The organism is Nocardioides sp. Iso805N (genome assembly GCF_000364605.1).
In the GTDB taxonomy this organism is placed as follows: Bacteria; Actinomycetota; Actinomycetes; order Propionibacteriales; family Nocardioidaceae; genus Nocardioides.
On the sequence record NZ_KB822587.1, the window covers coordinates 57,672 to 108,613 of the forward strand.

General features: G+C 70.0%; 51 protein-coding genes. 20 read left to right on the forward strand and 31 right to left on the reverse strand.

Features of this window, described 5'->3' with window-relative positions; genetic code table 11:
• Positions 1-54: 54 nt before the first annotated feature.
• From H036_RS0119440 to H036_RS0119460, 5 genes are read right to left on the reverse strand one after another with little or no spacing between them, the layout of a single operon-like run.
• Positions 55-687, reverse strand: coding sequence for a PaaI family thioesterase (locus tag H036_RS0119440; protein WP_198290029.1), 633 nt, complete (start codon positions 685-687; stop codon positions 55-57).
• Entirely contained in the window at positions 684-905 is a 222-nt protein-coding gene (locus tag H036_RS0119445) for a hypothetical protein (RefSeq protein ID WP_017936483.1), read from the reverse strand. The genes H036_RS0119440 and H036_RS0119445 overlap by 4 nt, the downstream gene beginning before the upstream one ends.
• The gene (locus tag H036_RS0119450; protein WP_157417667.1) at positions 902-1,348 is read right to left on the reverse strand and encodes a Zn-ribbon domain-containing OB-fold protein; all 447 of its coding nucleotides are present in this window, start codon (positions 1,346-1,348) and stop codon (positions 902-904) included. Before H036_RS0119450 ends, H036_RS0119445 begins: the two co-directional genes overlap by 4 nt.
• Positions 1,348-2,556 (reverse strand): thiolase C-terminal domain-containing protein, encoded by a 1,209-nt coding sequence (locus H036_RS0119455; RefSeq protein WP_017936485.1) that lies wholly within the window; start codon positions 2,554-2,556, stop codon positions 1,348-1,350. The genes H036_RS0119450 and H036_RS0119455 overlap by 1 nt, the downstream gene beginning before the upstream one ends.
• A gap of 6 nt (positions 2,557-2,562) precedes the next feature.
• Positions 2,563-3,699 carry an amidohydrolase family protein gene (locus H036_RS0119460; protein WP_017936486.1) on the reverse strand — a complete coding sequence of 379 codons (1,137 nt, stop codon included), beginning with the start codon at positions 3,697-3,699 and terminating at the stop codon, positions 2,563-2,565.
• Between the two features lie 107 nt (positions 3,700-3,806).
• On the opposite strand from H036_RS0119460, the gene H036_RS0119465 reads away from it, so the two are divergent.
• A complete protein-coding gene (locus H036_RS0119465; protein WP_017936487.1) occupies positions 3,807-4,484 on the forward strand; it encodes a TetR/AcrR family transcriptional regulator in 678 nt (225 codons plus the stop codon).
• Positions 4,485-4,496: 12 nt separating this feature from the next.
• On the opposite strand, the gene H036_RS0119470 is transcribed toward H036_RS0119465, so the two are convergent.
• Genes H036_RS0119470 through H036_RS0119485 form a run of 4 tightly spaced genes read right to left on the reverse strand, consistent with a single transcriptional unit; the run spans position 4,497 to position 8,584 of the window.
• Complete coding sequence (locus tag H036_RS0119470; RefSeq protein ID WP_198290030.1) at positions 4,497-5,513, reverse strand: DUF2889 domain-containing protein; 1,017 nt, start codon at positions 5,511-5,513, stop codon at positions 4,497-4,499.
• Between the two features lie 19 nt (positions 5,514-5,532).
• On the reverse strand, positions 5,533-6,687 hold the full coding sequence (locus H036_RS0119475; protein ID WP_017936489.1) for an acyl-CoA dehydrogenase family protein: 1,155 nt from the start codon (positions 6,685-6,687) through the stop codon (positions 5,533-5,535).
• 44 nt (positions 6,688-6,731) lie between these two features.
• Entirely contained in the window at positions 6,732-7,532 is an 801-nt protein-coding gene (locus H036_RS23835) for an enoyl-CoA hydratase/isomerase family protein (RefSeq protein WP_157417669.1), read from the reverse strand.
• A gap of 17 nt (positions 7,533-7,549) precedes the next feature.
• On the reverse strand, positions 7,550-8,584 hold the full coding sequence (locus H036_RS0119485) for a TIGR03617 family F420-dependent LLM class oxidoreductase (RefSeq protein WP_157417671.1): 1,035 nt from the start codon (positions 8,582-8,584) through the stop codon (positions 7,550-7,552).
• Positions 8,585-8,683: 99 nt separating this feature from the next.
• Between H036_RS0119485 and H036_RS0119490 the strand changes: the two genes are divergently transcribed.
• Positions 8,684-9,181, forward strand: a complete 498-nt coding sequence (locus tag H036_RS0119490) for a DoxX family protein (protein ID WP_017936492.1) — start codon at positions 8,684-8,686, stop codon at positions 9,179-9,181.
• Here the strand turns inward: H036_RS0119490 and H036_RS0119495 are convergent.
• The 3 genes from H036_RS0119495 to H036_RS0119505 form a co-directional block, all read right to left on the reverse strand.
• Positions 9,157-10,470 carry an FAS1-like dehydratase domain-containing protein gene (locus H036_RS0119495; RefSeq protein ID WP_017936493.1) on the reverse strand — a complete coding sequence of 438 codons (1,314 nt, stop codon included), beginning with the start codon at positions 10,468-10,470 and terminating at the stop codon, positions 9,157-9,159. The genes H036_RS0119490 and H036_RS0119495 overlap by 25 nt on opposite strands.
• A gap of 50 nt (positions 10,471-10,520) precedes the next feature.
• The gene (locus tag H036_RS0119500; RefSeq protein ID WP_198290031.1) at positions 10,521-11,309 is read right to left on the reverse strand and encodes an alpha/beta fold hydrolase; all 789 of its coding nucleotides are present in this window, start codon (positions 11,307-11,309) and stop codon (positions 10,521-10,523) included.
• 86 nt (positions 11,310-11,395) lie between these two features.
• Positions 11,396-12,526, reverse strand: coding sequence for a thiolase family protein (locus H036_RS0119505; RefSeq protein WP_017936495.1), 1,131 nt, complete (start codon positions 12,524-12,526; stop codon positions 11,396-11,398).
• 99 nt (positions 12,527-12,625) lie between these two features.
• Here H036_RS0119505 and H036_RS0119510 point away from each other — a divergent pair, with 99 nt between their 5' ends.
• Genes H036_RS0119510 through H036_RS0119525 form a run of 4 tightly spaced genes read left to right on the forward strand, consistent with a single transcriptional unit; the run spans position 12,626 to position 16,882 of the window.
• Positions 12,626-13,777 (forward strand): acyl-CoA dehydrogenase family protein, encoded by a 1,152-nt coding sequence (locus tag H036_RS0119510; RefSeq protein WP_017936496.1) that lies wholly within the window; start codon positions 12,626-12,628, stop codon positions 13,775-13,777.
• A 23-nt stretch (positions 13,778-13,800) separates the two neighbouring features.
• Positions 13,801-14,604, forward strand: coding sequence for a crotonase/enoyl-CoA hydratase family protein (locus H036_RS0119515; protein WP_036489363.1), 804 nt, complete (start codon positions 13,801-13,803; stop codon positions 14,602-14,604).
• A 5-nt stretch (positions 14,605-14,609) separates the two neighbouring features.
• The gene (locus H036_RS0119520; protein ID WP_017936498.1) at positions 14,610-15,743 is read left to right on the forward strand and encodes an acyl-CoA dehydrogenase family protein; all 1,134 of its coding nucleotides are present in this window, start codon (positions 14,610-14,612) and stop codon (positions 15,741-15,743) included.
• Positions 15,740-16,882 (forward strand): acyl-CoA dehydrogenase family protein, encoded by a 1,143-nt coding sequence (locus H036_RS0119525; protein ID WP_017936499.1) that lies wholly within the window; start codon positions 15,740-15,742, stop codon positions 16,880-16,882. The genes H036_RS0119520 and H036_RS0119525 overlap by 4 nt, the downstream gene beginning before the upstream one ends.
• 68 nt (positions 16,883-16,950) lie before the next feature.
• On the opposite strand, the gene H036_RS0119530 is transcribed toward H036_RS0119525, so the two are convergent.
• Positions 16,951-17,727, reverse strand: coding sequence for an SDR family NAD(P)-dependent oxidoreductase (locus H036_RS0119530; protein WP_017936500.1), 777 nt, complete (start codon positions 17,725-17,727; stop codon positions 16,951-16,953).
• 52 nt (positions 17,728-17,779) lie between these two features.
• Between H036_RS0119530 and H036_RS0119535 the strand changes: the two genes are divergently transcribed.
• Genes H036_RS0119535 through H036_RS0119545 form a run of 3 tightly spaced genes read left to right on the forward strand, consistent with a single transcriptional unit; the run spans position 17,780 to position 20,881 of the window.
• A complete protein-coding gene (locus H036_RS0119535; protein WP_017936501.1) occupies positions 17,780-18,586 on the forward strand; it encodes an enoyl-CoA hydratase/isomerase family protein in 807 nt (268 codons plus the stop codon).
• 9 nt (positions 18,587-18,595) lie between these two features.
• Positions 18,596-20,077, forward strand: coding sequence for an acyl-CoA carboxylase subunit beta (locus H036_RS23840; RefSeq protein ID WP_036489366.1), 1,482 nt, complete (start codon positions 18,596-18,598; stop codon positions 20,075-20,077).
• Between the two features lie 36 nt (positions 20,078-20,113).
• The gene (locus H036_RS0119545) at positions 20,114-20,881 is read left to right on the forward strand and encodes an enoyl-CoA hydratase (RefSeq protein WP_017936503.1); all 768 of its coding nucleotides are present in this window, start codon (positions 20,114-20,116) and stop codon (positions 20,879-20,881) included.
• Between the two features lie 62 nt (positions 20,882-20,943).
• Here H036_RS0119545 and H036_RS0119550 read toward each other — a convergent pair whose 3' ends face one another.
• From H036_RS0119550 to H036_RS0119565, 4 genes are read right to left on the reverse strand one after another with little or no spacing between them, the layout of a single operon-like run.
• A complete protein-coding gene (locus H036_RS0119550) occupies positions 20,944-21,732 on the reverse strand; it encodes an enoyl-CoA hydratase/isomerase family protein (RefSeq protein ID WP_017936504.1) in 789 nt (262 codons plus the stop codon).
• Between the two features lies 1 nt (position 21,733).
• Positions 21,734-22,714, reverse strand: a complete 981-nt coding sequence (locus tag H036_RS0119555) for an LLM class flavin-dependent oxidoreductase (RefSeq protein ID WP_017936505.1) — start codon at positions 22,712-22,714, stop codon at positions 21,734-21,736.
• 59 nt (positions 22,715-22,773) lie between these two features.
• A complete protein-coding gene (locus H036_RS0119560) occupies positions 22,774-23,547 on the reverse strand; it encodes an enoyl-CoA hydratase/isomerase family protein (RefSeq protein WP_017936506.1) in 774 nt (257 codons plus the stop codon).
• Positions 23,548-23,575: 28 nt separating this feature from the next.
• Entirely contained in the window at positions 23,576-24,718 is a 1,143-nt protein-coding gene (locus H036_RS0119565) for an acyl-CoA dehydrogenase family protein (protein WP_017936507.1), read from the reverse strand.
• Positions 24,719-24,826: 108 nt separating this feature from the next.
• Here H036_RS0119565 and H036_RS0119570 point away from each other — a divergent pair, with 108 nt between their 5' ends.
• The gene (locus H036_RS0119570) at positions 24,827-25,816 is read left to right on the forward strand and encodes an acyl-CoA dehydrogenase family protein (RefSeq protein WP_017936508.1); all 990 of its coding nucleotides are present in this window, start codon (positions 24,827-24,829) and stop codon (positions 25,814-25,816) included.
• A 71-nt stretch (positions 25,817-25,887) separates the two neighbouring features.
• Here the strand turns inward: H036_RS0119570 and H036_RS0119575 are convergent, their stop codons facing one another.
• The 10 genes from H036_RS0119575 to H036_RS0119620 form a co-directional block, all read right to left on the reverse strand.
• Positions 25,888-27,117 carry an acyl-CoA dehydrogenase family protein gene (locus H036_RS0119575; protein ID WP_017936509.1) on the reverse strand — a complete coding sequence of 410 codons (1,230 nt, stop codon included), beginning with the start codon at positions 27,115-27,117 and terminating at the stop codon, positions 25,888-25,890.
• Between the two features lies 1 nt (position 27,118).
• Positions 27,119-28,228 (reverse strand): acyl-CoA dehydrogenase family protein, encoded by a 1,110-nt coding sequence (locus H036_RS0119580; protein WP_017936510.1) that lies wholly within the window; start codon positions 28,226-28,228, stop codon positions 27,119-27,121.
• A 55-nt stretch (positions 28,229-28,283) separates the two neighbouring features.
• On the reverse strand, positions 28,284-29,324 hold the full coding sequence (locus tag H036_RS0119585) for an aldo/keto reductase (protein ID WP_026146185.1): 1,041 nt from the start codon (positions 29,322-29,324) through the stop codon (positions 28,284-28,286).
• A gap of 63 nt (positions 29,325-29,387) precedes the next feature.
• On the reverse strand, positions 29,388-29,831 hold the full coding sequence (locus H036_RS0119590) for a nuclear transport factor 2 family protein (protein ID WP_017936512.1): 444 nt from the start codon (positions 29,829-29,831) through the stop codon (positions 29,388-29,390).
• Between the two features lie 6 nt (positions 29,832-29,837).
• A complete protein-coding gene (locus H036_RS0119595) occupies positions 29,838-30,143 on the reverse strand; it encodes a hypothetical protein (RefSeq protein WP_026146186.1) in 306 nt (101 codons plus the stop codon).
• A 71-nt stretch (positions 30,144-30,214) separates the two neighbouring features.
• Entirely contained in the window at positions 30,215-31,711 is a 1,497-nt protein-coding gene (locus tag H036_RS0119600) for a class I adenylate-forming enzyme family protein (protein WP_017936514.1), read from the reverse strand.
• Positions 31,711-32,481, reverse strand: coding sequence for a crotonase/enoyl-CoA hydratase family protein (locus H036_RS0119605; protein ID WP_017936515.1), 771 nt, complete (start codon positions 32,479-32,481; stop codon positions 31,711-31,713). The genes H036_RS0119600 and H036_RS0119605 overlap by 1 nt, the downstream gene beginning before the upstream one ends.
• Positions 32,482-32,504: 23 nt before the next feature.
• On the reverse strand, positions 32,505-33,653 hold the full coding sequence (locus tag H036_RS0119610; protein ID WP_017936516.1) for a CaiB/BaiF CoA transferase family protein: 1,149 nt from the start codon (positions 33,651-33,653) through the stop codon (positions 32,505-32,507).
• Positions 33,654-33,774: 121 nt separating this feature from the next.
• Positions 33,775-34,482, reverse strand: coding sequence for an NADPH-dependent F420 reductase (gene npdG / locus H036_RS0119615; RefSeq protein ID WP_017936517.1), 708 nt, complete (start codon positions 34,480-34,482; stop codon positions 33,775-33,777).
• A complete protein-coding gene (locus H036_RS0119620) occupies positions 34,479-35,531 on the reverse strand; it encodes an LLM class F420-dependent oxidoreductase (RefSeq protein ID WP_036489369.1) in 1,053 nt (350 codons plus the stop codon). Before H036_RS0119620 ends, npdG begins: the two co-directional genes overlap by 4 nt.
• A gap of 137 nt (positions 35,532-35,668) precedes the next feature.
• On the opposite strand from H036_RS0119620, the gene H036_RS0119625 reads away from it, so the two are divergent.
• Positions 35,669-36,478: a FadR/GntR family transcriptional regulator gene (locus H036_RS0119625; RefSeq protein ID WP_026146188.1), complete on the forward strand. Its 810-nt coding sequence runs from the start codon at positions 35,669-35,671 to the stop codon at positions 36,476-36,478.
• Positions 36,479-36,557: 79 nt separating this feature from the next.
• Here the strand turns inward: H036_RS0119625 and H036_RS0119630 are convergent, their stop codons facing one another.
• Positions 36,558-37,721 carry a thiolase family protein gene (locus H036_RS0119630; protein WP_017936520.1) on the reverse strand — a complete coding sequence of 388 codons (1,164 nt, stop codon included), beginning with the start codon at positions 37,719-37,721 and terminating at the stop codon, positions 36,558-36,560.
• Positions 37,722-37,761: 40 nt separating this feature from the next.
• Positions 37,762-38,622, reverse strand: a complete 861-nt coding sequence (locus tag H036_RS23845) for an alpha/beta fold hydrolase (RefSeq protein WP_017936521.1) — start codon at positions 38,620-38,622, stop codon at positions 37,762-37,764.
• A 114-nt stretch (positions 38,623-38,736) separates the two neighbouring features.
• Between H036_RS23845 and H036_RS0119640 the strand changes: the two genes are divergently transcribed.
• The 7 genes from H036_RS0119640 to H036_RS0119670 all read left to right on the forward strand — a co-directional run bounded on the left by H036_RS0119640 (position 38,737) and on the right by H036_RS0119670 (position 46,069).
• Positions 38,737-39,513, forward strand: coding sequence for an SDR family NAD(P)-dependent oxidoreductase (locus H036_RS0119640; RefSeq protein ID WP_017936522.1), 777 nt, complete (start codon positions 38,737-38,739; stop codon positions 39,511-39,513).
• Positions 39,510-40,367, forward strand: a complete 858-nt coding sequence (locus H036_RS23850) for an acyl-CoA thioesterase (RefSeq protein WP_198290032.1) — start codon at positions 39,510-39,512, stop codon at positions 40,365-40,367. The genes H036_RS0119640 and H036_RS23850 overlap by 4 nt, the downstream gene beginning before the upstream one ends.
• 50 nt (positions 40,368-40,417) lie before the next feature.
• The gene (locus H036_RS0119650) at positions 40,418-41,662 is read left to right on the forward strand and encodes an FAS1-like dehydratase domain-containing protein (protein ID WP_017936524.1); all 1,245 of its coding nucleotides are present in this window, start codon (positions 40,418-40,420) and stop codon (positions 41,660-41,662) included.
• Between the two features lie 72 nt (positions 41,663-41,734).
• A complete protein-coding gene (locus H036_RS0119655) occupies positions 41,735-42,796 on the forward strand; it encodes an enoyl-CoA hydratase/isomerase family protein (protein WP_157417673.1) in 1,062 nt (353 codons plus the stop codon).
• Positions 42,780-43,928 carry a CoA transferase gene (locus H036_RS0119660; RefSeq protein WP_017936526.1) on the forward strand — a complete coding sequence of 383 codons (1,149 nt, stop codon included), beginning with the start codon at positions 42,780-42,782 and terminating at the stop codon, positions 43,926-43,928. The genes H036_RS0119655 and H036_RS0119660 overlap by 17 nt, the downstream gene beginning before the upstream one ends.
• The gene (locus H036_RS0119665) at positions 43,925-45,298 is read left to right on the forward strand and encodes an amidohydrolase family protein (protein WP_017936527.1); all 1,374 of its coding nucleotides are present in this window, start codon (positions 43,925-43,927) and stop codon (positions 45,296-45,298) included. The genes H036_RS0119660 and H036_RS0119665 overlap by 4 nt, the downstream gene beginning before the upstream one ends.
• A gap of 18 nt (positions 45,299-45,316) precedes the next feature.
• Positions 45,317-46,069, forward strand: a complete 753-nt coding sequence (locus H036_RS0119670) for an SDR family NAD(P)-dependent oxidoreductase (RefSeq protein ID WP_017936528.1) — start codon at positions 45,317-45,319, stop codon at positions 46,067-46,069.
• Positions 46,070-46,122: 53 nt separating this feature from the next.
• Here the strand turns inward: H036_RS0119670 and H036_RS0119675 are convergent, their stop codons facing one another.
• Positions 46,123-47,622, reverse strand: coding sequence for an acyl-CoA synthetase (locus H036_RS0119675; RefSeq protein ID WP_017936529.1), 1,500 nt, complete (start codon positions 47,620-47,622; stop codon positions 46,123-46,125).
• A 1-nt stretch (position 47,623) separates the two neighbouring features.
• Positions 47,624-49,117, reverse strand: coding sequence for a class I adenylate-forming enzyme family protein (locus H036_RS0119680; RefSeq protein ID WP_017936530.1), 1,494 nt, complete (start codon positions 49,115-49,117; stop codon positions 47,624-47,626).
• 183 nt (positions 49,118-49,300) lie between these two features.
• Here H036_RS0119680 and H036_RS0119685 point away from each other — a divergent pair, with 183 nt between their 5' ends.
• The gene (locus H036_RS0119685) at positions 49,301-50,443 is read left to right on the forward strand and encodes an acyl-CoA dehydrogenase family protein (RefSeq protein WP_017936531.1); all 1,143 of its coding nucleotides are present in this window, start codon (positions 49,301-49,303) and stop codon (positions 50,441-50,443) included.
• Positions 50,444-50,469: 26 nt separating this feature from the next.
• The coding region (locus H036_RS0119690; RefSeq protein ID WP_026146189.1) for a radical SAM protein at positions 50,470-50,942 on the forward strand (473 nt) is incomplete at its 3' end.

Below are 50,942 nucleotides of genomic sequence, written 5' to 3' on the forward strand. Positions count from 1 at the left end.
CTCTGGCAATGGTTATCGGTGATTTATTTCGCTATTCGTCCGTACGACGTCGGCTCAGGGCTGGCCCGGCTTCAGCTCCACGAAGAGGCCCTCGGCCTCGGCGCAGAGCACGTCGCCGTGGTGGATGGTGCCGCGCAGGACCCGCTTGCGACCGACCTCCTCGACGACCCAGCCACGCACGGTCAGCTCGGGCCCGATCGGCGTGATCGAGCGGAAGTCGGTGTGCAGGTAGGCCGTCCGACACGGCGTACGGCCACCCGACTGCGCAAGGCGGCCCAACAGCTCGTCGAAGAAGAGCGGGATCGTGCCGCCGTGGGCGGCCATGTTGCCGCCCAGGAAGTAGTCACCGAACCGCACCCGGCCGACGATGGCCATCTCGTCACCGGCATCGACGGTCAGCGCCGGAGAGGTGACCTGGCCACGCCCGACCACGTCGTTGCGCCGGCCGTAGGGCCGCTCCCGCTCAGGCACGGCCATCGGCTCGAGCATCGCCGTCCACCGATCGAGCCCGTCGGCCAGCTCCATCGCGGAGCCCGCGTCGGGCGCCGCCGCGGCCAGGGTGTCGAGGAACGTCCGCAGCGACCCGATCATCCGACCGTAGGCACGACCGTAGTCGGCACCGCCCCCGGGCGCCCGCGTCCTCCAGGGCACCGGGGTCGGCGTCGCAAGCGGGTCAGACGGACTCAAGCCGGCACGCTTCCGGTGTGGACGCGGGCAGCGTGCAGACCCTCCTCGGTCGTGGGTGCCTCGATCCGCCAGTCCCCGCACGAGCACCAGCAGTCGTAGTGCGTGCCGTCTGCCGCCGGAATGATCGCCTGGCCGTCGCAGTACCCGCCGCTGTTGGCGATGTTCTGGAGGAACTCCAGCGGCTTCTCGTACAGGCTGTTGTCGTCGTGGTCACTCACGAGGCGCTCTCCTTCTGCTCGGCTCCAACGGGACGGAAGACCGGAAGCAGCCATCCGTCGCTGATCGGATGGAAGTCGACCTCGAGCTCCATCCCGATCTCCACGGTGCCTGGCTCGACTCCGATGACGTTACTGACAAGACGCGCACCGGGGGCGTCCGGAAGGTCGACCACGGCCGGCACCAGCGTGATGTCCGGGAGGCCAGGGAAGCCATGCACCACCGCGAAGCTGTAGACCTGCGCACGACCCGACAGGTCGACCCACTCGACCTCACCCGACTGGCACTCGGGACAGTACGCCGTGGGCGGCAGCCGGAAGTGGCCGCACGAGCCGCAGCGGGGAGCCACGAGACGACGCTCCTTGGCCGCCTGCCAGAACGGCTCCGTGGTCGGATCGGTGGCGATCTTGATGACTTCGGTCGGCAGGGCTGTCGCGAGCACCATCATGCGTCCTTTCCAAGGATCAGGCCCGAGACGGGCAGGCTGGCCGGACCACCGGTGACGAGTGCGTGCTCGGCACCCTCGACCTGGTTGATCGCCGTACCTCGCATCTGCTCGACGCCCTCCAGCAGGTGGGTCATGCCGATGATGTAGGCCTCCGAGAGCTGGCCGCCGTGGGTGTTGACCGGGATCTGCCCGGCTCGTGGACGCGCGCTGTAGCGGATGTTCCCGCCCAGGACGAAGTCGTTGCCCTGACCACGCTCGCAGAACCCGTAGTCCTCCAGCTGCATCAGGACCATCGGGCTGAAGTGGTCGTAGAGCAGTGCCACGTCGATGTCGGTCGGCTCGAGGCCGGCCTGCTTGTAGAGCCGCTCGGCGATGGGCTTGTTCCCCGCGGAGGCGAAGTACTCGTCGGGCATCCCCATCCACCCGAAGGCACGGCCCCACTCGCGACGGCCACCGTGGGCGGTCGCGACGACCGGGACCGGCTTCTGCTTGAGGTCACGGGCGCGGTCGATGCCGGTCGTGATGACCGCGACCGCACCGTCGGTCTCCTGACAGAAGTCGTAGAGACAGAGCGGCTCGGCGATCATGCGCGCCGCGAAGTAGTCCCCCCGGGTCAGCGGGGTGCCTCGGAACCGTGCCTTGGGCCGGGTCTGCGCGTTCTCCCGCTCCGTCAGCGCGATCTCGCAGAAGGCGTCCCGCGTGGTGCCGTAGAGGTGCATGTGGCGACGAGCGAGGACCGACATGAGGTGGCCCGGCCCCGAGAGCCCGGAGGGCTGCAGGAAGGAGTTGGTCGGCGTGGCCGGTGCGGCGGCGAAGACCGAGCCGAGCCGCTGCTTGGCCTGCTGCAACGCCATCACGGTGACCACCACGGTGGCGTCGCCGGCGACGATCGCCGCCCGGGCGAGGCCGATCGAGCCGGCCGACCCACCGCCGCCGGAGGTCAGGGAGGCGGTGAAGGTGACCTCGTCGATGCCGAGGATCTCCATGAAGTCGGCGGTGTCCATCTTCTCGCCGTACCCGGCGCCCGCACCGGAGTAGTAGGCGAATCCGTCGATGTCCTTGACGCTGAGACCGGCATCGGCACACGCGTTGAGGATCGCCTCACAGGCCATCTCCGTCGTCGTGCGAGGCCAGGACTCGCCACGCTTGTAGTAGTCGGTCGCGCCGATCCCGACGATCGCGACGTCGCGCAATCCGTTGGTCACGCCGGATCAGCCCTGGATGCATTCGGTGCTGGCGGGCACCGGCGGGACGTGCGGGAACAGCTCGTAGAAGGCACCCTGCGTGACGCGCTGCACCGTCTCCGGCCGCGCACCGGCGAACAGGCCCTCGAGCGTCTTCTGGGTGTGCCCGAAGGTGCCCTCCATGTGCGGGTAGTCCGAGCCGAACATGACGTTCTTGTAGCCCATCGCCTCGTTGGCGGCGACTGCCGTCTCGTCGTGCTGGAAGGAGGCGAAGATCTGCGTCATCAGGATCTCCTTCGGGTCACGCGTCAGCTTCGGCCGCACGGCCATGTGGTGCTGGCGGTAGCCCTCGAGAAGCCGGTCGCCCAGGAACGGGATCCAGGTCGCGCCGCCCTCGGAGATGAGCACCTTGAGATCGGGGTGACGGTCCAGCGCACCGGATGCCACCAGCTTCATCGCGGCGCGCTGGCCCGAGAAGGTGGTCTCGGTGTAGTTCATGATCGCGCCGCCGGGACCGCGGTAGACCTGGCCGGCGCCGCCGGACGTCATGTCGACCGGGTCGGTGCCGATGTGGAAGGCCGGAATGATGCCCGACTTCTCGCAGATGGCCCAGAAGGGCTCCCAGTCATCACGGTGCCAGTCCGGCGCGCTCGGGTGCGGCGTGGTGGGCAAGAAGACGGCCTTGAAGTCGTGCTCCGCCAGCCACTCGATCTCCGAGACCGCGTCCTCGACCCGCAACGTCGAGACCTGACCGGTCACGACATACCGCTCCGAGACCGGCACCAGCTCCTCGAGCGCATACTCGTTGCTGGCACGCATGCAGGCCTTGAGCAGCTCCGGCGTACGGAAGGTCGAGGCCCACATCCCCAGACTCGGGAAGATCACCTCGCCCCAGACACCCTCCTTGTCCAGGTCACCCAGCCGCGCGACCGGGTCACGCACGCCCTGCGGCTTGTTGCTCTCCTCGACGAACTTGACCGCCGCCGAGGTCGGCAGCTTGCGCCGGAAGGTCTGGCCGTCGACCGAGACCGTCTCCCACTCGCCGTCAGGGTCCTTCAGCGACTTCGGCGTCAGATCCGCCATAGCCTTCGGGAGTCGGGCCGACCACACGTCCTCGGGTTCGAGGAAGTGCGAGTCACCCGAGTTGGTCCACATCTTTGCCATTGCGAAACCTCCACGCTCAATCCGTGCGAATGAGTTAGATGTTGGCACTGGTGCGGGTCCTGCGCAATAGTTTCTAAGACAGTGACATTAACTTTTTGAGGTGAGCGGTGACCACGGAGACGGACAGCAAGCGGCGCAAGCACGCGGCCGGCGAGGCGACCCGCATCACCCTGCTCGAGGCGGCAGAGCGCCTCTTCGCCTTCAGGGGCATCGACGGCGTCTCGCTCCGTGAGATCCAGCAGGCCGCCGGGCAGTCGAACGCCTCGGTCGTCGGCTACCACTTCGGCTCCAAGGCCGGCCTGGTCCAAGCCCTGATCGCCTACCGCCATCCGGGCGTCGAGGCGGAGCGGGGGGCGGCACTGGCCGCACTGGAGGCCGAGGTGAGCGAACGCGACCCGGCTCGCGCCACCGCTCGCGAGCTGGTCTCGGTGATCGTCGATCCACTGGTCTCGAGCATCCGGCGCGGCGAGATGTACGCCCCCTTCCTGGCTCGACTCAGCGAGGACCCCAAGGCCCGGAGCGAGTACTGGCCCGCGGGCATCGACGACGACCTCACCACCGAGGTGGCCGAGCGCCTGATCGATGCGGTCCTCGACAAGCACCCCGAACGAGTCCGACGCGCTCGATCCCGCCAGTTCCTGGTCTCCGCGCTGCACGTCCTCGGTGACCACGCCCGCAACGGCAGCCCGCTGAGTGACGTCAGGGTCGCGACCTACGTCGACGGCTGGGCCGCGCTGCTGACCGCCCGCGTCTCGCCGCAGACGCAGGCGCTGCTGGATCCCTGATCCGCGCGGTGGTCAGGTCTGCAGCGATCGCGCCATCGCGGGCACGTCACCGAGCGCGCGCAGCGCATCGTTGAGGTGCGTGCAGCCTGCGGTTCCGGCGAGCGATGTCAGCACCACCTCGCGCAGGTCGGCGAGCGGGACGCCGACCAGGCGGTGAACCTGCCGGGTGGCGAGCGGGCACTCGGCGTACGGAAGGACCCGTGGCTCCGGGATCACCTCGAGCAGCTCGCCCGTGCGCAGACCGGCGGTTGCGGTCAGCCCGTACTCGTGGACGGCGACCCGACCGCCGTCGGGCGTGGTGGCGGAGTCCTGGAACATGGCGTCCACCCGGATCAGCTCGCCCTCCAGCCAGACGTCGATACGCCGCATCCGTCGCATCGACATCTCGCTGATCTCCGCGACCTCGTGCCAGGCCCACGGATCGGGGTCCTCGGCGAGGGGACGGACGGCACAGGTCCGATGCGTCCACCGAGAGCTTCCGTCGGGCGCCAGCCCGCTCGATCCGGGCATGAAGCCGGTACAGATCCCCACCATAGGCCGGGTGTGCCCCTTGGCCTGGCTGATCTCCAGCAGCCGCTCGACGGGGATCCACTGGGCTGCGGCGAAGCCGCTGATCAGGGTCGCTCCCGGGGTGTCGTCCACGAGCAGGCTCGAGGGCCGTCCAGGGTCCTGGAGCTCCGGGACCTGGTCGGCCACCGTCGCCCGGAAGCCGCCCATCGCTCCGCTGCCCACCAGCTCGTCGATCTCGCGCGGCTCCCCGTCCGGCGCGGCGCGAAGAGCGAAGTGCAACACCTTGCGACCCGGCGAGACGTCGACGTCGACGCGCTCCTCGTGCAGCACCACCGGCGCGCCGCGCTCCGGGGTCAGCAGGTCACGACCACGGCCCGCGAGCCAGAGGTCGGTGCCGAGGCCATCGGACCAGGTCATGTCGATCGTCGTCGTACGGCGCAGCGAGCCGGGCCGGCGCGCGGGGGTCGCGTCCGCCGGCCCACGCGGCGTGAGCTCCTCGGGCACGTAGATCGCACTCATCGGCATCCCTCTCCGGTCATCATCGGGCGGCGGCGATGTCGCGCCCGATGATCTCCTTCATCACCTCGGTGGTCCCGCCGTAGATGGTCTGGATCCGTGAGTCGATGAAGGCGCGACCCACCGGATACTCCATCATGTAGCCGTAGCCGCCGTGCAGCTGCAGGCACCGATCGGTCACCCGCTTCTGCAGCTCGGTCGACCACCACTTCGCCTTCGCCGCGTCGACCGCCGTCAGCTCGCCGGCGTTGAGGTTGAGCGTCGCCGCCTCGAGGAAGGCACGCGTCACGTCCAGCTCAGTCTGCATCTCGGCGAGCGCGAAACGGGTGTTCTGCAGGTCGATGATCGGCGCGCCGTAGGCACGGCGGTTCGTGGTGTAGTCGATGGTCCAGTCGAGCACGGCCTCAGCGGATCCGATGGCGTACCACGCGATCGACATCCGCTCGCGCGGCAGCCGCTCCATCAGGTGCGGGAGCCCGCGACCCTCGGTGCCCAGCAGGTTCGTGGCGGGAACCCGGACGTTGTCGAAGAAGAGCTCCGCCGTGTCCTGCGCGTGCATGCCGACCTTGTCGAGCTTGCGGCCCCGCTCGAACCCCGGCGTACCGGTGTCGACGATGAGCAGGCTCAGACCCGATCGGCCCTCGGTCTGATCGGTGCGGGCCGCGACGACCACGACGTCCGAGCTGATCCCGTTGGTGATGAAGGTCTTGCTGCCGTTGATGACCCACTCGTCACCGTCGCGCACCGCACTGGTCCGGATGCCCCGGAGATCGCTGCCCGCGCCGGGCTCCGTCATCGCGATCGAGCTGACGATCTCGCCCGATGACATCCCCGGCAGATACCTGGCCTTCTGCTCCTCGGTGCCCAGCTCGGCGATGTAGCAGCCGACGATGTCCTCGTTGATGCCGAACGCGCCGTCGAGCGAGGTCGCGTTCACCCGCGCGAGCTCCTCCTTGACGATGGCTCGGAAGCGGTAGTCGCTCTGACCCGCGCCGCCGTACTCCTCGGGGAACGGGATCCCGACCACGCCCTGCTTGCCCGCGGCGAGCCACGGCTGCCGGTCGATCAGCCGCTCGTCCTCCCAACGGGCCAGGTTGGACTTGACCTCGCGCTCGACGAATTCACGCACGATCGCGCGGAACGCGTCGTGCTCTTCGGTGTAGAAGGTCGACTTCATGGCTTGTCTCCTGGGTCGGGTGGTTGGGGTCGGAGCGGCGCGGCTCAGCGGAAGCGCGCGGTCCGCTCCTGGAAATCGCTGCTGGTCAGAAGGGCGCCCTGGACGGACCCCAGCGTCGCCAGCTCCGTGTGAAGGCCGGGCGTCACGACGCGGCTCAGACTCGCCTTGCTGCGATCGAGCGCTGTCGCCGGCAGCGACGCGAGCCGCTGCGCCAGGGCGTCGACAGCCGCGGGGAGATCCTCCGGTGCCGCGACGCGGTTGAGCAGGCCCCACTCGAGAGCGGTCTGGGCGGAGATTGCCTCACCGAGCAGCACCATCTCCCTCGCGCGGGTGACACCGATGGCGTGCGTGAGCAGGTGTGCGCCGCCCATGCCGGGGACCAGGCCGACACCGATCCACGAGCTCGCGAAGGTCGATCGCGTCGTCGCGACCCGCAAGTCGCAGGCCATCGCCAGGTCCAGGCCGGCACCGAGAGCCGCGCCGTCGATCTCAGCAATGACGGGCACCGGGGATCCGAGCAGCTCGGCGACCAGCCGCTGGAAGTGGCGATAGACCACATCGGTGACCGCCGCCGGCCCGTGGCTCGCCACCTCGCTGAGATCGGTGAGGTCGCCGCCCGCGCAGAAGACCGGCGAGGCACCGGCAAGGACGACCACGCGGACGGGGTCGTGGCCGTCGCGCTCGTCGCGTACGGCGGCGATCCGGTCGGCGAGCCCGGCGACCAGATCGACCGTCAGGGCGTTGCGCCGCTGCGGCCGGTCCAAGGTCAGCCGCAGCACCGCGCCGCGGCGTTCCTCCAGGAATCCTCGCTGCGCCGTGTCGGCGACGTCGACCGCTTCAGACATCCCACCGGCCGCGCTGGTCATGCCAGACCGCGGATCGAGCGGGCCAGGCTCAACGCCAGGTCCTGGTCGGGCAGACCGACGCCGTTGACCTGGTAGTGCGCGATCAGATCGCCCCAGCGAGCCTGCATCGCAGGACCGATCTCCTCGGGCGCACCCACGATCGCGAACTCGTGGAGGACCTCGTCACTGATCAGCTCACCCATCGTCTGCCAGCGACGGTCGTCGCCCGAGACCGAGAGCCGGTGGAGCTCCTCCCCGAGGTCGCCCCATCCGTGCGCCTCGAGGACACCGCGGTAGGCCGGCGTCGAACCGTAGAAGGCGATCTGCTCGGTCACCTTCCGGCGGGACTCGGCGTACTCCCGCTCGTCGCGCCCGGTGACGATGAAGCTGCCGCCGACGACATCGAAGTCGCGCCCGGCCTCACCCGGCGCACCCCGGGAGCGCCCGGCCTCGACGGCCGGCAGGGTGACTGTGCGGACGTAGGTCGTGGTGGTGAAGGGATGCAGGAGCAGTCCGTCGGCGACCTCGCCGGCGACCTCGGTCATCCGGCCGCCGACGGCGGCGATGTAGACCTTCGGCATCGGCTGTGAGCCCTCCGGGGTGAACATCGGCGTCATCAGCGTGTGCTGGTAGAAGTCGCCACGGAAGTCGAGCTTGTCCCCGGTCCGCCATGCCGACCAGATCGCCCGCATCGCCGCGACGTATTCGGCCATCCGAGCGGCCGGACTCCCCCACGGCATCGCGTAGCGCCGTTCGATGTGCGGCTTGATCTGGCTGCCGAGCCCGAGGGTGAGGCGGCCACCGCTGAACTCCTGCAAGAGCCAGCCCTGGTGGGCGAGCAGCATCGGCGAGCGAGCGAAGGCCACCGCGATGCCGGTCATGAGGTCGACCTTCGTGGTGGCGCCCGCCGCAAGGGTGAGCTGAAGGACCGGATCGGCCTTCACCTCGCTGCACGAGACGGCATCAAGTCCTGCGGACTCGGCCGCGCAGGCCGCCTCGGCAACCCCGGCGAGACCATCGCCCTCCACTGCCAACGGCACCCCAACGCGCACGACGTACTCCCTCCAACCTCGACGACAAGAGCCAAATTATTATACTTTTTAAATCGAAGCCAGGCCCCTGACCTGGCGTCTGAGAGAAAGAAGCAACGCATGGACCCCGCTGACCTCGCCCTGCTCGTCGTCCGGAGCGTCGTCGGACTGACGCTGGTCGCCCACGGCATCAACCACTGGGTCGGTGGCGGCAGGATCGCCGGTACGGCGCGGTGGTTCGAGGGGCTCGGTCTACGCCATGGCCGGCTCCAGGCGTGGGCCAGCGTCGTGACCGAGATCGGCGCCGGCGCACTGCTCGTCCTCGGCCTCCTGACGCCGCTCGCCGCGGCCGCCACCATCTCGGTGATGTCGGTCGCCGCGCTGCTGGCACATCGTCGCAACGGCTTCTTCGTGTTCAAGGACGGCTGGGAGTACGTCATGGTGTTGGCCGTCACAGCCCTCTCCCTGGGCCTCATGGGCCCGGGGAGTGTGTCGGTCGACCACCTGGCGGGGACCACTGTCGACGGCTGGGCCGGAGGCACGATCGCGCTCCTGGTCGGTGTCGCCTCGACCGCCCTGCTGCTGCTCGCGACCTACCGTCCGGTTCGCGACGGCTGAGCCGTTGCCGAGGCTCGCGTCCGCTGCGCACTCAGCTCGAGGTGGCGCTCCCACATCGCACCCGACCTGCGGACCACGTCCGTGGGCGGCGCCAGCAGCACGGCCTGGCCGTTGGTGCGACTCGGCAGCGAGATCGTGACATCGGCGAACGCGGTCTCCACGTCACGCTGATTGGTCATCTTCATCTTCACGTCGACCACCGTCAGGCCGTTCTCCTCACGCTTGTCGACGATCTCGCCGGAGAGGAACTGCACGTCGCCGTGATAGTTGAACTTCCGGATCGAATCGCGCTGCTCGATGACGAAGGCGTCGTCCCCGGCCCAGTCGGTGGCGTAGTGGTGGAACCAGGTCTCGCGCATCACTCCGTAGTCGTAGGCCATCGGGTTGCCGATGGCCTGCGCCCAGGCCGAGTCCCAGTGGAGTCGCTGGGCGACGTCCGGGACACCCTGCTCGTTCTTGACGAAGAACGGCGCGATCCGCTTGCGGTTGAGGTAGGCCAGGCGCGAGGACTTCAGGCCGTAGGGCACGAAACCGTAGCCACCGGCATGGAACGCCACGACCTCGGTGGTGGTCAGCGGACCCTTGACCATCGGCGGCAGCTCATCACCGATCTCGACGTCCTCCCAGTAGCGCGGCTCGGCGCCGCGACGCTGCTCGGCGGCATAGATCGCGTCGATCCGCTCGATGTCCTCATCGGTGTACTGGGTCGGCTCGATCTGGCTGTACTTGCCGCGCTCACGGGCCGCCTTGCGCTCGGTGAGAACCCGCAGCACGCGGTGGACGTAGACGACCTCGCCACGCTGGTTGACCTTGACCTCACGGCTGACCTGGATCACCGACTGGCCGGCGAACTCCGAGTCCTTGACCTCGAGGGTCTCCTCGCCACCGAAGGCGAAGAGGCGATCACCGGGGTAGACCGGGCGGTACCACTGCGTCGATCCGCCCGACACGAAGACATGGATCCCGCGGAAGAGCCCCTTCGTCTGCTGCTTGACGTCTTCGGGCATCGGGTCTCCGAGCATCGGCGCCCCGATGATCTGCGCCATGCTGTTCGGCGCGATCTGCGAGCCCCAGCGCGTCGTCTCGCCGTAGTGCTCGTCGCCGTAGAGCGGGTTGTCGTCGCCCACACCCCAGGCGAAGTTGCGGATCGAGTCATAGGAGGCGGTGCTGATGTGCTCGAGTTGCTTCTTGGCCACGTCGACGCCGAGGAGCAGCTTGGCCCGCTCGATGTCGCGGTCGTCGAACGTGTAGTTCGTCGCCTCGTCGAATTCCTTGTCGATGTCCACCATGGGTGGCTCCGTCCTTGTCGTCGGTCGGGTGATGGCCGAGCCTTCTGCGCTCAGCAGCGCCACGCGGCCAGTTGGGTTCGCAGCGTCGAGATGAGTGCCAGCGGCCGGTCGAGCATCGGGTGGTGGCCCATCTCCAGGAGCTCGACCACCCGCGCGTGGTCACCGACCAGCAATGCCAGCTTGAAGGCGACGCCGTCGGGCAGGATCCCGTGCTCGCACCGGAACAGCGTCACCGGACAGCCCAGCGTCGCGACGTACGGCGTCAACCGGGCGAGGCTGCCGACGACGGCGCGATCGAACTTCCAGGTCCACCTACCGCCGACCTCGCCCACCGAGAGGGCGGCGATGTGATCGCGGACGTAGGGAAGGACCATGTCCTGCGCGGGCGCGGTCACGAAGCGCTCCATGGCTTCGGCCTTGGAGGCGTAGAGCGGCATCGCCCGACGCCGTCGGCGCTCGAGCACGTCCTCGTCGAACTCGAGGTCGACCAGCGGCGAGTCGACCAGGGCGACGGCACCGATCAGGGCGGGGTGCTGCGTCGCCGTGACCAGCGCGACCCGGCCACCCATGCTGTGGCCGATGAGCGCCACCGGACGCCCTTCGCCCGCGATCCGCGCGGCAGCTGCCACCTCCTGGGCCCACAAGGCGGGCCCGTAGGCCGACCGATGGTCGCTGTCGCCGTGACCGCTGAGGTCGAGAGCCACGACGTGGCGGCCGTGCGCCAGATGCGGTGCGATGTGATCCCACCAGCCGGCATGGGCCGAGCCGCCGTGCACCAGCACGACGCCCGGGCTGCCCGGCTGCCCCCACGTCCGCATCGCGATGGTGGCTCCGGCCACCTCGACGAACCGGATGAGGGGCCGCTGCCCGATGGCCGTCGAGAACCAGGCAGGCGCCGTCGCCTGCGGCGCCGACGCGAGGCGGCTCAGAGCAGCTCCAGGATCGTCGCGTTGGCCATGCCGCCGGCCTCGCACATGGTCTGCAGGCCGTAGCGGATGCCCCGGTCCCGCATGTGGTGCACCAGGCGGGTCATCAGGATCGCGCCGGAGGCCCCGAGCGGGTGGCCTACCGAGATGGCACCGCCCAGCGGGTTCAGGACGTCGTCGCCGACGCCGAACTCCGCCTGCCACGCCAGCGGCACCGGGGCGAACGCCTCGTTGACCTCGAAGGCACCGATGTCCTGCGGTGAGAGTCCCGACTTCTGCAGCGCCTTGACGGTGGCCGCGATCGGCGCCGTCAGCATCATCACCGGGTCGTCGCCGGCCAGGACGGCCGTGTGGACGCGCGCCATCGGCTGCCAGCCGTTGGCCGCGGCGAGCTCGCTGGTGGTGATGAGCAGCGCCGCGGCGCCATCGGAGATCTGGGAGGCGTTGCCCGCGGTGATGACCCCGTCGGGGCGGAAGGCGGGCTTCAGGTTCGCCAGGGTCTCGACCGAGGTGCTGCGGCGCAGACCCTCGTCGTGCCGAAGACCGGCGAGCGGCGCGATCTGACCCTCGAAGGTGCCCGCGTCGGCGGCGACGGCGGTGCGCTCGTGGGATCGGGCGGAGTACTCGTCGAGGCGGGTGCGGGAGAGCCCCCACTTCGCCGCGACCATCTCGGCCGCGAAGCCCTGGTTCATGTCATCGACGCCGTAGCGCTCCAGCACCGACGCCGAGTACGGCGCTCCGTCACGCGCGGCGCTGCCCATGGGCACCCGGCTCATGGACTCGGCGCCCCCGACCACGGCGATGTCGTACTGCCCGGCCACGACCAGTCCCGCACCGAAGTGAACCGACTGCTGGCTCGAGCCGCAGCGACGATCGACGGTGGATGACGGCACCGACTCCGGCCAGCCCGCAGCCAGCACCGACACCCGACCCAGGCTGCCCGCCTGATCGCCGACCTGGCTCACGCAACCCCAGACCACGTCATCGACGGTGGCCGGCTCGAAGCCGACCCGATCCGCCAGCGCCTTGAGCACGTGAGCACCGAGGTCGGCGGGATGCACGTCGGCCAGCGAGCCGTTCCGCTTGCCGATCGGTGTGCGCACTGCATCGACGATCACCGCGTCCCGCATGGAAGCTCTCCTTCTTCAGCTGATCCCCTGGTGCACCAAATCATACAATTAGTATGATAATCAAGATCTTTCCATCCCGTCTCATCCAGGAGGTCGACCATGCGTCGCACCGTCTTCACCGAGGACCACGAGTCGTTCCGAGCCTCCGCACAGGCCTTCTTCACCAAGGAGGTCCAGCCGCACTACGCCGACTGGGCCGAGGCCGGACTGGTCGACCGCGAGGTCTACACGAAGGCGGTCCGCAACGGGCTGACCTGCCTGTCCATCCCCGAGGAGTACGGCGGCGCCGGCGAGCCGAGCTTCAAGTACAGCGCGGTGTTCATCGAGGAGAGCATCTTCGCCGACTGCAACCTCGGGGCGCTGCGGGTTCACGCGGAGCTGTGCCTGCCCTATCTGCACGCCTACGCCAACGAGGAGCAGAAGCAGCGCTGGTTCCCGGCCATCGCCAACGGCGACATCATCCTCGCCATCGCGATGACCGAGCCCGGGACGGGCTCCGACCTCGCCGGGATGGCCACCTCGGCGCGACGCGACGGCGACCACTACGTGCTCAACGGAGCCAAGACGTTCATCAGCGGCGGCGCCAACGCCGACCGGATCCTGGTGGTGGCGCGCACCGCGCCGTTGGATCCGGCCAATCGGCGGGCCGGCCTGAGCATGTTCGTGGTCGACACCTCCTCCCCCGGCTTCACGGTCGGCCGGAAGCTGAAGAAGATCGGCCTGCCGACCCAGGACACCGTCGAGCTGTCGTTCACCGACGTCCGCGTTCCGGCCGCCGACCTCCTCGGCGAGGAGGGCGCCGCCTTCAGCTACCTCTCCCACAACCTGCCCCAGGAGCGGCTCACCATCGGTGTCTCCTCCCTGGCCGCCGCGAAACGCGCCCTGCAGCTGGCCACGGCGTACGCGAAGGAGCGCAAGGTCTTCGGGCAGGCGGTCGCCTCCTTCCAGAACACCAAGTTCGTCCTGGCCGAGTGCGCAGCGGACATCACCGCCGGCGAGGCCCTCCTCGACAAGGCGCTGGAGGCGCACGAGATCGGCGACCTCGACGCTGCGGACGCCGCCCGCATCAAGCTCTTCCTGACCGAGCTCCAAGGCCGCGTCGTCGACAAGTGCCTGCAGGTCCACGGCGGCTACGGGTACATCCTGGAGTACCCGATCGCCGGCCTGTACGCCGATGCGCGGGTGAGCCGTATCTACGGCGGCACCAATGAGGTCATGAAGACGATCATCGCCAAGTCCATCGGCCTGTGACGGCCACACCACGGGAGCACCGGATGACCACCACACCCCTGCGCATCGAGCGCTCCGAGGCCATCGAGACCTGGACGCTCGACCTGCCCGAGCAGCGCAATCCGATCTCCGGGGACGACATGATCACGGCGATCGAGGAGGCCGCCGACAGGGTCAACCGCGACCCGTCGGTCCGTGCGGTCATCCTCACCGGCGCCGGCAGCGCGTTCTCCTCGGGCGGCAACATCAAGGACATGGCCGACCGAACGGGCCTGTTCGGCCATCCTGCGGCGGCCCAGCGCACCGCCTACCGTGACGGTATCCAGCGCATCCCGCGCGCCCTGCACGCCTGCGAGGTCACCCTGATCGCGGCCGTCAACGGCCCGGCGGTCGGCGCCGGCTGCGACCTCGCCCTGATGTGCGACCTGCGGATCGCCTCCAGCACCGCGTTCTTCGCCGAGTCGTTCGTCAAGCTCGGCATCATTCCCGGTGACGGCGGGGCCTTCTTCCTGCCGCGGGCGATCGGTGCCGCGCGGGCGGCCGAGATGGCGCTGACCGGCGACCGGGTCGACGCGGAGACAGCCCTGGCCTGGGGCCTGGTCTCCCAGGTCGTGGCACCCGAGGACCTGCTCACCTCGGCTCGCCGGCTGGCCGAGCGGGTCGCCGCGAACCCGCCGCACGCCGTACGGATGGCCAAGAAGCTGCTCCGCGAGGCCGAGGGACGCAGCCTCGACGGCGTGCTCGAGCTCTCGGCCGCCTTCCAGGCGATCGCCCACCAGACGCGTGACCACCACGAGGCCGTCGCCGCGATGCTCGAGAAGCGCGCTCCGAGCTTCACGGGCGAGTGAATCCGATGGCGACGACCGGGGTCGGCACCACGCTGATACCGGACTCGACGACGCTGAGCGGCCTGCGCGCCGAGGTCCGTGCGTTCCTCGACGAGGCGATAGCGACAGGGCGCTTCGTGCCAGGTGTCGACACCTGGCTCGGCGGCTACGACCCGCAGCTGACCGCAGCCCTGGCCGAGCGCGGCTGGCTCGGCATGACGATCCCGGTCGAGTACGGCGGCCACGGCCGCACCTTCATGGAGCGCTTCGTCGTCACCGAGGAGCTGCTCGCCGCCGGGGCTCCGGTGTCGGCGCACTGGATCGCCGACCGGCAGGCGGCGCCATCGCTTCTCCAGTACGGCACCGAGGCCCAGAAGCAGCGCTACCTGCCGCGGATCACCCGCGGCGAGCTCTTCTGGGCGATCGGGATGAGCGAGCCCGACTCGGGCTCCGACCTTGCCTCGGTCCGCACCCGCGGCGAGCGGGTCGAGGGCGGTTGGCGGATCACCGGCACCAAGGTGTGGACCTCGGGCGCTCATCATGCCCACGCGTTCTTCGCGCTCGTCCGCACCGCGCCTCTCGATCCCGAGCACCGGCACGCGGGGCTCTCGCGGTTCATCGTCGAGCTGGACTCCCCCGGCGTCGAGATCCGGCCGATCCTCTCCATGGACGGGAGCCACCACTTCAACGAGGTCCATCTCGACGACGTCTTCGTCGCGGACGACCTCGTGGTGGGAGCGATCGGGGACGGCTGGGCGCAGGTCACCTCCGAGCTGTCCTACGAGCGCAGCGGCCCCGAGAGGTTCCTCTCGACCTACCGACTGTTGGCCGCCCTGACCGAGCGTGGCCTCGGCGGCGCCGAGACCGGCGCATACGTCGCCCGCCTCACCGCCCTGCACCACATGTCCACGGCCGTTGCGGGTGGCCTGCAGCAGCACGCCGACGTCTCCTCGGCCGCGGCGGTCGTCAAGGTCCTCGGCACCGCCCTCGAAGGAGACATCGCCGACCTCGCGGATCGGCTGACCGAGGACGACCCGGGTGATGGCGAGCTGCAGGACCTCGTACGGCGAGCCGTCTACCACCGACCCGGATTCACCCTGCGGGGCGGCACCAACGAGGTGCTGCTCGGCGTGATCGCCCGAGAGCTGGGACTTCGATGAGCGACCCCATCACCACCGCGACCGCCAACGATCTCTCGTCGAGCGTGGACCCCGACCTCATCGCCACCTTCCGCGACCTGGCCACCGCGCACGGACCGAGCGTGCGCGACCCGGAGTCAGGCCTCGACCTCGACCTCGCGCTCTGGAGCAGACTCGAGGAGCTCGGCCTGGCCCGGCTCACCGGTGCCGAGGCCGACGGGGGCTCCGGTGCGACCTGGCAGGAGTCGGCGGCGCTGCTGACCCAGCTCGCCCTGGCCGGAGTCGCGGCGCCGGTGGGCGAGCACGACCTGCTGGCGGGCTGGCTGCTGCGCCGCTGCGGAGTCTCCGCGGATGCGAGGCTGCGCACCGTGGCGGTCCTCGGTGCCGGCGCGACCGAGGACTCCGACGGGCCCGACCACGCCGACCACGCCGAACGCGCCGATCGGCCCGACCGCATCGCCCGGGCGGTGCCGTGGGCGCGCGATGCCCACTCCGTGGCCTGCCTCTGGCAGGAGCGTGCGGGCTGGCGGATCGCCGATGTCCCGGCCGATCGCCTGCGCATCACGCCCGGACTCAACCTGGCCGGCGAGCCGCGCGACGAGGTGACGGCCGACCTCGCCTCCCTGGGCGACCTCGCCCTCCCGGAGATCCTGTCCGAGGCGACGCTCCGCGAGCTCGACCTGCGGGCCGCGCTGCTGCGCGCGGTCCAACTCGCGGCGGCGCTCGAAAGCTGCCTCTCCCTCACCCTCGACCACGTCAGCACACGGGTCCAGTTCGGACGAGCCATCAGTCGCTTCCAGGCGGTGCAGCACACGCTCGCCCAGGTCGCGGCCGAGACCGCCCTGGCTCGGGCCGCAACCGATGCCGCCGTCAGGGTGGCCACCCGCCGCGACGCCGGCACGACGGGGCTCGACGACCTCGCGTTCGCCGTCGCGGTGGCTCGTTCGTGTGCGGGTCACGCCGCCTCCCTCGTCGTACGGCGGGCCCATCAGATGCACGGGGCCATCGGCACGACCCTCGAGCACCCCCTGCATCGCGCGACCCTCGCCGCCCTGGCGTGGCGCTCCGAGCACGGCTCGACCCAGCACTGGGACGCCCAGGTCGCGGCGCTCGCCTCCGCGGCCGGCGGCGAGGGGCTGTGGCCGTTGATCACCCGTTGACCGCGCGCTGAATCCCCTCGCGATCCTTCGCGCGGCTCAAGGCGCGCGGGTCGCTCGTGGGGCGCGGATCAGCGGTGGGGCTGCCCGTCGTCGACCCGGACCACGGTGCCGGTGACGAACTCTGACGCCGGTGAGACCAGGAACAGCAGCGTGCTGTCCAGCTGCGCCGGGTCGCCGAGTCGCTGCCGGGGGAACCCGACCGAGGGGTCGCCGATCCGGTCGATCATCCCGTCCATCATCTCCGAGGAGAAGGCGCCGGGTGCGATGGCGTTGACGTTGATGTGGTGGCGCGCCCACTCCACCGAGAGCGTCTCGGTCATCCGGTTGATCGCCGCCTTGGTGGTGCTGTAGAGCGCTGCGCCCTTGCCGTCGTAGTCGAACGCGGCGACCGAGGAGAGATTGACGATGTTGCCTGGTCGGCCGGCCTCGATCGGCCGCCGCGCCACCTCCGTGGAGAGCAGCCACGGCGCCCGGAGGTTGGTCGCAAGCACCCGGTCGACCAGGTCGAGGTCCATCTTGTGGGCACGCTGGGCGTCCGGGATGCCGGCGTTGTTGACCAGGATGGTGATCGGCCCCAAGGAGCTCTCCACCGTGTCGACGGCCCGCACGAGGGCATCGGCGTCCATCACATCGAGCCGTACGCCGACGGCTCGCCCGCCGGCGGCCTCGATCTCGGCCACGACCTCCGCGATCTTCTCGGTGCGCCGACCAGCGACACCGACCGCGGCACCCGCGGCGGCCAGCGTGCGAGCGAACCGTCGCCCCAGCCCCGCCGTCGCTCCGGTGACCAGGGCGACTCGGCCGACGAGATCGTGTCCGACGTGGGGCAACGGGTAGCTCGTCATGTTAATCAGTGTATTCTTTAATCTATATTTCCGTCGATGCCCAGGAGGATCCGTGTCGGATCTGGTCATGATCAGCGAGCCGATCCCCGGGGTTCGGCAGGTCACGCTCCGTCGACCCGAGGCGATGAACACGCTCAACACCGAGCTGGTCGTCGCCCTCCATGACGCGCTGGACCGGATCGCCGTCGACCGATCGGCGCGGGTGGTGGTCCTGACCGGAGCCGGGAGCGCGTTCTGCGCCGGGCTCGACCTCAACGGTTACGGCGACACCGAGCGCGACGCCGACCACGGCGCGGTGCTCGGCACGCTTGCGCGCCAGCGGGAGATCTCGGCACTGCCCGAGCGGATCAACCGGCTCCCCCAGCCGGTGATCGCCGCGATCAACGGTCCCATCGCAGGCGGCGGCCTCGCGATCGCCTGCGCGAGCGACATCCGCCTCAGCGTTCCAGGCGCCCCGTGGGCCGTCGGCTTCATCCGCGCCGGATTCTCCGCGTGCGACATCGGCCTGTCCTGGCTGCTGCCGCGCATCGTCGGCACGGGCAACGCCCACGAGCTGATGCTGACCGGGCGCCGCTTCGACTCCGAGGAGGCCCTGCGGATCGGTCTGGTGACCTCCCTGCACGAGCCGGACGAGCTGCTGCCTGCGGCGCTGGCGAAGGCCGAGCAGATCATGCTCAACCCGCCGGCCTCGGTCGAGCTGACCAAGCAGGGCATGTGGCTCAACGTCGAGACGCCGTCGCTGCGCGCCGGGATCGAGCTGGAGAACCGCCAGCAGGTGATCACCTCGCTCACCGAGGACCGGCCGGAGGCGGCGCGCGCGTTCTTGGAGAAGCGAGCACCCAGCTACCTGCACCGCTGAGGGCTCACCATGACTGATCCCGAACGACGACGCGAGTGGCAACCCTGGCTCGACCGCCTGTCCGAGGAGCATGGGCGCGCCCGCACCATGGGAGGCCCGCAGCGCCTCGCGGCCCACCGCAGCAGCGGGAGACTGAACGCTCGCGAGCGCCTCGACCTGCTCTTCGACGAGCAGAGCTTCACCGAGATCGGAGCGCTGGTCGGCAACAAGGATGACTCCCCGGCCGACGGATTCGTGTGCGGGTTCGGCCTGATCGAGGGTCGCCCCGTGGTCGCGGGCGCCGAGGACTACACCACCAAGGCCGGCAGTGTCGGCCGCGGCGGCGCCTACAAGCGGCACCGGCTCGCCGAGCTGGCTCTGCAGGAGCGGGTCCCACTGGTCTGGCTGAAGGAGGGCGCCGGGGCGCGACTGGGCGTGCGGACCAGCACCCCGGCACGAACGCCCAACGACCTGTCCGCCATGGCCGACCTCAAGGGCGAGGTACCCGTCGTGTGCGCCATCCTCGGCATCTCGGCCGGCCATGGTGCCCTGGCCGCCCCGATGGCCGACTTCGTCGTGATGACGCCGCAGGCCGCGCTCTTCACGGCCGGCCCTCCGCTGGTCAAGGCTGCCCTGGGCGAGGACCTCTCGCCGCACGAGCTCGGCGGCTGGGAGGTGGCGATCCGCGAGGCCGGCACGGTGCACAACCTTGCCCGGGACGACGCCGACGCCATCGCGCAGCTGCGGCGCTACCTGTCCTTCCTGCCCTCCTGCCGAGGTGGGTGGCTCCCCCACCAGGACGGCCCCGAAGCGGCGCCCCGATCCACCGATGAGCTGCTCGACGTCATCCCGCCGAACAGCCGCCAGCCCTACGACGTACGCGACGTCATCACCACGGTCGTCGACGCCGACAGCTTCTTCGAGATCCAGCCGCTGTACGGCGCCGCGGTGTGCACCGGATGGGCGCGGCTCGGCGGACGGCCGGTCGCGGTCGTGGCGAACAACCCGCGCCACGGCGCGGGCGCCATGGATGCCGCCGCCGCGATCAAGGCCACCGAGCTGATCGAGATCGCCGACACGTTCGGGCAGCCCGTGATCTTCCTGATCGACAACCCCGGCATGCTCGCCGGTTCGCGCGCGGAGCGCGACGGCGTGCTGAAGTGGGGCGGGCGGCTCTACCTCGCGGTGCGTCGCCTCCGGAGCCCGCGGATCAGCGTGCTGATCCGCAAGGGCTTCGGCTTCGGGCTCGCGACCATGGCGCACATGCCGCACGACCGGCAGAGCCTCACCCTGGCGCTGCCCAGCGCCAACATCGCCACCATGCCCGCGCAGAGCGGAGGCCGGACCGCACACCTCGACGACGAGACCCGAGCCCGGATCGAGGGCGCCCAGCGCGGCGGCCCCTACGGCCTGGCCGACCGTCTCGGCGTCGATGACGTGGTCCATCCGCGCGAGCTGCGCGATCGCCTCCTCAAGGGCCTGCGCCTCTCAGCCGACCGCGACCAGCGGTGACACCGCACCATCTCCCGTCCACTGCCAGGAGGAACCATGCCCGACGTACTGCTCACCCGGGACGACAACGGCGTTCGCGTGCTGACGCTCAACCGTCCCGCGGCCCGCAACTCCTTGAGCCGCGAGCTCAACGGTGCGCTGAGCCATGCGCTCGGCGTCGCCGATGCCGATCCGTCGGTGCGTGCCATCGTCCTCACGGGGTCCGACCCGGCGTTCTGCGCGGGGCTGGACCTCAAGGCTCTGGCCTCCGAGGGGGCCTCCTACCTCGATGACATCCGCAGCGATCACGCGATCCGCCGGGTCAGCGAGATCACGACGCCTGTCATCGGTGCGATCAATGGCGCCACCTTCACCGGCGGACTCGAGATCGCCCTTGGCTGCGACTTCCTCATCGCCAGCGAGCGAGCCGTGTTCGCCGACACCCACGGTCGGGTCGGCGTGCTTCCCAATGGCGGCATGACAGCGCGCCTCCCCGACCGGGTGGGTACGGCGTGGGCGCGTCGGATCTCCTTGACCAGCGAGGTCGTCGACGCCGCACTCGCGCTGCGGATCGGGCTGGTGACCGAGGTGGTCGCCCACGAGGACCTGCTGGCACGCGCGGTAGCGGTGGCCGCCCAGATCGCCGACGGCGACCGGACGACGATCCGGCTGCTCAAGCAGATGTACGTCGCCGGTTGGGAGGCCACCGCCGGGAACGCGCTCGAGACCGAGGCCGCGCTCGCCGATGCGACGCCGCCGTCCTGGGACGACCTCGAGGCCAACCGCCGCCAGATCATCTCCAGGAACCGCTCCCAGCTGGCCTGAGCAGGCGCGCGTACGGCGCAGGGCCTCGCGGGTCCTGCGCCGTACGCGTCAGCGATCGATCGTCACACCGGGTCGGTGAAGGTCGGCGCGCGCTTGGCCAGGAAGGCCTGGACGCCCTCGGTGCCGTCCGGGCGTGCGGCGGCCGCCCGGATCGCGAGCGTCTCGCGTCGCAGCGCCTGCTCCGGCGCGGCATCGGCCGCGTCGCGGACCAGCCGCTTCGTGACCGCTTGGGACACGGCGGGCAGGGCGAGCAACGTACGCGCGACATCGGCCACGGTGGCCTCGAGCTCCCCCGCCGGGACCACCCGAGCGACCAGGCCCGCGTCCCGCGCCTCAACGGCGCTCATCGCGTCGCCCAGCAGGGCGAGCCTGAGGGTGCGGTGCAGGCCAAGTGTGTGGACCAGCAGGCTGGTGCCTCCGTCGACCGTCAGCCCGACCTTGGTGTAGCCGAGGCTGAACCGGACGGCGTCGGCGGCGATCACGATGTCGGCGGCCGCCGCCAGCGGGAAGCCCGCGCCGGCCGCGTGTCCCTGGACCGCGCAGATCACGACGGCCTCCGAGCGCTGGACCTCCGAGACGACGCGGTGCAGCGCGTCCGCGAGGTCGTCGATGAAGACCGGCATGTCGTCGGCCGCGGCCATCGCCGCGAGATCTCCGCCGACACAGAAGAACCGACCCGTCGCCCCGATCACGATGACGCGTGCGCGATCCGCACGGGCGCGGCGCAAGGCGTCGAGCAGCTGCGCGACGCAGGCGACGCCGATCCCGTTGCCGCGATCGCCGTCGAGGAGGGTGATCCTCGCCAGCCCGTCGTCGTAGCCGTAGTCGACGACCTTCGACTCGAGCGCCACCTCAGCCCTCGATCAGGGCGAGGCTGTTGCGGGCGTACGTCGCCCGGCGCCGCTCACTGGTCAGGAACGCCGGTGGCGCGAAGTACACCAGGTCACGGGCGAGCGACCCCTCGGCCCTGCGCTCGGCGAGGCGCTTGCGGGCGTCCTCGGTGGTGCCGCAGACGGTGACCGTCGCGACCATCTCGTCACTCACCGCGGCGGTCATGGCCTCGATGTCGCCCTTCGCGAACGCGGCACGCAGCGCGGCGACCTCCTTCTCCCAACCGTGAAGCTCGACGAAGGGGTCGTAGGTCTTGACGGTGAGGTAGAAGCCGACCATCCGTCGGGCGTCGCGCACCGCGCGGTCGGGATCCTCGTCGTCGACGGCGGTGATCAGCCAGCCGTGCTCGAGGAAGCCCTCGGAGGACTGCGCCTCAGCCGGGCGTACGACCTCGTCCCACCACCGTGCCGTGAACAGGCCGTGCCCGATCACGCCGTCGGCGTGGCGAGCGGCGGCACGCACCATGCCGGCATTGAAGCCGGCGAAGAGCACCGGGATGTCGAGACGACCGAGGATCGGGGCCTGGACCTTCGCGTTGATCCGGTAGTAGGGGCCCTCGTAGGTGACCCGCTCACCGTTCTCCGCATGGAGCCAGGCGCGCACCGCGCCGGCGAGATCGCTCATCTGCGCGACCGGCCTGTCGACCTCGACGCCGAACCAGTCCCGGTTGATGGTGTAGGCACCCGATCCGAGACCGAGGAAGAGCCGTCCGGGAGCCTGCTTGTGCAGCGTGCGCATCGCCGCCGCGTGTGCGTACGGAGAGCGCGAGAAGGCGTAGGCGATGGCGGTGCCGACGTTGGCGCGAGTCGAGTTCGCCACCATGTCGGCGACCACCTCGTAGGCGTCGTGGTCGACGAAGTCCCCCGTGCAGAAGGCGGTGATACCCGCCGCCTCCGCCTCTGCCGCAACCTCGGCCCCCGGCCAGGGCAACCCGAATTCCATCACACGCTCCGATCCACAGCCACGTCTTATTAGTTATCTGATTGCACTATATGTTGCGATCAGCGCAGCGTCCACTGCGGCTTGGCGAAGCCTTCACGCGAGACCTCGGCCGTCCCGATCGGGTTGCCCCGCATCGGGAAGTGCCAACCGACGGCCTGCGCCGTCTCCCGGTCGAGGTCCAAGGTGTCCCAGACCGACTTGACCGTGCCCTGGACGGCGACCGCCGGCTTGGCGGCGATGATCCGGGCGATCGCGTCGACGCGAGCGTGCAGGTCGGCGGCCGGCACCAGCTCGGACACCAGCCCGATCTCATAGGCGCGCCGCGCCGACATCCGCTCGTCGAGGCCCATCAACGCCCACCGCATCGCCTCGCCGAGCGGAATCCGGCGCGCGAGTCCGATCGGCTCCAGCGCCGACGTCATGCCATAGGAGACGTGCGGGTCGAAGAAGGTCGCGTCGTCTGCCGAGACGATGAAGTCACACTCGTTGAGCCAGTAGAAGGCTCCCCCGGCGACCATCCCGTGCACGGCCGCGATGACGGGCTTCCACACCTTGTTCTGCCGAGGGCCGAGGCCGCGCCCGGGATCCTCAGCGCTCCAGATGTTCTCCCCGAGGGACACGCCGTCGGCCACGTCCACACCGGTGCAGAAGGCGCGATCGCCGGCAGCGCGCAGGACGACGACATGGATGTCGTCGTCGGTGCGCACGCGCTTCCACAGATCGCTGAACTCGTCGACCATCAGCTGGTTGAAGGCGTTCATGCGCTCAGGACGGTTGAGTGTCACGGTGGCGACGTGGTCGACGACGTCGACCAGGATGGTCTCGTAGGACATCGGGTTCCTCTTTCGGTTCAGGGACGAGTCAGCGAGGCTCGCGCGGCATGCCGAGCGCACGCTCGGCGATCACGTTCTTGAGCACCTCGGTCGCGCCGCCCGCGATGGTGTAGGCGCGGGCATAGAGGAAGGCGTCCTGCCACCAGCCGGCATCGACCGCCTCGCTGTCGCCCTCGGCGAGGATCCCGGCTCGCCCCTGGAGCTCCACACCCAGCTCTACCGCCGCGAGGTTCGTCTCACTGAAGGCGATCTTCACCGCGGCCGCGTCTGCGGCGTCCTCGGTGCCGGCCAGGATGTGGGAGCGGACCGACTCACTCATCGCCTGGACGGCGAGCACCTGCGTCGCGATCTTGCCGATCTGCGCGTCGGTGCCGAGCTCGGTGAGGCGGTCGAGCTGCCGCACGAGCTCGACCGAGCTGGCGGCGACACCGCTGCGCTCGTGCCCGAGGCTCGAGTTGGCCACCCGCCAGCCGTCGTTGACCTCACCGATCACGCGATCGGCCGGGATGCGCACGCCGTCGAGGAAGACCTCGTTGAAGTCATAGGTGCCAGTGATCTCGCGCAGCGGGCGCACGTCGACGCCGGGAGCGCGCATGTCGAGGATGAAGGCCGTGATGCCCTTGTGCTTCGGCGCGGCAGGATCGGTGCGTGCCAGCAGGTAACCCAGGTCGGCGTGGTGACCGTTGGTGGTCCACACCTTCTGGCCGTCGATCACCCAGTGGTCGCCGTCGAGCCTGGCCTTGGTCTGCAGGCCCGCGAGGTCGCTGCCGGCCCCTGGCTCGCTGAAGAGCTGGCACCAGATGTCCTCGCCCGACCTGATCCGCGGAAGGAAGTGGTCCTTCTGCTCGGTCGTCCCGAAGTCGATCAGGGCCGCTGAGGACAGGTGGTAGGCGCCGATCGGGGTCCACGTCCGGGAGCGCGCCAGCTCCTCGGCCACCACGAACGCCTCAGCGGGGTTGTAATCGGCGCGACCACCGTAGGCGAGCGGCCACCCGCCGCCGAGGAAGCCCGCGCCGAACAGCTGCTTGGTGAACTCGCGCAGCGCCGGGATCTGCTCCGCCTCCGGAGCCCGCACTCCGGCATGCTGCTTGATGCCCGGGCTGTGCTCGGCGACGAACGTCCGAACGTCGTCGCGCAGCTGGTCGAGCTGTGCGGAGGAATCGAGTCGCATCGCTGTTGACCCCTTGCTTGAACAGTTAGATGATTTGGCTGCTTCAGGGATACCATACTCATGACCCAGGGCCCGCGGGAACTGCCCGCATCGATAGGAAGGCGTCGCATGGACTTCGAGCTCAACGAGGAACAGCAGATGCTTCGCGAGGTCTCGCGCAGCATGCTGAGCACCGCCTGCCCGCCGCAGCTCATACGTACTTTGGCCGATGCGGCCCACGACGTCGACGACAAGCTGTGGCAGCGCGGTTGCGAGCTCGGCTGGTCCTCGCTCATCGTCCCCGAGGATCTCGGCGGAGCCGGTCAGGGCCTGGTCGAGCTGTGCCTGGTCGCGGAGGAGATCGGCCGCGCGGCCGCTCCGGGCCCGTACGTCGAGACGGCCCTCGTCGCGGCCGCGGCCGCGGCCGGAGGTGCACCGAGCGCCCTGGTGGACCAGCTCGCCGAGGGAAGCGTGCGCGCCACCGTCGTCGACACGCCGGATCTGGTCCACGCCGCGGGTGCCAGTGAGATCGCCCTCGTCCTCGACGGCGAGCCCCGGCTGGTCCGCCTCGCCAGCACGCACCGTCACACGACGATCGACCAGACGCGAGGCTGGTACTCGGTGGACCTGGACGAGGTCACGGAGACGATCCCGCTGACCATCGACGGCGCCCGCTGGCGCGACGCGATGACGGTGCTGACCGCAGCCGACGCGCTCGGTTCGGGTGAGCAGCTGCTCGCCATGACCGTGGCCTACACCACGGTGCGCGAGCAGTTCGGCCGGCCGATCGGCTCCTTCCAGGCGGTCAAGCACAAGGCCGCCGAGATGCTCATCAGCCTCAAGGGCGTGCGCGCAGCCGTCTACCGCGCCGCGATGGCGCTGGACGCGCACGCCGACGACGCCACGCTGTGGGCATCCGTGGCGAAGGCAACGGCATCGGACGGCATCGCCCAGGTGGCAGGCGACGCGCTGCAGCTGCACGGCGGCATCGGCTTCACGTGGGAGCACGACCTGCACCTCTTCCTCCGCCGCGCCAAGGTCGACCAGGCGGTCTGGGGCAACGCGTCAGCACACTACGAGAAGGTGGGCGCGCTGGTGAGCACCCACCACGAGGCCTGAGCGCAGCATCCGAGAACGGGCGAGGGGCCTTCCATCCGGAAGGCCCCTCGCCCGTTCTCGTGCACCTGCGCTCAGCGCGGCGGCATCGCCGGATCGTGCGGAAGCCGCAGCACCTGCTCGGCGATGGTGTTGCGCTGGATCTCCGCCGTACCGGCGCCGATCGTGGCGGCCCTGCTGGTGAGGAAGCCACTGAGCCAGCGCGCACGCTGCACGGCCGCATCGGAGGCCTTGGTGACCAGGCCATCCGGACCGAGCATGTCCACCGCGAACTCGTGCAGCTCCTGCTCGAACGTCGTCAGCATCAGGCGCGAGACCGAGGACGTCGGACCGGGCTCACCACGCTCGAGGATGCCGGCGATGATGCGCTCGGCGTTGAAGCGCATCAGGCGGACCCGGATGTCGAAGTCGGCGAGCTGATCGCGGATCAGCGGGTCGGAGGTGAGGCCGCGCTCCTGGGCGAGCTGGATCAGCTCGTCGAGCACCCGGCGATACCGGGCGGCCTGATTCATCGAACCGGCCGCACGCTCGTGGCCCAGCGACGTGCGGACGAGTGCCCAGCCGCTGTTCTCCTCGCCGATCCGGTTGGCGACAGGCACGCGCACGTCGTCGAGGAAGACCTCGGCGAAGATCGTCCCGCCGTTGAGATCCTTGAGCGGGCGGATCGTCACGCCGGGCGCCTTGGCGTCGATGATCAGGTAGGTGATGCCCTTCTGGCGCGACTCCTGGGAGCCCGTCCGCACCAGGCAGAACAGGGTGTCCGCCAGGATGCCGCTCGACGTCCAGACCTTCTGCCCGTTGACGACGTAGACCTCGTCCTCCCCCGAGCCCTCACGACGTGCCGTGGTCCGCAGCGAGGGCAGGTCCGAGCCCGCGCCGGGCTCGGAGTAGCCCTGGCACCACACCTCGTCGTGACGCAGCATCGCCCGCACCCACGTCTGCTTCTGGACCTCGGTGCCGTAGCGGATGATCGTCGGGGCGACGATGCCGAGACCGGTGCCGAGCGCACCTGGAACCTTCGCGCGGGCGATCTCCTCCTGGTAGATCACCTGCCGCCCGAACGGTAGGTCCATGCCACCGACCTCTTGCGGGAAGCTCGGGCCGGCGTAGCCCGCGTCGTACAGATTGCGGTGCCAGGCCTTGGTCCAGGCGACGCGCTCGCGCGGGTCGCGGGGCCTCGGGCCGGGACCGCCGGAGGTGAGGAACGCGCGCAGGCGCAGCCGGAACTCCTCGTCGCTCTCGGCGTGCAGCGCGTGTGAGGGGTCGTCCACGCTCGGGTGGACCGGGTGCTGGATGGTCGTCATGTCAGATTCCTGCCAGGTCGGCGACGCGCGCGCGGTGGTGGGCCGGGCTGCCGAAGAGCACCTCGGACGACTTGGCGCGCTTGAGGAAGTAGTGGGCGTCGTGCTCCCAGGTGAAGCCGATGCCGCCATGGATCTGGATGTTGTCCTTGGCGACGCGGGTGAAGGCGGGGCCCGCCCACGCCGCCGCCGCACTGGCCGTGAGCGAGGCTTCGGGATCGTGGTCGGCGAGCAGGGCCGCAGCAGCCGAGGCCGCGTTCCGCGCCGACTCGACGTCGAGCAGTCGATCCGCGCACATGTGCTTGATCGCCTGGAACGAGCCGATCGGTCGGCCGAACTGCTCGCGGACCTTCGCATACTCCACGGCCATCTCGAGCGCAGCCGCAGCACCTCCGGCCTGCTCGGCGGCGAGGTGCGCCGACACCAGGTCGCGCACCCGCCCCAGGACGGCGGCGGCATCGGTCGCCACCCGCTGCGCAGGCGTCGCCTCAAACGTGAGGACGGCGAGTGCGCGGGTCGGATCGAGCTGCGCGAGCGGCTCTCGCGTCAGGCCGGCCGCGTCGCCATCGATGCCGAACAGCCCGACCTCCCCCTCCACCAGAGCGGCGGCCAGGATCAGGTCGGCGCTGCAGCCGTCGACCACGAAGCGCTTGCTGCCGGTGAGCCGCCAGCCGCCCTCGCCGTCGGGCTCGGCCGTGGTCAGCACCTTCTCGGGATCGATCTCGCCAGTCAGGTCGGCCACCGCGAGGGTGCCCGTCAGCGCACCCTCGACGATGCCGGGAAGCCAGCGCTCGGCCGCTTCGACGTCATCGGCAGCGACCAGCGCCTGGGCAGCCATCACGACCGTGGCGAAGAACGGCCCGGCGTACAGGGTGCGGCCGAGCTCCTCGCACACCACGCCCAGCTCGACGGGCCCCATGCCGGCGCCGCCGAACTGCTCGGGAACCGCGATGCCCTGCAGCCCGATCTGCTCGGCCATCTGCTTCCAGACCGCCTCGTCGCACGATCGACCGCTCTCTACCACCCGGCGCGTGTCGGAGATCGACGCCTTGTCGGCGAGGAAGCGACGGGTCACCTCGCGGAGCTCCTGGAGCTCCTCAGCCTGGCCACTCATGGCTCGGCTCCTATCTGAAGGTCACGATGGAGTTACTAACATATAACTCATTTGACTATTTGGTCGAATGAGGCCGGCGACGAGCACCGAGGTGACGCAATGCCTGGGGCGTGAAGGCATAGTCGGCCGGATCGACGGTGTGACCCGGCGCGACGACCTCGTCGATCGCGTCGAGCACGTCCGCATCCAGGCGAACGTCCGCCGCCGCAAGCTGGGACTCCAGCTGCTCCAGCGTGCGGGGCCCGATGATGCTGGAGGTCACCGCCGGATGAGCGGCGGTGAAGGCGAGGGCAAGGGTGACCATGTCGAGGCCGGCATCGGCGGCGATCTTGTCCAGCGCAGGCAGCAGGGCCAGCTTGTCCGACGCGCCGTCACTGCCCAGGCGCCAGCCGCGGGTGTTGAGCCGGTCGAAGCGGCTGCCGCTCGGGGCGACCTCGGCCGAGCGGTACTTGCCGGTCAGCCAGCCGCTGTTGAGGGGACTCCAGACGATGACGCCCATGCCGTGCCGGACCGCGGTCGGGAACACGTCCCGCTCGGGACCACGCACGAAGATCGAGTACGGCGGCTGCTCGCACCGAGGCAGCACATGGCCCCGGGTGCTGGCCAGCGACTGAGCCTCGACCATCCACTCCGCCGGCCAGGTGGAGGTGCCGACCATCCGAACCTTGCCGTCGCGAACCAGGTCCGAGAGCGCCGAGAGCGTCTCGTCGAGGTCGGTGTTCTCGTCGAGGCGATGCACCTGGTAGAGGTCGATGTAGTCGGTGCCGAGGCGCCGCAAGGAGTCCTCGCACGCCTTGACGATCCAGCGGCGCGATGCGCCGCGGTGATTGGGGTCGCCGTCCATCGGGTTGTAGAACTTCGTGGCGAGCACGACGTCGTCGCGACGGCCGCGCAGCACCTCGCCGAGGATCTCCTCGGACTCGCCGCGCGAGTAGACGTCGGCGGTGTCGATGAAGTTGATGCCCGCGTCCAACGCCCTGTCGACGATGGCTCGGCACTCGGCGCGGTCCGTGTTGCCGATCGAACCGAACATCATCGTCCCCAGGCATTGGGACGACACCCGCACGCCCGTACGGCCCAGCAGTCGCATCTCCATCAGGAACCCACCCTCCGACGGCAGCGCCGTCCACGATCTGTCAAAGACGAATGAACCGCGCGCTCAGCGCCCGGCGTACCAGCCTGCCGGCATGGCCGCATCGACACGGACCAGACGATGCGCGAAGACCCAGCGGTCCTCGGCTGGGGTGAGGACGTCGCGGTAACGACCCCAGTGATCGACGCCGAGGTGCTCCCCGTGGTGCGTGATCACGCAGAAGTACGCCGACGTCTCCACCCGGTCGGGCGCGATCGCGTCGAACCGGAGGTTGGTGACGAAGTGCCGGACCTGTGGAGGCACCGCACCCGCGGGTCTGTCGCGGCCACCGCCGAGCGTCGCGACGATCGCCGCCCGTCCGACGGCCGTCCTCGAGCCCTTGATCTCGAGCACGCCGTCGGCGGCGAAGCAGTCTGCGAGCTCCTCGAGCCGGAAGCGGTCGCCGGCATGGGTGTAGGCCGCATACGTGTCCCGCACCCGCTCCCTGATGACGAGCTCGGCGATGTCCATGGTCGATCAGTCCGAGGAAGGCAGCGCCTTCGCGCCGGCCTGGGTGAGGAGCTCACCGTTGACCGCGAGCGAGCCGTCGCCGGCCTTGCTGACCAGGACCTCGATGCTGTCGGCGGCGTCGACATAGCGCTTGCCCAGCAGCGTCCCACCCAGATGCGCCGGATCCGCCGTCACCTCGGGAGCCTGCGACCCCTTGGCGATCATCGCGACGCCGCCGCAGGTCAGCTCCACCTCGCCGGCCGGAGCCTTGGTCACGATGATCTGCGTCGTGTCGACCGCGCTCGCAAGCGCCTCTCCTACACGGAGCTTCATGATGTTGCCTTTCTCATTGCTTGTGGCGCCGATCACGCCGGCACCCGAACCTAGCGAGTGTCGAACGACACTCAGACAGCGACCTCGGAGCTGAGTGCGGTCTTGATCTGCTCGAGCAGGTCGACGCGCGAAACCTTGTGTGACGGCGTTCGCGGGAGCTCGTCCACGATCACGACGTGCAACGGCACCTCGTAGGGCAGGAGCAGCTCCCGGCAGTGGTCCCGCAGCTCCTGGGGAGACGGTGCCACGGCGCCCGGCTCGAGCTCGACGCCCGCCACCGGAACCGCGCCGAGTCGCTCGTCGGCCCACGGCGCGACGGCGGCCTCGCGAACCGCAGGGTGACGCTCCAGGGCCAGCCGCACGGTCTCCGGATGCACCTTGAAGCCACCACGGATGATCGCGTCGTCGGCGCGACCGTGGATCCACAGGAAGCCGTCCTCGTCGAGCGCGGCGAGGTCGCTGGTGCGTTGCCACTCGTCGGCGCCCAACGGCGACTGCGCCGTGCGGACCTCGAGCAGTCCCTGCTCGCCGGCCGGAAGCGGATTCCCGTCCGGACCGGTGATGCGTAGCTCGACGCCAGGCACCGGCCGTCCGGCTGCGCCCTTCTTGGTCTCCCAGTACTTCTCGTGCAGCGGGAGGCTCCACAGGGCGATCGCCCCCGCGAACTCGGTCGCGCCGTAGGTCGGCAGCACCCGGATCCCGTAACGGTCGAGCATGCTGTCGATCAGCTCCGGCGGGCAGAAGGTCGTCCCGCTCGTTGCGACCTGGATGCTGGACAGCTTCTCCGCGGGCACCTCGGCCTGGAGGATCGTCCGGAGGGCGGCGGGCACCAGGCCCGTCGCACGCGGCCGGTGCCGCTCGACGGCCTCCAACCACGACTCGAGCTCGAAGCGCGGAAGCAGGCAGATCTTGCGGCCGGCGTAGATGGGCGACAGCGCGCCCCAGAAGCCGCCGATGTGGACGATGGGGGTCACCACGAGTGTCGTGCCGCTGCGGAAGAGGCCGTCGGACGGCGGGTTCGGAACACTCGTGGCGAGCGCCGTCGCGAACTGTCGCTCGCGGAGCAGCACGCGCTTCGGCGGACCGGTCGTGCCAGAGGTCAACATCTCCACGGCGATCCCAGGAGCCAGGTCCTCCGGTGTCGGAACGACCGGCTCGATCGGCCCCGAGGCGCTGACCCGGTCGGCCAGCAGGCTCAGCACGAGGGCTTCGCCGGCCGCTTCCCGGACGCCTTCGCCGGCCAGCTGCTGCGGACGCCCCACGACGGCCGGGACGGCGGCCCGGGCGATGTCGGCGGCGAGGCGCGCAGGCGGCTGAAGGCCGCTGAAGGTGACGACCGTACGCCCCGAGGCGAGGATCTCGAGCAGGGCAGCCACGTGCTCGGGCCGGTTCTCCAGGATGAGGCCGACACGCGCGGCCTCGCCCAAGCCGCGCTCGTTCAAGGCGTTGTCGAGTGATCTGGCCACCGACTGGACCGTGCCCCAGCTGGTCCACTGGCCCTCGAAGTCGATGGCTTCACGATCAGCAGGCGCTTGAGCGAGAAGATCACGGAACCGTTCGCGGAACATCAACGACCCTTCCAGACCGGGGAGCGCTTCTCCGCGAACGCGGTCGCGCCTTCGCGCGCATCCTCCGAGGTGAACACCGGCGCCATCAGCTCCGACTGCCGCTTCCAGCTCTCCTCGAACGTCCAGTCGGACGCCGAGCGCGCGATCTGCTTGGTCACCGCGACGGCGAGGGGTCCGTTGGCGGCGATGGACTTGGCCAGCGCCACGGCCTCCTCGAGGGCGCCGCCCTCGGGCGTGAGCCGGTTGACCAGTCCGAGGTCGTAAGCGCGCTGGGCACTGATCGGGTCTCCGGTGAGCAACAGCTCGAGGGCGATCGGCAGCGGGATCCGCTGCGGAAGCAGCATCGCGGCTCCAGCTCCCGCCACGAGTGCACGCTTCGTCTCCGGGACGCCGAAGCGAGCGGTCTCGGCGGCGACCACCATGTCGCACGCGAGCAGGATCTCGAACCCACCGGCGAGGGCCCAGCCCTCCACCGCGGCGATGAGCGGCTTGCGCGGCGGCGTCATGGTGATGCCGGCCAAGCCGCGGCCCTCGATGCTGGGGCTCTCTCCTCGCAGGAAGCCCTTCAGGTCCATGCCCGAGCAGAAGCTGCCGCCCGCGCCGGTCAGCACGGCGGCCCACAGCTCCTCGGAGCCGTCCAGCTCGTCGACCGCAGCGGCAACGCCCTCGGCGACCGCCTGGGTCACGGCATTCTTGGCGTGCGGTCGGTTGATGGTGATGATCAGAACGCCGTCGCGACGCTCGGTGAGCACCTCAGGTGCCTCAGTCATGACGCTTCCTCTCTTGGTGGTCTTCAGGCCTGCCGGACGAAGCCGGCTTGGATGAGGTCATCGATCTCGTGCTCCGCGTAGCCGGCCGCGGCCAGGACCGAGCGGGTGTCCTCACCCGCGCTGCGCACCGAGCTGGGCTCGTCGGCAGGCGTACGCGAGAAGACAGGTGCCACCCGGGGCTCCGGGCCCGCGTCCAGGGTGGCGAACACGCCCCGGGCAGCCATGTGCGGGTGGAGGGGCGCCTCGGCGAGGCTGAGCACCGGCGCCACACAGGCGTCGGTCTGCTCGAAGACCGCAGCCCACTCGTCGCGGGTCCGCTCCGTGAAGCGGCCCGCGATCGCAGCGCGCATCTCGGGCCATCGCGCCGTGTCGTCCTGGTCGAACTCCAGCTCCAGGCCCTTCATCAGCTCGGCGAAGAACTGCGGCTCGATCGCGCCGACGGCGACGTGCTTGCCATCGGCACACGCATAGGTGTCGTAGTAGGGGGTCCCGCCGTCGAGCAGGTTGCTCTCACGCGCGTCGATCCAGCCGTCGCGGTTGAACATGCCGTAGACCATCGTCATCAAGGAGGCGGCGCCGTCGACCATGGCCGCGTCGACCACCTGGCCGCGGCCGCTCGTCTGACGCTCCTGGAGTGCGGCGAGGACGCCGAGCAGCAGGAACATCGAGCCGCCGCCGAAGTCCGCCACCAGGTTCACCGCGTTGCGCGGCTTGTCCACGGAGCCGGTCGCATGCAGCGCACCGGTGATGGCGGCATAGGTGATGTCATGGCCGGCGGTCTGCGCGAGCGGACCGCTCTGGCCCCATCCGGTCATCCGCGCATAGACGAGCCGCTCGTTGATCGCGTGGCAGTCGGCGGGGCCGATTCCCAGTCGCTCGGTGACGCCGGGACGCAGGCCCTCGATCAGCACGTCGGCGTCTCGGACCAGTCTCAGCACGACGTCGCGTCCCTGCGCCGACTTCAGGTCGACGGCGATGTTGGACCTGCTGCGCGCCAGGCCGATGCTCGCCGCCACGGCGGCTCCGACCGCACCCGGGCGATCGACGCGCACGACGTCGGCACCGAGCTCGGCCAGAAGCAGGCACGCGTACGGCGCCGGCCCGATGCCGGCGAGCTCGACGACGCGAAGACCCGCAAGAGGCCCGCCCCTGCTCTCCGTCAACTTCCGCATGCTGCCATCCTAACGCATTGGTTAACTGATTGCACTATTCAATCTCGATGTCGGAATGACATCTGATACGGCGCGAGGGGAACCAGACCCTGGCTCCCCTCGGCGACGCGTTCCGACGTCCTCAGATGTCGGTGACCCGGATCCCGGCATGGCTCTTGTAGCGACGGTTCATGCTGATCAGGTTCGCGGTGAAGGCCTCGACCTGATGGGCGTTGAACTGCTTGCCCGCATAGACGCCCCGCACTCCCGGAATCATCCCGGCCAGGTCCTGGACCATGTCGGTGGCAGCACGCACGTTGCCGACCACCAGGACGTCCGTCTCCACCGACGGATGCTGCGGGTCGTTGAGCAGGACGGCACTGATCGTGTTGAACGCGCCGACCACCACCGCATCAGGAAGGAGCATCTGCGCCTGCTCGACAGCCGAACCCTCGCTCACCAGGATCGGCGAGCAGCCGTGCTTCCCGAACGACAGGGGGTTGACGCAGTCGACGACGACCTTGCCGCCCACCACGTGCGCGATCTCCTTGACCAGCGTCTCGTGACCGTCCCACGGCACGACGAGCAGCACGACGTCTGCTTCGGCGGCGGCGGAGACGTTGTCGAGGCCCACCAGCGGCCGACCGGTCTCGGCGGCGAGCTCGTCGGCCATCTCCTGCGCGCGGCCACCGTCTCGGCTCCCCAGCAGCACGTCGAGACCCGCCAGCGCGAAGCGGCGCGCCAGACCCCGTCCCTGCGGCCCGGTGCCACCGAGAACCGCGATGCGTCGGCCCTCGAGCGAGGACGGAACCGCCAGCGCCGGCTCGTCGTCGAAGATCGTCATGTTCATCCGGCGTACTCCTTCAGTAGGGCGATGTCCTTGACACGTCCCTCGTGCGTCGAGGCGACGCAGGAGGCGTTGATGGTGGTCAGGCCGGACTCGGCGAAGGCGGCGACACGCTCGGCGACATGCCCCGGGGCGCCGATCAAGGCGACACCGTGGACCAGCTCGGCCGGCACGGCTGCCGCAGCCTCCTCCTTCCGGCCATCGAGGTAGAGGTCCTGGACGAGACGCGCCTCGTCGACGAAGCCGTAGCGACCGGCGAGCTCGTTGTAGAAGTTCTTGCCCCGAGCCCCCATGCCTCCGACATAGAGCGCCAGGTGTCGGCGCACCTCCCACTCGCCGCGCTCGAGCTCGTCGCGGTCCTCGGAGATGAGGACCTTCACGTCGGCCGAGATCTCGAGCGGCGCGAGCTCCGCAGAGCGACGGGCGACCCCCGCGGCAAGCGCGTCACCGAAGGCCGCCTTCGCCGCCTCGGGCAGGTAGAAGATCGGCTCCCACCCCTCGCAGACCTCGGCCGCCAGCTCGACGCTCTTGGGGCCCAGGGCAGCCAGGATGATCGGGATGCGGGCGCGGACCGGGTGGTTGATCAGCTTCAGCGGCTTGCCGAGTCCCCCGCCACCGTGCTCCTTGGTGAGCGGGAGGTGGTAGACATCGCCGTGATGCTCCACCGGCTCGCGACGCCACACCTGCCGGCAGATGTCGATCACCTCGCGAGTGCGCGTCAGCGGCCTGTCGTACCTCAGCCCGTGGAAGCCCTCGACGACCTGCGGACCGGAGGCACCGATCCCCAGGACGAATCGACCGTCGGAGACGTAGTCGAGCCCGGCCGCGGTCATCGCCAGGAGCGTCGGCGTTCGCGAGTAGATGTTCAGAATGCTGGAGGCGATCTCCACCCGATCGGTCATCGCGGCGATGAAGCCGAGCTGACTGACCGAGTCGAACGAGTACGCCTCCGGCAGGAGGACCCTGTCGAGACCGACCGACTCGAACTCTCGGAGGTGGTTGACAGTCTCCCGGAAGCCGCCCGCGTAGTTGAGCGGCATGCCAATCTTCATGCGGCATAGACTAAATGAGTTCAATGATTCAGTCTATGCTTGGATCACCGTGGCGCACATCACAGATCCGGCCTCCGGAGACCATGCAGCGGCGCGCCGCAAACGGCCGTCAAAGTAAACGGAATAGGATGACTTCTATGACTAATGCGGCAAGCCACGACACGGCACCTCGGGTCGGCATGGCGATGCGAGCACCGAAGACAGCCGAGCTGATCGCCTCCCACCTGCGCCGGCAGATCGTCAAGGGCGAGCTGAAGCCCGGTGAGACGTTGCCCGCCGAGGCCAACCTGATGCAGCAGTTCGCTGTCTCTCGGCCGACCCTGCGCGAAGCCTTCCGCATCCTCGAGGCGGAGTCGCTGATCGGCGTACGTCGCGGATCGCGGGGTGGAGCCCAGGTGCTCGCGCCCGACCCGCGCGTCGCGGCCCGCCATGTCGGTCTGCTGCTGCAGCTCCAGGGCACCACGGTCCAAGACGTCTACGAGGCGCGCAAGGCCACCGAGCCCATCTGCGCCGCCATGTTCGCAGAGCGCAGCAGCCCCGAGGACGTCCAGGACCTCCGCGAGGCCATCGCAGACCTCAAGACGACGATCGACGCGGGCTTCGACAAGGTTCCCAACCCGGCGGACTGGGCTCGTGCGACCTACCGGATCCACGAGCTGGTGCTCCAGCGTTGCGGCAACAAGACGCTGGCCGTGCAGGGGGCCGTGCTGGTCGACATCGTCGACACCCACATGGCGCGCGCCATCGGTGTCGGCATGCTCGACGACGCGACGGCGCCCGACCGCTACCAGAAGGCGCTCCGGTCCTACAGCAAGCTGCTGCGTCTCGTCGAGACCCACGACAGCGAGGGCGCCGAGAAGCACTGGCGACGTCACATGGAGGTCGCCGAGAGCTTCATCCTCCCGCCCGGCGAGAAGAACATGCCGGTCGTCGACCTCTTCGGCTGATCCGGCTGATCCGATTCGGCTGATCCGATAGGGGCTGCTCCCGAACGCGTTCGGGAGCAGCCCCTATCGGCCTGTGGTCTCAGACCTCGATGACGACGGCGCCACCCTGGCCGGCCGCTGCGCACATGCTGGCCACGCCGACGCCTCCCCCGCGCCGCCGCAGCTCGTGGACGAGCGTGGTGAGCATGCGAGCACCGGTCGCCGCGACCGGGTGACCCAGACTGCAACCGCTGCCGTGGATGTTGACGCGGTCCTCGTCGAGGTCGAGCATCCTGCAGGCCGCCACCGGCACCGGCGCGAAGGCCTCGTTGATCTCCCACAGATCGACATCCTCCGCCTTGATCCCGGCACGCTGGAGGGCGCGCGCGATGACCTCGACGCCTCCCATGCCGGTGCGGTGCGGAGCGACGCCGAGGGAGGCCCAGGCCCGGATCCGGCCCAACGCCGTCAAACCGCGCTCCTCGACCAGGTCGCCGGAGGCGAGCATCAACGCGGCGGCGGCATCGTTGATCCCGCTCGAGTTTCCGGCGGTGATGCTGAAGCCGTCGATCTCGGGATGAAGCGGCCCCAGGGATGCGAGCTTCTCCGCCGTGGAACCGCGCCGCGGGTGCTCGTCGACGGTGAAGTCGAAGGTCTCTCCCCCGATGCTCGCCCTCACCGGGACGATCTCGTCGTCGAAGATGCCGGCGTCGATGGCCGCGATCGCGCGCTGGTGCGAGCGCAGCGCCCACGCATCCATCTCCTCGCGGGAGATGCCGACCTCCTGAGCGGTGTTCCAGCCGACCGAGACCGTCACGTCGTCGCTGGCACCCTCGTAGTAGGGGAACGTCGGCTTCATGCCGATGCTCGGCTCATCCGAGCCCGGGACCCGCCAGTGCAGCTTCGGGGCCGTCGACGAGGACTGCGTGCCGCCGGCGATCACGGCGCGGTCCATGCCGGCGATGATCGACCCTGCGGCATTGCCCACCGCGGTCAGGCTGCTGGCGCAGTGCCGGTTGACGGCCTGCCCGGGCACCTGCACGAGCCCGGCGGCGACCGCGGCGTAGCGGGCGATGTCCCCGCCTCCGGCGAGCACCTCGCCCATGATCACGTCGTCGACGTCCTCGGGCCGTACGCCCGAACGCTCGAGCGCCGCCTTGACCACGACGGTCGCGAGCTCCTCGGCCGGCGTATCGCGCAGCGTGCCCTTGAATGCGGTCGCGATCGGCGTACGAACGGCGCTGACAATGAGTGCGTCAGGCATGGTGTTCTCCTCTATCTCTTCTCCGGACGACGCCGGATGGTCAGGAAGCGACGTGCGCTGAGCCAGCGTCAGCGAACATCTCCGTCGCCAGTCGGTCGATCAGGCCGGCGCAGAAGTCGGGGTCCTCGAGGACCAGGTGGTGGTGGAGACCGGGTGCGAGGTGCACTTCGGCTCCTCCCGGGACGTGAACCTCGTCGAGGAGCTCCTCGACGCCCTGCGCGATCGGGCTCGCGGTGGCGCGCACGTAGCGCACCGGCACCTCGACGGCGCGGAGCGCATCGACGAAGGCGTGCTGAGCCAGGCCGGGGAGACCGCGCTGGTCGTGCTTCCACGTCCATCCGCCGCCGTGCTCTCGCACCGAGTAGTCGACGACCGGCCCCAGCAGGGCCGGCTCCAGCTCCTGTTCCGGCTTGAGCCGGAACGCCGCCACCGCGTCGGCACGGGTGGCGAAACCGCGCGGGGCCCGGTCCGGCCGCCAGTCGAAGCGGGCGTCGTCCCCCGCGAACCGGACCGCACTGTCGAGGAGAACCACGCCCCGAACCAGATCGCGGCGCCGAGCAGCCGCGACCAGCGAGACACGTCCACCCATGCTGTGCCCGACGATGACGGGAGGCTCGCCGCCCACGTCATCGAGGACACCGATGACGTCACGCGGCCAGACAGGTGCGTCGTAGCCGTCGCGGTGATCACTGTCCCCATGTCCGCTCAGATCCAGCAGAATGAGGCGGTATCGCGACGCCAGACGGTCACTGATCGCATGCCACCACAGGTGATGGGCCTGGTAACCGTGGACCAGCACGAGGGTCTGTGGGCCACTCCCGCGCACGTCGTAGCGGATCGTCGCGCCGTCCACCTCGACCGACCTGCGGAGTCGAGCCTCGCGAGCTTCTGCGTGCACCATGCAAAACAGATTACTGATTCATCTCTATCTTGTCGCCCTCGCCGACGAATCAGTTCATTCATTGTGCGCTTTCTGCTACCGTGACCTCGAACACCGGACGAGAAGGGATCACCCATGGACATCAACGGTGCAGTCGCGCTCATCGCCGGCGGCGGCGGAGGCTTCGGCGCAGCGACGGCTCGACGCCTCCACCAGGCGGGCGCCCGCGTGGTCATCTGCGATCTCGACGAGGCCAAGGGCTCCGCGATCGTCGAGGAGCTCGGCGAGGGCTCGGTCTTCGTGCGCACCGACGTCCTCGACGAGGACAGCGTCCAAGCCGCCATCACGGTGGCCGAGGGCCTCGGTCCGCTGCGCATCGCCGTCGTCGCGCACGGCGGCCCCGGCGGTGGCCGGACGCTGAACCGCGAGAACGAGCCGGTCGCCCAGGGCGACTTCATGAAGGTGATCAACATCTTCCTCGGCGCCACCTACAACATCGCGCGGCTGGCCGCGGCCGCCATGGCCAAGACCGAGCCGCTGCGTGACGGCGAGCGCGGGGTCATCATCAACACGGCGTCGATCGCCGCGTTCGACGGGACCATCGGCCAGGCCGCCTATGCTGCCGCCAAGGGCGGGATCGTCGGCATGACGCTTCCGCTGGCCCGCGACCTGGCGCCGGTCGGCATCCGCGTGATCACGATCGCGCCGGGCACGTTCCTGACCCCCGCATACGGCGACGTCGACCCGGAGCAGCTCGACGCGTACTGGGGCAAGGCGGTCCAGTTCCCCAAGCGGATGGGACGCGCCGACGAGTACGCCCTCCTCGCCGAGCAGATCGCGCAGAACGTCTACCTCAACGGCGAGACGATCCGCATCGACGGCGCCCTGCGCTTCACGCCCAAGGGCGCGTGATCCGATTGTCCGCGAGCCTCGTGGAGCCCGAGTCGATCTTCCGCGGCTCGATCATCGACCTGCTCAGCCTCGAGCAGATCGATCGCGACATCTACCGGGCGCCGTACGTCTTCGAGGACCACTGGGCACTGTACGGCGGCCAGGTCGCCGCGCAGGCCCTCCAGGCGGCCGGGCTCAGCGTGGCACCGGACCGCCTGCCGCACTCGCTGCACGGCTACTTCCTGCGACCCGGCGATGCCTCCAAGCCCGTGGTGTTCCAGGTCTTCCGCGACCGCGACGGGGGCTCCTTCTCGGCCCGACGTGTCATCGCCCTCCAGAACGGCGACGTCATCTTCAACATGGCGGCGTCGTTCCACAGGTCCACCCCCTCCGAGGCCGACGAGACCGACCCCCAGGCACCGGCCGTGACGAGCCCCCAGGACAGCAGTCCCTACGAGGTCCCGCGGCTCTTCTCCTACGAGGGTCGTGAGGCGGAGCAGCCCTACCCCGATCTGGACTTCCCGAGCCGCTTCTGGGCGCGCTGCACCGCAGACCTCCCCGAGGATCCGCTCTGGCACGCGGTCGCCCTGACATACCTCTCGGACATCTCGACCGGCCTTGTGCGCTTCCACGGCGACGAGTACCACTCGTCCTCCAGCCTCGACCACGCGCTGTGGTTCCACCGTCCGACCGATGCCACGGCCTGGACCCTCATGGACTGCGCCCCGCACACCGTCGCCAACGGGCGCGGCTTCTACTCGGGCTCGCTCTGGGATGCGGAGGGCAGGCTCGTCGCGTCGCTGGCCCAGGAGGCCCTGTTCCGGCGGCGCGGACTCCCGCGAGGCGCCGAGCGCGTGCCGACCCCCGTCATCTGATTCACGCTACCCGCGCCTGATCAAGGCACCGATTGCGCAAGGAGAACACCGTGTCCGAGGACTCCCGTCCCACCTTCGGCGTACTGACCGATGAGGCTTTCGAGCGCTCGCGCGAGCGGATCGGCATTCCCGATCGCGTCTCGACGCCGCACAACCTCGAGGTCACCGCCGACGGCACTCGCCACTTCGCCTTCGGGTACGGCGATGACAACCCGCTGTGGCACGACGCCGAGCACGGCAAGAACAGCCGTTGGGGCAGCCTGATCGCCCCGCCGAACTTCATCTACACGATGGGCGAGAACACGGCTCGACCGCTGACCAGCGAGGAGAAGCAGGTCCTCAAGGGCGACCCGTTCGCGGGCCTCGGGTCCTACCAGGCCGTGATGGAGTTCGAGTGGTTCCGTCCGCTCCAGGTCGGCGACCGGTGCAAGCAGCTCAAGGCCCAGGTCGGCGTGGCGGACAAGACCTCCTCCTTCGGTGGTCGCACCGCTCACGTCACCCATGACTTCCTGTTCGCCAACGGCGCCGGCGAGATCGTCGCGCTGCAGCGCGGCACCTGGATCAACGCCGAGCGCCACACCAGCCGGGAGCGTGCCAAGGACAAGGCACCCGTCGACGTCAGCACGCCCTACACCAGCGAGCAGCTCGCGGAGATCGACGCCGCCTACGACGCCGAGACGCGCCGCGGCGCCGAGCCGCGCTACTGGGAGGACGTCCAGGTCGGCGACGAGCTGCAGCAGCGCGTCAAGGGTCCGCTGACCGTCACCGACGTCGTCGTGTGGCACGTCGGCTGGGGGATGCAGCTCACCCCGCCGGGCAGCTTCGGCATCTCCCGCGGCATCCGCCGCAAGGTTCCGGGCCTCTACCCCGCCAACACCCGCAACATCCCCGACACCGTCCAGCGGCTGCACTGGGAGCCGGAGCGCGCCCGCGAGCTCGGCATCCCGATGAGCTACGACTACGGCGCCATGCGCGAGACCTGGCTGACCCACCTCATCACCGACTGGATGGGGGACGACGCGTGGCTGTGGAAGCTCTCCTGCCAGCACCGCAAGTTCAACTACATCGGCGACACCTCGTGGATCCGCGGCACGGTGGTCGACAAGCAGCAGACCGAGGCCGGTCATGAGGTCCATCTCGAGGTCCGGGTGGAGAACCAGCGTGGTGAGGTGACGACCCCGGGCACCGCGGTCGTCCTCCTCCCCACCCGCGACCAGGTCGTGAGCCTGCCCAAGCCGCCGGCCGACACGCTCGAGGCGATGCTCCAGCACGACATCGACCGCCTGGCGCAGTGACGGCGTAGCCACTCGGACCGGCCGGCGGACTCGGAACCGTCGGCCGGGGGCTGCCATCAGCGGTCCGACCCGATGCTCCCCTACCCTGTCTTCGACCGATCATCTGTGGAGGCGACGTTGCTCAGTGTGTGCGACCTCGCCGATGGTGCCGCCGTGCTGACCGGCCTGCCCGACCAGGCACCGCTGGCACTCGTGGACCTCAGCACCATCTCCGCCGCCACGCCGAGCGATCTGGGCCAGGCCGTGGCCAGGTCGCACGACCGCCAGGTGGTGGTCGTCGGCATCGGCACCGACCCGCTCCCGGGCGAGAGCCTGCCGCTGACCGAGTCGCTCACCTGCACCGTGGCGCCGAGCGGGCCGGGCCGCGCGTGGGTCGCCGCCGACGAAGGAGCCCTCGAGCGGATCACCCGGACCGTGGCGACGTCGCCGTACGCCGCCCTCACGCTCGCGAACCTCCTCCCCTCGACCGCGCGCTGCAGCGTTCCGGACGGCCTCCTCCTGGAGTCGCTCGCCTACTCGACGTTGCTCGCCGGGCCCGAGTTCTCGGCGTGGCGGGCCAGCCGGTCGCCCCGCGACGTCCCGGACGTCCCCGACCCTGTGCTGCTGGACCGCCAGGGCGACATCCTCACGATCCGGCTCAACCGGCCCGAGCGGCGCAACGCGTTCGGCCGAGCCGTGCGCGACGGGCTGATCGACGCACTCGAGATCCCGAAGCTCGATCCCACGGTCACCTCGGTCATCCTCGAAGGCGCCGGGCCGTGCTTCTCCTCCGGTGGGGACCTCGACGAGTTCGGCACGGCGACCGACCCTGCTGCGGCCCACATCACCCGGTTGGGCCGGAGTGCGGGCCTGGCCGTCCATCGGCTCAGAGGCCTCGTCCGACCGCTGTTGCACGGCGCGTGCGTCGGCGCCGGGGTCGAGGTGCCTTCCTTCGCCGACCAGGTCACGGCCCGCGAGGACGCCTGGTTCATGCTCCCGGAGCTGTCGATGGGCCTGATCCCCGGAGCTGGCGGGACGGTGTCCCTCACCAAGAGGATCGGAGCCCATCGGACGGCGTACATGGCCCTCACCGGGGATCGGATCGATGCGGGAACGGCACTGGATTGGGGCCTGGTCGATGCGCTCACCCGATGAGGCCGGCTTCGACGTCGTCGCCGACTGGGCCGCATCGGGCGCCTTCGCCCTGACCGGCGCGGCCGACGGCCCACCCGTGCTCCCCGCCGGGAACGGCGCGAGCACGGTCAGGGCCCAGCTCGACGACCTCGGGCTGCACATCCCGGGCCTCCTCGGCGAGCGGGCCGCCTACGCCGGACTCACCCGGCGTGGCCCCTGGTCGTGCGGCGGCGCGTTCCGGATCCTGGCGACCGGCGACGGACACATCGGGCTCTCGCTCTCCCGGCCCAGTGATCTCGAGCTCCTGCCCGCGCTGGTCGAGGACGAGGTCATCGATCCGTGGGATGCGGTTGCGGGGTGGGCGCGGCGATCGACCACGCTGGCCGCGAGCGAGCGGATCCGGCTGCTCGGCCTGCCGGGCGGAGCCGTGCCCGATCCCTCCGCAGCCGAACGCCCCGGCGTGCAGACGACGCCCCTCGGCTCCCGCCGCGTCACCGAGCGTCCCCTGGTGGTCGACCTGACGAGCTTGTGGGCGGGCCCGCTGTGCGCACACCTGCTCGGCCTCGGCGGCGCCCGGGTGATCAAGGTCGAGAGCGTCGGCCGTCCGGACGGCGCGCGGCTCGGGTCCGCGGCGTTCTTCGACCTGTTGCACGGTCGGCACGAGCAGCGTCGACTCGACTTCTCCACCGAGCTGGACGAGCTGCGGCGGCTGATCGCCAGTGCCGACCTGGTGCTCGAAGCTTCTCGGCCACGAGCCCTGCGGCAGCTCGGCCTGGTCGCGGAGGACGCAGTCGCGGCCGGGACGTCCTGGCTCTCGATCACGGCCCAGGGCCGGGCGAGCGACGCGGTCGGCTTCGGCGATGACGTGGCGGCCTCCGCGGGACTCGTCGTCGATGACGCGGACCTCGGCCTGATCCCCGTCGCCGACGCACTGGCGGATCCCCTCACGGGCGTCGCGGCGGCCCTCGCCGGCCGCGACGCGCTGCGCTCGGAGCAGGCCCGTCTCATCGACGTCTCCATGCTGCACGTGGCGGCCGAGACCGCCGCCGACCGGCCCGAGCATGCCGTCGTACGGCGGGGCGATGCCTGGTGGGTCGAGTACGCCGAGGGCTGCGCGCCGGTGCTCCCGCCACGACGACGGCGGACGCGATGAGCGCCATCCTGTTCCGGGAGGTCGAGGTCGACGGCAGGGTCCTCGACGTACGGGTCCGCGACGGGCTCGTCGACCGGCTCGCCCCACATCTCGGAGCCGATGGCGCATCCGACTCCGTCGAGATCGTCGAGGGCAACGGCGGGGCACTCATGCCGGGCCTGCACGATCACCACGTCCACCTGCTCGCGCTCGCCGCTCAGCTCACCTCGGTCGATCTGTCCGGGGTCGCGGACGAAGCCGCGCTCGGCGAGGCACTCGGCGCCGGCCCGCGGGTCGGGGGCTGGGTCCGCGCCACCGGCTACCACGAGTCGATCGCCGGCGAGCTCGACCGCGCCCGGCTCGACCGCATCGCCGGCGATGTTCCCCTCCGGGTGCAACACCGCAGCGGCGCCCTGTGGATGCTGAACTCCGCGGCGCTGGATCGCGTGGCGGCGCAGCTCGACCACTCCCCCGACGTCGAACGCGACGATTCCGGTCGTCCGACCGGGCGGCTCTGGCGCTACGATGCGCGGTTGCGACCGGGGCTCCCCGACGTGCCGCCCGATCTCGCCCCGGTGGGCCGCCTGCTCGCCGGGCTCGGCATCACCGGTGTCACCGACGCGACGCCGGCACTCGAGCCTGGCGCGATCCAGCTGCTCGGCGATGCCCATGCCTCCGGCGCCCTGCCGCAGAGCATCCTCCTGCTGGGCGCGCAGACCGACGCAGCACTCCCGAGCGGGCTGCGGGTCGGTCCGCGCAAGCTCCTGCTGCACGACCACGACCTTCCGACGTACGACGATCTGGCCGCGACGGTGCGCGCGAGCCACGGCGAAGGTCGCGCGGTCGCGGTGCACTGCGTGACGCGCCACTCGCTGGTGCTCACCCTCGCCGTCCTCGAGGAGGTCGGCGTGCTGCCGGGCGACCGGATCGAGCATGCCTCGATCGCCGCGCCCGACGTCGCGGCCTGGATGGCGGCCCTCGGGGTCGCGGTGGTGACCCAACCCGACTTCCTCCGGACGCGCGGCCACGACTACCGCCGCGAGGTCGACCCGGGCGACCTACCCGACCTCTACCCGCACGCGCGGCTCCTGTCGGCGGGCGTGCGGGTCACGCCGTCCAGCGACGCGCCGTACGGCGCCCTCGATCCCTGGCAGGCCATCCTGACCGCCTCGGACCGTCCCCTCTCCCCGGCGGAGAGCGTCGCCCCGGCCGAGGCCCTCGCGGGCTACCTGAGCCCGCCGCTCGACCCCGGCGGACGTCCGCGACAGGTCGCACCGGGTGCGCCCGCCGACCTCGTCCTGTTGACCCGCCCCCTGACGGAGGCCCTCCTCTCTCCCCGCGCCGACCTGGTCCGATCCACCTGGGTCGCCGGACATCGCATCACCCCCTAGCACCAGCAAGGACAGCACATGCATCTCTTCGACCTCACCGACCGCGTCGTCATCGTCACCGGCGCCAGCAGCGGACTCGGGGACCAGTTCGCCCGGGCACTGCATGCCTACGGCGCCAAGGTGATCGCCGTCGCTCGACGACGTGACCGGCTCGACGCGCTGGCCCAGGCATGCCCCGGCCTCGACGCCCGCACCCTCGACGTCACCGACGACGAGGGCTGCGCCCGCCTCGTCGCCGACGTCCTCGACACGTACGGCCGGATCGACGGCCTGGTCAACAACGCCGGGGTCGGCGCACCCATCCCCGCGATCGAGGAGGACCTCGACGACTTCCGGCGGGTGCTCGACGTCAATGTGACCTCGGTCTTCCACCTGGCCCGCCTGGTGGCGCCGGGCATGCTCGCCGCGGGCCGGGGATCGATCGTGAACATCGCCTCGATCTACGGACTCGGTTCGACCTATCCGGTGGGCGACGCGAGCTACACCGCCTCCAAGGCGGCGGTCATCAACCTGACCCGAGATCTTGCCGGTCAGTGGGGGAAGCACGGCGTGCGCGTGAACGCCATCGCGCCGGGCTTCTTCCGCAGCGAGATGGCCGAGGAGCTCTTCACGAACGAGCGAGCGCACAAGCGGATCTCGCAGGGCACCCCGATGCGGCGGACGGGCGCGCCGGGAGAGCTCGACGGCGCGCTGATCTTCCTGCTCTCGGACGCCTCTTCGTTCGTCACCGGTCAGACCATCGCCGTCGACGGCGGCTGGTCCACCCACTGACGGACCCGTCGTGGCGGCCGCTGCTGCGGCCGCCACGACGGGTCAACGACGGGTCAGGAGTATTGCTCGACGAGCGAGCGGCGCAGGATCTTGCCGCTCGGGAGTCGTGGCACCTCGGCGAACGACATCGACCGCGGGACCTTGAACCCGGCGACGTGCTCGCGCAGGTAGCCCTGCAGCCGGGCCTCGAGCTCCGGACCCGGCAGAGCACGCGGCGAGGCGGCGACCACCGCGTGCACGCGCTGCCCGAACTCCGGGTCAGGGACGCCGATCACCGCGACGTCGACGACATCGGGATGCAGGATGAGCACGTCCTCGATCTCGCGGGGGTAGATGTTCACCCCGCCGGAGACGATCAGGTCGGTACGGCGATCGGAGAGGTAGAGGAAGCCCTCGGCATCGACCCGGCCCAGGTCCCCGAGCGTCGACCAGCCCCTGTCGTTGTGCGCCTGGGCGGTCTTCTCCTGGTCGTCGTGGTAGACGAAGTCGCTGCCGCCGGAGAACCAGACCTGGCCGACGGTCCCGGGCGGGACCTCGTTGCCGTCGTCGTCGAGGATGTGGACGGCACTGGTGATGGCCCGGCCGACCGAGCCGGGGTGCCGCAACCACTGCTCCGAGTCGATCATGAAGAAGCAGTTGCCCTCGCTGCCCGAGTAGAACTCGACGACGATCTCGCCGACCCACTGGATCATCGCGTGCTTGACCTCGACCGGGCAGGGGGCTGCCGCATGCACGACGACCCGCAGGCTGCTCAGGTCCGCGGCCGCCCGGACGGCCTCGTCGAGCTTCAGCATCCGGACGAACATCGTCGGCACGAACTGGGCGTGCGTGACCCGGTAGCGCTCGATGAGTCCGAGGGTGCGCTCGGCGTCGAACCGGTCCATCACCACGACCGTGCCACCGCTGCGAAGGGTTCCGAGGCTCCACCCGAGCGGAGCGGCGTGGTAGAGCGGTCCGGTGCTCAGGAACACGGTGCTCTCGTCGAAGCCGAACTGTCGCGCCATCAGGTGGTCCACGGTGAGCCCGGCACCGAAGGGAGCACCGCTCAGCGTGGGCACGATGCCCTTGGGCCGCCCGGTCGTCCCCGAGCTGTAGAGCAAGTAGTAGCCCTCGGCCTGGTCCTCGATGGGCTCCGTCGGGAGGTCGGCGAGCGCGACGTCGAGCGACTCGAAGCCGTCGAGGGCGCCGGCGAAGACGAAGCGGTGCTCCACCTCGGGCAGGGTCGCGGCCAACGGGCCCAACGCGGCACTCGCGAACAGTGCCCCGGCCCCGCAGTTCTCCACGATGTAGGCGGCCTCGCCGGGCGTCAGGTGCCAGTTGACCAAGGTGTAGAGCAGCCCGGCCCGCTGGGCGCCCCAGACGATCGGGAACAGCTCGATCGTGTTCTCGGCGAGGACCGCGATGTGGTCGCCGACGCCCAGACCCAGCGACCGGAGCAGGTGGGCCACCTGGTTCGACCTGGCCTCGAGCGAGGCATAGCTCAGCGAGGTTCCGTCAGCGGCGATGTAGGCCGGCTTGTCGGGCTGGACGCGCGCCCACTGCGTCAGATCCACGTCAGCCGACTCGTGATGCCTGGAAGCGAGCGACGACGTCACGGCGGACGAGCTTGCCGGTCTCGGTCCGCGGCATCTCGGTCCAGAGCACGATCTCGTCGGGCGTCTTGCTGCTGCGCAGGGTCCCGCGCACGAAGGCTCGGACCTCCTCGGGGTCGACGAGGTGACCCTCGCGAGCGACGACGACCGCGACGATGCGATTGCCCCACTCCTCGTCCGGAACTCCGATCACCGCCGCGTCGGCGATTCCCACGTGCCGGAAGAGCACCTCCTCGATCTCGGCCGGCGCGATGTTCTCCGCACCGCGGATGATGGTGTCGTCGCGCCGTCCGCCGACGAACAGGTAGCCCTCGGCGTCCAGGTAGCCCTCGTCGCGGGTGTCGAACCAGCCACCGTCATCGACCAGGCGACCGACGCCCGCGTACTCGGCGGACACCTGCGGACCGCGCACGCAGATCCGGCCCCGCGTTCCGGGCCCGACCTCGCGATCCTCAGCGTCGCGGATCTGGATCTCGACACCGGGAACGGCACGCCCGACCGAGCCGAGGCGTGCCTGGGCGATCGGGTCGGGCTCGGTGAGCGCGGTGCGGTGGTCCTCGGGGGTCAGCACGCACACGGTCGAGCTCGTCTCGGTCAGCCCGTAGGCGTTGACGAAGTCGACCCCGGGCCAGGCGGCGAGCGCCCGCTGGATCACGGTGACGGGCATCGGTGCGCCGCCGTAGGCCAGGCTCCGCAGCGACGGCACGGTCATGTCCTCACCCGAGTCGACGATCCGGGCCAGCATCGTCGGAACGACCAGCGCGTTGGTGACCCCTTCCCGTCGGACCATGGTGAGCCACTCCGCCGGCTCGAAGCGCTCCAGGACGATGGTCCGGCGCCCGGCGAACAGATTCGTGATCACGTTGGCAACGGCGGCGATGTGGTACGGCGGGACGCTCACCAGGGCCGCCTGGTCGGAGTCGGCCGAGGCGAAGTCCACCGAGCCCAGCACGTAGCTGGTGAGGTTCTCGTGGCGGAGTAGGACGCCCTTGGGCGCCGACGTCGTACCGGAGGTGTAGATGATCACCGCGGGGGCATCGCTGTCCACGAAGACCGGCTCGACCGCGTCCTCGGTGACGGTGCGGTGCAGCCACTCGGCCGTCGTCAGGGCGGTCATGTCGTGCTTGGCGAGCAGCTCCTCGGCCCCGGGCTCCGCGATCGCGAGCGCCCGCGGGTGGCGGTCGAGCAACCCGTCCAGCTGCTCGACGCCCAAGCGGTAGTTCAGCGGGACCAGCGGAACACCTGCATATGCCGCGGCGAACATCGCCACCGGGAAGGCGGGGCCGTTGACCGCCAGGTAGACGACCGCGTCGGCGCCGGTCGCGCGGATCTCCTCCGCGCCACGCAGGGCTGCCTTGCGCAGCACGTCGGCGCTCAGGCCGCTCGCGCGCTCACCGATGACCGTGCGCTCAGCAAAGCCGTCAGCGGCCATCTCCAGCAGCATCGTCAGATTCATCCCGGACCACTCCTCAGCCTCGGCCGCGGCATGATCTACCGTGGCGCCGGTCACACAACATACCGCATGTCTCTACCTAATGGGCATATCAGTTAGTTGTTTTTCTGCATCATAGAGTTAATTCATTGCACTCTACGTGCTAGCGTTTGAGCGTCTATCCCGTCCGTAGGAAGCAGGCCCCTGATGACCCGCACGCTGTTCACCTCCGAGCACGACGACTTCCGTGCCCTCGTCAAGGAGTTCATCGCTCGAGAGATCACGCCGCACGCGGAGGACTGGGAAGAGGCGGGCATCGTCGACAAGTCGGTCTACAAGGCCGCCGCAGAGGCGGGCGTGCTCGGCTTCTCGGTCCCGACCGAGTACGGCGGCATGGGCATCGACGACTTCCGCTACAACGCGATCGTGGCCGAGGAGCTCGCCCGCGGCCGCAGCAGCGGTGTCGCGCTGACGCTGCTCAACGACATCATCGCCCCCTACCTGCTGCGGCTGACCAACGAGGAGCAGCGCCAGCGGTGGCTCACCCAGCTCGCCGCAGGTGACATGACGTGGGCGATCGCGATGAGCGAGCCCGGCGCCGGCTCCGACCTCGCCGGCATCCGCACCTCCGCGCGCCGCGAGGGCGACGAGTGGGTCATCAGCGGGCAGAAGACGTTCATCTCCAACGGCATCCTGTCCGATGCCGTGGTGGTCGTGTGCCGCACCGACCCCGAGGCCGGCCACAAGGGCTTCAGCCTCATCGTGGTCGAGGACGGCACCCCCGGCTTCGAGCGGGGCCGCAAGCTGAAGAAGATGGGCCACCACGCCCAGGACACGGCCGAGCTCTTCTTCTCCGACTGCCGGGTCCCGGCGAGCAACCTCCTCGGCACCGAGGGTCGCGGCTTCTACCACCTGATGGAGAACCTGCCCTCCGAGCGACTCTCGATCGCGATCTCGGCGATCGCCGGCGCGGAGAACATCTTCGAGCAGACCAAGACCTACGCCAAGGAGCGCGTCGCCTTCGGCCAGTCCATCGGCAGCTTCCAGCACAACCGGTTCAAGATCGCCGAGATGGCCACGGAGCTCGACATCGCCCGGGTGTACGTCGACTCGTGCATCGGCCGGGTCCTCGACGGGACGCTCACCGCTGTCGACGCCGCGAAGGCCAAGTGGTGGTGCACCGAGCTGAACAAGAAGGTCATCGACCAGTGCCTGCAGCTGCACGGCGGCTACGGCTACATGCTCGAGTACCCGGTCGCTCGCGCCTACCAGGATGTCCGCATCTCCACGATCCTGGGCGGAACGACCGAGATCATGAAGGACATCATCGGCCGCGACCTCGGCTTCTGATCCTCGGTCGCGAAGAGTCGAACCTCGTGCCCACTCCCCAGCAGGTACGCCGGGCGCTTGCGCGCGCCGAGCGTGGCGCCGCCCTCGACGTAGCCGAAGCGACGGTGTTGCTGGCTGTTAGGGGTGAGGATCTCGACCGGTTGTGTGCCGCCGCGGCGAAGGTCCGTGATGCCGGCCTGGTCGCGGCCGGCCGCCCGGGGGTGGTGACCTACTCGCCCAAGGTGTTCATCCCGATCACCAGGTTGTGCCGGGATCGGTGCCACTACTGCACGTTCGTGGAGACCCCGGCGCAGGCGGCACGCGAGGGCCGCGAGCCGTTCCTCTCCCCTGATGAGATCCTCGCGATCGCGGCCCAGGGCGCGCAGTTGGGCTGCCTGGAGGCGCTGTTCACCCTGGGGGATCGGCCCGAGGACCGCTGGCCCGAGGCCGCGGCGTGGTTGGAGTCTCGGGGCTATGACTCGACGTTGTCCTACGTGCGCGCGATGGCGATCCGGGTGTT

Bases quoted from the DNA above. Each gene is read 5' to 3' on its own strand.
- H036_RS0119450 (WP_157417667.1), bottom strand. From the start codon at position 1,348: ATGGTGCTCGCGACAGCCCTGCCGACCGAAGTCATCAAGATCGCCACC.
- H036_RS0119460 (WP_017936486.1), bottom strand. From the start codon at position 3,699: ATGGCAAAGATGTGGACCAACTCGGGTGACTCGCACTTCCTCGAACCC.
- H036_RS0119470 (WP_198290030.1), bottom strand. From the start codon at position 5,513: ATGAGTGCGATCTACGTGCCCGAGGAGCTCACGCCGCGTGGGCCGGCG.
- H036_RS0119475 (WP_017936489.1), bottom strand. From the start codon at position 6,687: ATGAAGTCGACCTTCTACACCGAAGAGCACGACGCGTTCCGCGCGATC.
- H036_RS23835 (WP_157417669.1), bottom strand. From the start codon at position 7,532: ATGTCTGAAGCGGTCGACGTCGCCGACACGGCGCAGCGAGGATTCCTG.
- H036_RS0119490 (WP_017936492.1), top strand. From the start codon at position 8,684: ATGGACCCCGCTGACCTCGCCCTGCTCGTCGTCCGGAGCGTCGTCGGA.
- H036_RS0119495 (WP_017936493.1), bottom strand. From the start codon at position 10,470: ATGGTGGACATCGACAAGGAATTCGACGAGGCGACGAACTACACGTTC.
- H036_RS0119505 (WP_017936495.1), bottom strand. From the start codon at position 12,526: ATGCGGGACGCGGTGATCGTCGATGCAGTGCGCACACCGATCGGCAAG.
- H036_RS0119510 (WP_017936496.1), top strand. From the start codon at position 12,626: ATGCGTCGCACCGTCTTCACCGAGGACCACGAGTCGTTCCGAGCCTCC.
- H036_RS0119515 (WP_036489363.1), top strand. From the start codon at position 13,801: ATGACCACCACACCCCTGCGCATCGAGCGCTCCGAGGCCATCGAGACC.
- H036_RS0119520 (WP_017936498.1), top strand. From the start codon at position 14,610: ATGGCGACGACCGGGGTCGGCACCACGCTGATACCGGACTCGACGACG.
- H036_RS0119525 (WP_017936499.1), top strand. From the start codon at position 15,740: ATGAGCGACCCCATCACCACCGCGACCGCCAACGATCTCTCGTCGAGC.
- H036_RS0119530 (WP_017936500.1), bottom strand. From the start codon at position 17,727: ATGACGAGCTACCCGTTGCCCCACGTCGGACACGATCTCGTCGGCCGA.
- H036_RS23840 (WP_036489366.1), top strand. From the start codon at position 18,596: ATGACTGATCCCGAACGACGACGCGAGTGGCAACCCTGGCTCGACCGC.
- H036_RS0119545 (WP_017936503.1), top strand. From the start codon at position 20,114: ATGCCCGACGTACTGCTCACCCGGGACGACAACGGCGTTCGCGTGCTG.
- H036_RS0119555 (WP_017936505.1), bottom strand. From the start codon at position 22,714: ATGGAATTCGGGTTGCCCTGGCCGGGGGCCGAGGTTGCGGCAGAGGCG.
- H036_RS0119560 (WP_017936506.1), bottom strand. From the start codon at position 23,547: ATGTCCTACGAGACCATCCTGGTCGACGTCGTCGACCACGTCGCCACC.
- H036_RS0119565 (WP_017936507.1), bottom strand. From the start codon at position 24,718: ATGCGACTCGATTCCTCCGCACAGCTCGACCAGCTGCGCGACGACGTT.
- H036_RS0119570 (WP_017936508.1), top strand. From the start codon at position 24,827: ATGGACTTCGAGCTCAACGAGGAACAGCAGATGCTTCGCGAGGTCTCG.
- H036_RS0119575 (WP_017936509.1), bottom strand. From the start codon at position 27,117: ATGACGACCATCCAGCACCCGGTCCACCCGAGCGTGGACGACCCCTCA.
- H036_RS0119580 (WP_017936510.1), bottom strand. From the start codon at position 28,228: ATGAGTGGCCAGGCTGAGGAGCTCCAGGAGCTCCGCGAGGTGACCCGT.
- H036_RS0119585 (WP_026146185.1), bottom strand. From the start codon at position 29,324: ATGGAGATGCGACTGCTGGGCCGTACGGGCGTGCGGGTGTCGTCCCAA.
- H036_RS0119590 (WP_017936512.1), bottom strand. From the start codon at position 29,831: ATGGACATCGCCGAGCTCGTCATCAGGGAGCGGGTGCGGGACACGTAT.
- H036_RS0119595 (WP_026146186.1), bottom strand. From the start codon at position 30,143: ATGAAGCTCCGTGTAGGAGAGGCGCTTGCGAGCGCGGTCGACACGACG.
- H036_RS0119600 (WP_017936514.1), bottom strand. From the start codon at position 31,711: ATGTTCCGCGAACGGTTCCGTGATCTTCTCGCTCAAGCGCCTGCTGAT.
- H036_RS0119605 (WP_017936515.1), bottom strand. From the start codon at position 32,481: ATGACTGAGGCACCTGAGGTGCTCACCGAGCGTCGCGACGGCGTTCTG.
- H036_RS0119610 (WP_017936516.1), bottom strand. From the start codon at position 33,653: ATGCGGAAGTTGACGGAGAGCAGGGGCGGGCCTCTTGCGGGTCTTCGC.
- npdG (WP_017936517.1), bottom strand. From the start codon at position 34,482: ATGAACATGACGATCTTCGACGACGAGCCGGCGCTGGCGGTTCCGTCC.
- H036_RS0119620 (WP_036489369.1), bottom strand. From the start codon at position 35,531: ATGAAGATTGGCATGCCGCTCAACTACGCGGGCGGCTTCCGGGAGACT.
- H036_RS0119625 (WP_026146188.1), top strand. From the start codon at position 35,669: ATGACTAATGCGGCAAGCCACGACACGGCACCTCGGGTCGGCATGGCG.
- H036_RS0119630 (WP_017936520.1), bottom strand. From the start codon at position 37,721: ATGCCTGACGCACTCATTGTCAGCGCCGTTCGTACGCCGATCGCGACC.
- H036_RS23845 (WP_017936521.1), bottom strand. From the start codon at position 38,622: ATGGTGCACGCAGAAGCTCGCGAGGCTCGACTCCGCAGGTCGGTCGAG.
- H036_RS0119640 (WP_017936522.1), top strand. From the start codon at position 38,737: ATGGACATCAACGGTGCAGTCGCGCTCATCGCCGGCGGCGGCGGAGGC.
- H036_RS0119655 (WP_157417673.1), top strand. From the start codon at position 41,735: ATGCTCCCCTACCCTGTCTTCGACCGATCATCTGTGGAGGCGACGTTG.
- H036_RS0119660 (WP_017936526.1), top strand. From the start codon at position 42,780: ATGCGCTCACCCGATGAGGCCGGCTTCGACGTCGTCGCCGACTGGGCC.
- H036_RS0119665 (WP_017936527.1), top strand. From the start codon at position 43,925: ATGAGCGCCATCCTGTTCCGGGAGGTCGAGGTCGACGGCAGGGTCCTC.
- H036_RS0119670 (WP_017936528.1), top strand. From the start codon at position 45,317: ATGCATCTCTTCGACCTCACCGACCGCGTCGTCATCGTCACCGGCGCC.
- H036_RS0119680 (WP_017936530.1), bottom strand. From the start codon at position 49,117: ATGAATCTGACGATGCTGCTGGAGATGGCCGCTGACGGCTTTGCTGAG.
- H036_RS0119685 (WP_017936531.1), top strand. From the start codon at position 49,301: ATGACCCGCACGCTGTTCACCTCCGAGCACGACGACTTCCGTGCCCTC.